The organism is Streptomyces sp. BL1 (genome assembly GCF_057628045.1).
The window spans coordinates 3218372-3273649 of record NZ_JBXYWZ010000002.1 but is presented as its reverse complement, the minus strand read 5'-3'; the positions used below and the strand labels follow the sequence as shown (position 1 = coordinate 3273649).

The 55278-nt window shown below is 71.1% G+C and carries 54 protein-coding genes (2 of these 54 only partly in view); 27 read left to right on the top strand and 27 right to left on the bottom strand.

The genetic code is table 11. From position 1 onward, the window contains the following. The 4 genes from AC3AGO_RS14380 to AC3AGO_RS14365 all read left to right on the top strand — a co-directional run. On the top strand, window positions 1-687 hold the 3' portion of the coding sequence (locus AC3AGO_RS14380) for an ABC transporter permease (protein WP_487820590.1). 441 nt of this gene lie to the left of the window's left edge; 687 of the gene's 1128 nt are visible here — the last part of the coding sequence; its start codon lies off the left edge, out of view; it ends in the stop codon at window positions 685-687. Further along, window positions 684-1961, top strand: a complete 1278-nt coding sequence (locus tag AC3AGO_RS14375; protein ID WP_487820589.1) for an ABC transporter permease — start codon at window positions 684-686, stop codon at window positions 1959-1961. The genes AC3AGO_RS14380 and AC3AGO_RS14375 overlap by 4 nt, the downstream gene beginning before the upstream one ends. Then, window positions 1958-2362 (top strand): cytidine deaminase, encoded by a 405-nt coding sequence (locus AC3AGO_RS14370; RefSeq protein WP_487820588.1) that lies wholly within the window; start codon window positions 1958-1960, stop codon window positions 2360-2362. Before AC3AGO_RS14375 ends, AC3AGO_RS14370 begins: the two co-directional genes overlap by 4 nt. 82 nt (window positions 2363-2444) lie before the next feature. Further along, complete coding sequence (locus AC3AGO_RS14365; protein ID WP_487824657.1) at window positions 2445-3722, top strand: thymidine phosphorylase; 1278 nt, start codon at window positions 2445-2447, stop codon at window positions 3720-3722. 121 nt (window positions 3723-3843) lie between these two features. On the opposite strand, the gene AC3AGO_RS14360 is transcribed toward AC3AGO_RS14365, so the two are convergent. From AC3AGO_RS14360 to AC3AGO_RS14350, 3 genes are all read right to left on the bottom strand, one after another. Then, complete coding sequence (locus tag AC3AGO_RS14360) at window positions 3844-4083, bottom strand: non-oxidative hydroxyarylic acid decarboxylases subunit D (protein ID WP_487820587.1); 240 nt, start codon at window positions 4081-4083, stop codon at window positions 3844-3846. 75 nt (window positions 4084-4158) lie between these two features. Next, a complete protein-coding gene (locus AC3AGO_RS14355) occupies window positions 4159-5583 on the bottom strand; it encodes a non-oxidative hydroxyarylic acid decarboxylases subunit C (protein ID WP_487820586.1) in 1425 nt (474 codons plus the stop codon). A 61-nt stretch (window positions 5584-5644) separates the two neighbouring features. Further along, window positions 5645-6271 carry a non-oxidative hydroxyarylic acid decarboxylases subunit B gene (locus AC3AGO_RS14350; protein ID WP_487820585.1) on the bottom strand — a complete coding sequence of 209 codons (627 nt, stop codon included), beginning with the start codon at window positions 6269-6271 and terminating at the stop codon, window positions 5645-5647. 53 nt (window positions 6272-6324) lie between these two features. Between AC3AGO_RS14350 and AC3AGO_RS14345 the strand changes: the two genes are divergently transcribed. Next, window positions 6325-6804, top strand: coding sequence for a MarR family winged helix-turn-helix transcriptional regulator (locus AC3AGO_RS14345; protein WP_487820584.1), 480 nt, complete (start codon window positions 6325-6327; stop codon window positions 6802-6804). 145 nt (window positions 6805-6949) lie between these two features. Further along, window positions 6950-7543 (top strand): Uma2 family endonuclease, encoded by a 594-nt coding sequence (locus tag AC3AGO_RS14340; RefSeq protein WP_487820583.1) that lies wholly within the window; start codon window positions 6950-6952, stop codon window positions 7541-7543. Window positions 7544-8017: 474 nt separating this feature from the next. Here the strand turns inward: AC3AGO_RS14340 and AC3AGO_RS14335 are convergent, their stop codons facing one another. Continuing rightward, window positions 8018-9313, bottom strand: a complete 1296-nt coding sequence (locus tag AC3AGO_RS14335; protein WP_487820582.1) for an MFS transporter — start codon at window positions 9311-9313, stop codon at window positions 8018-8020. 93 nt (window positions 9314-9406) lie between these two features. Here AC3AGO_RS14335 and AC3AGO_RS14330 point away from each other — a divergent pair, with 93 nt between their 5' ends. Beyond that, on the top strand, window positions 9407-10492 hold the full coding sequence (locus AC3AGO_RS14330) for a LysR family transcriptional regulator (RefSeq protein ID WP_487820581.1): 1086 nt from the start codon (window positions 9407-9409) through the stop codon (window positions 10490-10492). Between the two features lie 124 nt (window positions 10493-10616). On the opposite strand, the gene AC3AGO_RS14325 is transcribed toward AC3AGO_RS14330, so the two are convergent. Next, entirely contained in the window at window positions 10617-11402 is a 786-nt protein-coding gene (locus AC3AGO_RS14325; RefSeq protein WP_487820580.1) for an alpha/beta hydrolase, read from the bottom strand. A gap of 284 nt (window positions 11403-11686) precedes the next feature. Here AC3AGO_RS14325 and AC3AGO_RS14320 point away from each other — a divergent pair, with 284 nt between their 5' ends. Further along, the gene (locus AC3AGO_RS14320; RefSeq protein WP_487820579.1) at window positions 11687-12823 is read left to right on the top strand and encodes an adenosine deaminase; all 1137 of its coding nucleotides are present in this window, start codon (window positions 11687-11689) and stop codon (window positions 12821-12823) included. A gap of 183 nt (window positions 12824-13006) precedes the next feature. Next, a complete protein-coding gene (locus tag AC3AGO_RS14315) occupies window positions 13007-13432 on the top strand; it encodes an ATP-binding protein (protein ID WP_487820578.1) in 426 nt (141 codons plus the stop codon). Between the two features lie 84 nt (window positions 13433-13516). Here the strand turns inward: AC3AGO_RS14315 and AC3AGO_RS14310 are convergent, their stop codons facing one another. The 5 genes from AC3AGO_RS14310 to AC3AGO_RS14290 form a co-directional block, all read right to left on the bottom strand. Then, window positions 13517-13714, bottom strand: coding sequence for a PspC domain-containing protein (locus AC3AGO_RS14310; RefSeq protein WP_487820577.1), 198 nt, complete (start codon window positions 13712-13714; stop codon window positions 13517-13519). A gap of 90 nt (window positions 13715-13804) precedes the next feature. Continuing rightward, the gene (locus tag AC3AGO_RS14305) at window positions 13805-14398 is read right to left on the bottom strand and encodes a VanZ family protein (RefSeq protein WP_487820576.1); all 594 of its coding nucleotides are present in this window, start codon (window positions 14396-14398) and stop codon (window positions 13805-13807) included. A gap of 106 nt (window positions 14399-14504) precedes the next feature. Next, window positions 14505-15137, bottom strand: a complete 633-nt coding sequence (locus AC3AGO_RS14300; RefSeq protein ID WP_487820575.1) for a hypothetical protein — start codon at window positions 15135-15137, stop codon at window positions 14505-14507. Beyond that, the gene (locus AC3AGO_RS14295) at window positions 15134-16795 is read right to left on the bottom strand and encodes an ATP-binding protein (protein WP_487820574.1); all 1662 of its coding nucleotides are present in this window, start codon (window positions 16793-16795) and stop codon (window positions 15134-15136) included. Before AC3AGO_RS14295 ends, AC3AGO_RS14300 begins: the two co-directional genes overlap by 4 nt. Continuing rightward, entirely contained in the window at window positions 16792-17469 is a 678-nt protein-coding gene (locus AC3AGO_RS14290; RefSeq protein WP_487820573.1) for a response regulator, read from the bottom strand. Before AC3AGO_RS14290 ends, AC3AGO_RS14295 begins: the two co-directional genes overlap by 4 nt. A 151-nt stretch (window positions 17470-17620) precedes the next feature. On the opposite strand from AC3AGO_RS14290, the gene AC3AGO_RS14285 reads away from it, so the two are divergent. After that, window positions 17621-18424, top strand: a complete 804-nt coding sequence (locus AC3AGO_RS14285) for a SigE family RNA polymerase sigma factor (RefSeq protein ID WP_487820572.1) — start codon at window positions 17621-17623, stop codon at window positions 18422-18424. A gap of 338 nt (window positions 18425-18762) precedes the next feature. Here AC3AGO_RS14285 and AC3AGO_RS14280 read toward each other — a convergent pair whose 3' ends face one another. From AC3AGO_RS14280 to deoC, 3 genes are read right to left on the bottom strand one after another with little or no spacing between them, the layout of a single operon-like run. Further along, window positions 18763-19629: an aldehyde dehydrogenase family protein gene (locus tag AC3AGO_RS14280; protein WP_487820571.1), complete on the bottom strand. Its 867-nt coding sequence runs from the start codon at window positions 19627-19629 to the stop codon at window positions 18763-18765. Further along, window positions 19626-21086 (bottom strand): aldehyde dehydrogenase family protein, encoded by a 1461-nt coding sequence (locus AC3AGO_RS14275; protein WP_487820570.1) that lies wholly within the window; start codon window positions 21084-21086, stop codon window positions 19626-19628. Before AC3AGO_RS14275 ends, AC3AGO_RS14280 begins: the two co-directional genes overlap by 4 nt. Window position 21087: 1 nt before the next feature. After that, complete coding sequence (deoC, locus tag AC3AGO_RS14270) at window positions 21088-22044, bottom strand: deoxyribose-phosphate aldolase (RefSeq protein ID WP_487824656.1); 957 nt, start codon at window positions 22042-22044, stop codon at window positions 21088-21090. 114 nt (window positions 22045-22158) lie between these two features. On the opposite strand from deoC, the gene AC3AGO_RS14265 reads away from it, so the two are divergent. The 3 genes from AC3AGO_RS14265 to AC3AGO_RS14255 all read left to right on the top strand — a co-directional run bounded on the left by AC3AGO_RS14265 (window position 22159) and on the right by AC3AGO_RS14255 (window position 23727). Continuing rightward, window positions 22159-22923: a PH domain-containing protein gene (locus tag AC3AGO_RS14265; RefSeq protein ID WP_487820569.1), complete on the top strand. Its 765-nt coding sequence runs from the start codon at window positions 22159-22161 to the stop codon at window positions 22921-22923. Between the two features lie 103 nt (window positions 22924-23026). Next, a complete protein-coding gene (locus tag AC3AGO_RS14260) occupies window positions 23027-23398 on the top strand; it encodes a type II toxin-antitoxin system RelE/ParE family toxin (protein WP_487820568.1) in 372 nt (123 codons plus the stop codon). After that, a complete protein-coding gene (locus tag AC3AGO_RS14255) occupies window positions 23395-23727 on the top strand; it encodes a helix-turn-helix domain-containing protein (protein WP_487820567.1) in 333 nt (110 codons plus the stop codon). Before AC3AGO_RS14260 ends, AC3AGO_RS14255 begins: the two co-directional genes overlap by 4 nt. A 355-nt stretch (window positions 23728-24082) precedes the next feature. Here AC3AGO_RS14255 and AC3AGO_RS14250 read toward each other — a convergent pair whose 3' ends face one another. From AC3AGO_RS14250 to AC3AGO_RS14235, 4 genes are all read right to left on the bottom strand, one after another. Then, entirely contained in the window at window positions 24083-25771 is a 1689-nt protein-coding gene (locus AC3AGO_RS14250; protein ID WP_487820566.1) for a phospho-sugar mutase, read from the bottom strand. Between the two features lie 91 nt (window positions 25772-25862). Next, on the bottom strand, window positions 25863-26684 hold the full coding sequence (locus AC3AGO_RS14245) for a purine-nucleoside phosphorylase (protein WP_487820565.1): 822 nt from the start codon (window positions 26682-26684) through the stop codon (window positions 25863-25865). Window positions 26685-26837: 153 nt separating this feature from the next. Beyond that, window positions 26838-27116: a hypothetical protein gene (locus AC3AGO_RS14240; protein WP_487820564.1), complete on the bottom strand. Its 279-nt coding sequence runs from the start codon at window positions 27114-27116 to the stop codon at window positions 26838-26840. Window positions 27117-27388: 272 nt separating this feature from the next. Continuing rightward, entirely contained in the window at window positions 27389-27835 is a 447-nt protein-coding gene (locus AC3AGO_RS14235) for a gamma-glutamylcyclotransferase family protein (protein ID WP_487820563.1), read from the bottom strand. Between the two features lie 95 nt (window positions 27836-27930). On the opposite strand from AC3AGO_RS14235, the gene AC3AGO_RS14230 reads away from it, so the two are divergent. The 3 genes from AC3AGO_RS14230 (at window position 27931) to AC3AGO_RS14220 (ending at window position 31292) form a co-directional block, all read left to right on the top strand. Further along, window positions 27931-29379 (top strand): NAD(P)H-quinone dehydrogenase, encoded by a 1449-nt coding sequence (locus AC3AGO_RS14230; protein ID WP_487820562.1) that lies wholly within the window; start codon window positions 27931-27933, stop codon window positions 29377-29379. Window positions 29380-29548: 169 nt separating this feature from the next. After that, window positions 29549-30472: a DeoR/GlpR family DNA-binding transcription regulator gene (locus AC3AGO_RS14225; protein WP_487820561.1), complete on the top strand. Its 924-nt coding sequence runs from the start codon at window positions 29549-29551 to the stop codon at window positions 30470-30472. A 178-nt stretch (window positions 30473-30650) separates the two neighbouring features. After that, the gene (locus AC3AGO_RS14220; RefSeq protein WP_487820560.1) at window positions 30651-31292 is read left to right on the top strand and encodes a MerR family transcriptional regulator; all 642 of its coding nucleotides are present in this window, start codon (window positions 30651-30653) and stop codon (window positions 31290-31292) included. Between the two features lie 46 nt (window positions 31293-31338). Here AC3AGO_RS14220 and AC3AGO_RS14215 read toward each other — a convergent pair whose 3' ends face one another. Continuing rightward, window positions 31339-31974, bottom strand: a complete 636-nt coding sequence (locus tag AC3AGO_RS14215; protein WP_487820559.1) for a class I SAM-dependent methyltransferase — start codon at window positions 31972-31974, stop codon at window positions 31339-31341. A gap of 345 nt (window positions 31975-32319) precedes the next feature. Continuing rightward, on the bottom strand, window positions 32320-34098 hold the full coding sequence (locus tag AC3AGO_RS14210; protein ID WP_487820558.1) for an acetyl/propionyl/methylcrotonyl-CoA carboxylase subunit alpha: 1779 nt from the start codon (window positions 34096-34098) through the stop codon (window positions 32320-32322). Between the two features lie 360 nt (window positions 34099-34458). On the opposite strand from AC3AGO_RS14210, the gene AC3AGO_RS14205 reads away from it, so the two are divergent. Next, window positions 34459-34914 (top strand): hypothetical protein, encoded by a 456-nt coding sequence (locus AC3AGO_RS14205; protein ID WP_487820557.1) that lies wholly within the window; start codon window positions 34459-34461, stop codon window positions 34912-34914. Window positions 34915-35605: 691 nt separating this feature from the next. Here AC3AGO_RS14205 and AC3AGO_RS14200 read toward each other — a convergent pair. The 4 genes from AC3AGO_RS14200 to mmpB all read right to left on the bottom strand — a co-directional run bounded on the left by AC3AGO_RS14200 (window position 35606) and on the right by mmpB (window position 39369). Further along, window positions 35606-35818 carry a YbdD/YjiX family protein gene (locus tag AC3AGO_RS14200; protein ID WP_487820556.1) on the bottom strand — a complete coding sequence of 71 codons (213 nt, stop codon included), beginning with the start codon at window positions 35816-35818 and terminating at the stop codon, window positions 35606-35608. Then, on the bottom strand, window positions 35815-38055 hold the full coding sequence (locus tag AC3AGO_RS14195) for a carbon starvation CstA family protein (RefSeq protein WP_487820555.1): 2241 nt from the start codon (window positions 38053-38055) through the stop codon (window positions 35815-35817). The genes AC3AGO_RS14200 and AC3AGO_RS14195 overlap by 4 nt, the downstream gene beginning before the upstream one ends. A gap of 229 nt (window positions 38056-38284) precedes the next feature. Further along, on the bottom strand, window positions 38285-38917 hold the full coding sequence (locus AC3AGO_RS14190) for a Maf family protein (protein WP_487820554.1): 633 nt from the start codon (window positions 38915-38917) through the stop codon (window positions 38285-38287). Between the two features lie 320 nt (window positions 38918-39237). Continuing rightward, window positions 39238-39369: a morphogenic membrane protein MmpB gene (mmpB, locus tag AC3AGO_RS14185; RefSeq protein WP_487820553.1), complete on the bottom strand. Its 132-nt coding sequence runs from the start codon at window positions 39367-39369 to the stop codon at window positions 39238-39240. A gap of 204 nt (window positions 39370-39573) precedes the next feature. On the opposite strand from mmpB, the gene AC3AGO_RS14180 reads away from it, so the two are divergent. The 4 genes from AC3AGO_RS14180 (at window position 39574) to AC3AGO_RS14165 (ending at window position 45844) form a co-directional block, all read left to right on the top strand. Beyond that, on the top strand, window positions 39574-40251 hold the full coding sequence (locus tag AC3AGO_RS14180) for a hypothetical protein (protein ID WP_487820552.1): 678 nt from the start codon (window positions 39574-39576) through the stop codon (window positions 40249-40251). Then, window positions 40251-44921, top strand: a complete 4671-nt coding sequence (locus AC3AGO_RS14175) for a putative T7SS-secreted protein (protein WP_487820551.1) — start codon at window positions 40251-40253, stop codon at window positions 44919-44921. Before AC3AGO_RS14180 ends, AC3AGO_RS14175 begins: the two co-directional genes overlap by 1 nt. A gap of 1 nt (window position 44922) precedes the next feature. Further along, the gene (locus AC3AGO_RS14170) at window positions 44923-45267 is read left to right on the top strand and encodes a hypothetical protein (RefSeq protein WP_487820550.1); all 345 of its coding nucleotides are present in this window, start codon (window positions 44923-44925) and stop codon (window positions 45265-45267) included. A gap of 226 nt (window positions 45268-45493) precedes the next feature. Further along, a complete protein-coding gene (locus tag AC3AGO_RS14165; RefSeq protein ID WP_487820549.1) occupies window positions 45494-45844 on the top strand; it encodes a hypothetical protein in 351 nt (116 codons plus the stop codon). Between the two features lie 29 nt (window positions 45845-45873). On the opposite strand, the gene AC3AGO_RS14160 is transcribed toward AC3AGO_RS14165, so the two are convergent. Next, window positions 45874-46284: an ATP-binding protein gene (locus tag AC3AGO_RS14160; protein WP_487820548.1), complete on the bottom strand. Its 411-nt coding sequence runs from the start codon at window positions 46282-46284 to the stop codon at window positions 45874-45876. An 81-nt stretch (window positions 46285-46365) separates the two neighbouring features. On the opposite strand from AC3AGO_RS14160, the gene AC3AGO_RS14155 reads away from it, so the two are divergent. From AC3AGO_RS14155 to AC3AGO_RS14145, 3 genes are read left to right on the top strand one after another with little or no spacing between them, the layout of a single operon-like run. After that, window positions 46366-47190, top strand: a complete 825-nt coding sequence (locus tag AC3AGO_RS14155; RefSeq protein ID WP_487820547.1) for a helix-turn-helix domain-containing protein — start codon at window positions 46366-46368, stop codon at window positions 47188-47190. Continuing rightward, on the top strand, window positions 47174-47386 hold the full coding sequence (locus AC3AGO_RS14150; protein ID WP_487820546.1) for a DUF397 domain-containing protein: 213 nt from the start codon (window positions 47174-47176) through the stop codon (window positions 47384-47386). The genes AC3AGO_RS14155 and AC3AGO_RS14150 overlap by 17 nt, the downstream gene beginning before the upstream one ends. A 26-nt stretch (window positions 47387-47412) precedes the next feature. Beyond that, a complete protein-coding gene (locus tag AC3AGO_RS14145; protein WP_487820545.1) occupies window positions 47413-47718 on the top strand; it encodes a hypothetical protein in 306 nt (101 codons plus the stop codon). A 326-nt stretch (window positions 47719-48044) separates the two neighbouring features. On the opposite strand, the gene AC3AGO_RS14140 is transcribed toward AC3AGO_RS14145, so the two are convergent. Continuing rightward, on the bottom strand, window positions 48045-48293 hold the full coding sequence (locus AC3AGO_RS14140) for an acyl-CoA carboxylase epsilon subunit (RefSeq protein ID WP_487820544.1): 249 nt from the start codon (window positions 48291-48293) through the stop codon (window positions 48045-48047). A 296-nt stretch (window positions 48294-48589) separates the two neighbouring features. Then, complete coding sequence (locus AC3AGO_RS14135) at window positions 48590-50185, bottom strand: acyl-CoA carboxylase subunit beta (RefSeq protein ID WP_487820543.1); 1596 nt, start codon at window positions 50183-50185, stop codon at window positions 48590-48592. 187 nt (window positions 50186-50372) lie between these two features. On the opposite strand from AC3AGO_RS14135, the gene AC3AGO_RS14130 reads away from it, so the two are divergent. The 3 genes from AC3AGO_RS14130 (at window position 50373) to AC3AGO_RS14120 (ending at window position 53732) form a co-directional block, all read left to right on the top strand. After that, the gene (locus tag AC3AGO_RS14130; protein ID WP_487820542.1) at window positions 50373-51257 is read left to right on the top strand and encodes a biotin--[acetyl-CoA-carboxylase] ligase; all 885 of its coding nucleotides are present in this window, start codon (window positions 50373-50375) and stop codon (window positions 51255-51257) included. 470 nt (window positions 51258-51727) lie between these two features. Beyond that, window positions 51728-52786 carry an adenylate/guanylate cyclase domain-containing protein gene (locus AC3AGO_RS14125; protein WP_487824655.1) on the top strand — a complete coding sequence of 353 codons (1059 nt, stop codon included), beginning with the start codon at window positions 51728-51730 and terminating at the stop codon, window positions 52784-52786. Window positions 52787-52880: 94 nt separating this feature from the next. Continuing rightward, complete coding sequence (locus AC3AGO_RS14120) at window positions 52881-53732, top strand: enoyl-CoA hydratase/isomerase family protein (RefSeq protein ID WP_487820541.1); 852 nt, start codon at window positions 52881-52883, stop codon at window positions 53730-53732. Window positions 53733-53803: 71 nt separating this feature from the next. On the opposite strand, the gene hutH is transcribed toward AC3AGO_RS14120, so the two are convergent. Beyond that, window positions 53804-55278: the 3' portion of a histidine ammonia-lyase gene (hutH, locus tag AC3AGO_RS14115; RefSeq protein ID WP_487820540.1), read on the bottom strand. Its footprint extends 76 nt past the window's final position; only the last 1475 of its 1551 coding nucleotides appear in the window; the start codon falls outside the window, past its right edge; its stop codon occupies window positions 53804-53806.

The following is a 55278-nucleotide window of genomic DNA, read 5'->3' as shown; positions in this document are numbered from 1 at the left end:
AACGCCATCGCCACGAGCGTGGTGGCGTATCTGATCCTGCCGGCCCAGTTCGGCGAGCAGCACGGCAACAACCTGACGACCGGTCAGATTCCGTCCTCCGGCTGGTTCCCCGGCTTCGACACAGGGCCGGGCGGGACCGTGCACGGCTTCCTCGTGGTGGCCGTGGCGTGCGGGGTCCTCTACTGGCTGGTGCTCAGCCGCACCCGGTTCGGCTTCGATCTGCGCGCCACGGGCGCCAGCCAGAGCGCCGCCTCGGCGAGCGGCGTCGACGCCAAGCGGATGGTCTTCGGCAGCATGCTGATCTCCGGCGCGGTCGCCGGACTCGCGGGCATGCCGGTGCTGCTCGGCGACTCGCACACCTTCAGCCTCGACTTCCCGGCCGGTATCGGCTTCACGGGCATCACCATCGCGCTGCTCGGCCGGAACCACCCGGTCGGCATCGCGCTGGGCGCCCTGCTGATCGCCTTCCTCGACAAGGCCTCCTCCACGCTCGACTTCAACGGCTACGAGAAGGAGATCGCCACGATCATGCAGGGCCTGATCGTGATCGCGGTGGTCGTCAGCTACGAGTCCGTACGCCGGTACGGGCTGCGCCGTCAGCAGCAGCGGGTCGGTGAGGAACTGGCCGCCGCGGAGGGCGACATGGGAACGCAGAGCGGTACGGGAGCCAAGGGGGCTTCGGCATGAGCGCCGTCACCGACAAGCCGGCCCCCGCACAGGGCCCGGCGCCGAAGCCGGCCCGGGGCGGCCGGCGCAGGCTGACCCTCGCCGAGTGGATGCTGGTGATCGCCGCCGTACTGGCGCTGTTCTCCGCCGTCCGCCTGATCACCGGCGCGGACGGCATCACCACCGTCGGACAGGTCTCCACAGCCCTCCAACTCGCCGTCCCCATCGGCCTCGCGGGCCTCGGCGGCGTCTGGGCCGAGCGGGCCGGCGTCATCAACATCGGCCTCGAGGGCATGATGATCCTCGGCAGCTGGTTCGGCGCCTGGGCGGGCGTGCAGTGGGGCCCGTGGACGGGTGTCGTGGTGGGCATCGTGGGCGGCGCGCTCGGCGGGCTGATCCACGCCGTCGCCACCGTCACGTTCGGCGTGAACCACATCGTGTCCGGCGTCGCCGTCAACGTCCTCGCCGTGGGCGCGACCCGCTATCTGTCCAGCTTCACCTTCGCCGACATGACGGGCGGCACGGTCAAACAGTCCCCGACGATCGACCCGATCACGTCGATCACCGTGCCGGGACTGTCCGACTGGTTCGAGGAACTCAACGGAAAACACTGGTTCTTCGTCTCCGACCTGGCCGGCTTCCTCGGCGGCCTGATCACCAACCTGTCGCTGCTCACCCTGCTGGCGCTGGCGCTGATCCCGCTCAGCTGGTGGGTGCTGCGCCGTACGGCGTTCGGGCTGCGGCTGCGTTCCTGCGGCGAGAACCCGCAGGCCGCGGAGACGCTGGGGGTCAACGTGTACCGCTACAAGTACCTCGCGGTGCTGATCTCCGGCGGCTGCGCGGGACTCGGCGGCGTCTTCCTCGCCGAGGTGGCCTCCAACATCTACCAGGAGGGCCAGACGGGGAACCGCGGCTACATCGGCCTCGCCGCGATGATCTTCGGTAACTGGACACCCGGCGGCATGGCCATGGGCGCCGGCCTGTTCGGCTACACCGACAGCCTCAACCTGCGCGGCGGCGGCCAGAACGTGCACGCCCTGCTGCTTCTGCTCGCCATCCTGCTGGCCCTCGCGGTCGGCTGGGAGCTGTACCGGAAGAAGTACCTCACCGCGCTCGTGGCCGGGATCGCGGGTATCGGGCTGCTGGTGTGGTACCTCTCCGTCGACGAGGTGCCCAGCCAGTTCGTGACGGCAGCGCCGTACGTGGCGACACTGCTGGTACTGGCACTCTCGGCGCAGCGTCTTCGGATGCCGAAGGCGAACGGACAGCAGTACCGGAAGGGTGAGGGCGTATGACGCGGGAGGAAGCCGTTCCCGACTGGCCGGCGCTGCGGGCCGCGGCGCGGGACGCCGTGTCCCGCGCGTACGCCCCGTACTCGAAGTTCCCGGTGGGCGCCGCCGCGCTGGCCGACGACGGGCGCACGGTGACGGGCTGCAACGTGGAGAACGCCTCGTACGGCGTCTCGCTGTGCGCCGAGTGCGGCCTCGTCTCCGCGCTCGTCGCCTCGGGCGGCGGCCGCCTCACCCACTTCACCTGCGCCGACCTGAACGGCGATGTGCTGATGCCGTGCGGCCGCTGCCGCCAGCTGCTGTGGGAACACGGCGGCCCGCGGCTGCTGGTGGACACCGCGCACGGCATCCGTACCCTCGCCGATCTGCTGCCCGACGCCTTCGGCCCCGCCGACCTCGACCGCTGAGCCGGCCGGGCCCGCAGAGCCGCCGGGACCGCCGACCCGACCGGGACCCCACCCACACCGAGGAGTTGTCCGCCCCATGGCCTTGGACGCCATCTCCGTCATCCGGACGAAGCGCGACGGCGAGCCGCTGTCCGGCGCCCAGATCGACTGGATCATCGACGCCTACACCCGGGGCGAGGTCGCCGACGAGCAGATGTCGGCGCTCGCCATGGCGATCCTGCTCCGGGGGATGACGCGGACCGAAATCGACCGTTGGACCGGGGCGATGATCGCGTCCGGGGAGCGGATGGACTTCTCCGCGCTGTCCCGCCCCACCGCCGACAAGCACTCCACGGGCGGCGTCGGCGACAAGATCACGCTGCCGCTGGCGCCGCTCGTCGCGGCCTGCGGCGCCGCCGTACCGCAGCTGTCGGGCCGCGGCCTCGGACACACCGGCGGCACCCTCGACAAGCTGGAGGCGATCCCCGGCTGGCGGGCCTCCCTGCCCACCCGAGAGATGCTCGGCATCCTCGACACGGTCGGCTCCGTCATCTGCGCGGCGGGCGACGATCTCGCCCCGGCGGACAAGAAGCTGTACGCGCTGCGCGATGTCACCGGCACCGTCGAGTCGATCCCGCTGATCGCCAGTTCCATCATGAGCAAGAAGATCGCCGAGGGTACGGACTCCCTCGTGCTCGACGTGAAGACCGGCTCCGGCGCGTTCATGAAGAACCTGGACGACGCGCGGGAACTGGCCGCCACGATGGTGGAGCTGGGCAACGACCACGGCGTACGGACGGCCGCGCTGCTCACCGACATGTCCGCACCGCTGGGCCGTACGGCGGGCAACGCGCTCGAAGTGCGGGAGTCCGTCGAGGTGCTGGCCGGCGGCGGCCCCTCGGACGTCATCGAACTCACCCTGGCACTGGCCCGCGAGATGCTGTCGGCCGCCGGCCTCTCCGACGCCGACCCGGCGAAGGCGCTGGCCGACGGCTCCGCCATGGACGTCTGGCGCCGCATGATCGCCGCGCAGGGCGGCAAGCCCGACGCGGAGTTGCCGGTCGCCCGCGAACGGCACGACGTACCGGCGCCCTCCTCCGGCACGCTCACGCGTCTCGACGCCTACGCGGTGGGCCTCGCCGCATGGCGCCTCGGAGCGGGCCGGGCCCGCAAGGAGGACCCCGTACAGGCGGGCGCCGGCGTGGAGTTGCACGCCAAGCCGGGGGAGTGGGTCAAGGAGGGCGAACCGCTGCTCACCCTGCACACCGACACCCCCGAGGCCTTCGCCGACGCGGAGGAGGCACTGCGCGACGCGTTCGCCATCGCCTCAGGAGCAGTCGACTTCACCCCACCCCCCATCGTCCTGGACCGAATCGACTAACCATCAGGGTGTGGGCAGCTGGTCCGCCCGGGGGGGCGGAACGGGTGGGCACACCGGACCGCCAGCCGCGAGGCCAAGTCCCCCACGCACCCAACGCAGGCGGCCCGCGCCCCCGTACAACTCAGTGGCCGGCCCGCAGCGCCGGCACGGCAGGCACCTCGATCGCGGAAGCAATATCCGCAGCCGTCATCTTGAACTCCTCCGGATAGCACTCGCGTTGCGTACGTCGCGCAGGCTCAGTGGAGCGCCACGTGTACAGGCACTGCCGGCACTGGTACACCTCCCACACGCCCGGCACGGGCGAGTCGGCGAGCTTGTCGAGGGTCTCGTGCCCACAGCGGGCACAGCACGTAAAGGTCATGGTGGATTCCTTGTCGTGAGGAGTCATGAGGAGTCAGAGGACTCAGGGGGTAGGGACGCGGCGGCGGCCGGCGCCTCACCGCGCGGCAAGCATCGCCCGCAGCTTCGCCGCCCACTCCTCCGTCTCGGGGAGGTCCTTCGCCGGGGTCGAGAAGTTGCCCCGGTTGTCGGGGTCGACGGGCGTCGTCGCGTCGATGATCAGCTTGTTGGTGATGCCCGCCGGCTCGGAGCCGGGGTCCAGCTCCAGTACGGACAGGTTGGGGATGTTGACCAGGTCGCCCGCCGGGTTGACCTTCGCCGACACCGCCCACATCACCTGCGGCAGGTTGAACGGGTCCACATCCTCGTCGACCATGATCACGGTCTTGACGTAACCCAGCCCGTGCGGCGTCGTCATGGCCCGCATGCCCACCGCCTTCGCGAAGCCGCCGTACCGCTTCTTGGTGGAGATGACGACAAGCAGCCCGTGCGTGTACATCGCGTTGACGGCCTGCACCTCGGGGTACTCCGCGCGCAGCTGCTTCAGCAGCGGCACACAGGTGTTGGGGCCGATGAGGTAGTCGACCTCGGTCCAGGGCATGCCGATGTAGAGCGACTCGAAGACCGGGTCCGTACGGTACGAGACCTTGTCGATGCGGACGACGGTCATGTTCCGGCCGCCCGAGTAGTGCCCGGTGAACTCCCCGAAGGGGCCCTCGATTTCGCGCTTGCGGCCCTCGATGACGCCCTCCAGCACGACCTCCGAGCCCCACGGCACGTCGAAGCCGGTGAGCGGGGCGGTCGCGATCGGGGCCGGCTCGCCGCGTATCGCGCCGGCCATCTCGTACTCGCTCTGGTTGTACGCCATCGGCATCCCCGCGACGACGGAGATCACCGGGTCGTTGCCGAGGGTGATGGCGATGGGCAGGTCCTCGCCCTTCTCCTCGGCCTTGCGCAGGTGCAGCGCGACATCGTGCATCGGAACGGGCTGCATGCCCAGCTTGTTGGGGCCCTTGACCTCCAGCCGGTACGTGCCGACGTTCTGCTTCCCGAAGTCGTCCGGGTCCTCCGGGTCGCGCGAGACGACGGCCGCCTTGTCGAGGTAGAAGCCGCCGTCGCCGTCGTTCAGCCGGAACAGCGGCAGCACCTTGAACAGGTCGACGTCGTCGCCCTCCAGGGTGTTCTCCTGCCACGGCGCGTCCGCGCGGCGCTCGGGCGCGACGGGGAAGTCGTCCCAGCGCCTGGCGAACTCCTCCACCTGGTCCTTGACGGGGGTGCCGGCCGGCAGTCCGAGGGCGAGGGCGTGGTTGCGCCAGGAGCCGTGCACGTTCATGGCGATGCGCGCGTCGGTGAAGCCGGTGACGTTGTCGAACCAGAGCGCGGGCGCGCCCTCGCCGATCCGTCCGGTGGCGTTCGCGGCGGCGGCGATGTCCGGTTCGGGCGCCACCTCCTCGGTGATGCGCAGCAGTTGGCCTTCCTTCTCCAGAGTGTCGAGGAAGGACCGCAGGTCGTCATAGGCCATGAGTGGGCCGCCTTTCTGTGAAGTTCTCCGTGCGGCGCACGGGGCGGGGGTGGTGGGTGGATCAGCTCCCGAGCGGGGCAGCCGCGCCGGCGTCCGTCGCGTCCTCCACGCCCGCCGCGCGGGCGTCCCGCATGCCGCCCCAGCGGCGCGCCGCGGGCGCCGGCAGGCCGAACTGGTCGAGGACCCGGGAGGTGACGTGGTCGACGATGTCGTCGACGGACCGCGGGTGGTTGTAGAAGGCGGGCATCGGCGGCACGATGCGGACGCCCATCCGGGAGAGCGCGAGCATGTTCTCCAGATGGATCTCGCTCAGCGGCGTCTCCCGCGGTACGAGCACGAGCGGGCGGCGTTCCTTGAGCACCACGTCGGCGGCGCGCCCGACGAGCCCGTCGGCGTACCCGGCGCGGATCCCGGCGAGGGTCTTCATGCTGCACGGCGTGATCACCATGCCGTCGGTGCGGAAGGAGCCCGAGGAGATCGTGGCGCCCTGGTCCTCGGGGGAGTGCACGGCGTCGGCGAGCGCCGACACCTCGCGCACGGAACGGCCGGTCTCCAGCTCGATCGTGGTGCGGGCCCAGCGGCTCAGCACGAGGTGCGTCTCCACCTCCGGGTTCTCGGCCAGGCACTCCAGGAGTCGTACGCCGAGTACGGCTCCGGTCGCGCCCGTGACACCCACGATCAGTCGCATACCGGCTCCTTAGTTCGTACACAAACCATTAGTTTGTACACTAACATTTGCGCATGCCGAACGCAGAACACGACCCCGGCGACAGTGCTGTCCCCGCAGGTGACGGCGGTGTCCCCGCGGGCGACAGCGGCCTCAACCGCGACGTACTGGCGCGCATGCGCAGGATCACGCAGCTGCACACCGCGCTCTGGCAGGAACGGATCCCCGAGCTGACGAAGCCTCAGTTCGGGGTGGCGCGCGTCCTCTTCGAGGCGCCCGGCGGGCTGTCCCAGGCGGAGGTGGGCGAGCGCGTCGGCATGGACAAGGCCACGCTCGCCCAGCTCGTCCCGCGCCTGGAGGCCCGCGGCCTGGTCGTACGTGCCGTCGCCCCGGAGGACCGCAGGCGCCGCGTCCTCCAGCTCACGGAGGACGGCACGAAAACGGTCCGCCGCCTCGCCCCCCTGGTAGAAGCCCTGGACGAGGAAACCCTAGCCGCGCTCACCCCCGAGGCCCGCCACTCCCTGGCCGCCCTGCTCACCCCCCTCACGGACTGACCTCGCGCGGCGCGGGGCCCACGTTCCGCTGCGCCGCGTCAACACTCGACAGAGGAACTAACTTTCGGGTGAACGGGACGGATAGCTGTCCGGCGCCGCGATCCGGCATGCTGGACTCGGTGACGTTCTGACGAAGGAGACCGCCATGAGCGCACTCAGCGTCGACCACATGCCGAACCACGGCAGCGAGTGGGACGACCTCGTCCGTCTCTGGGAGGAGACGGACGCCCCCGAGGGCAGCAAGGTGGAGATCATCGAGGGGATCGTCACCGTGTCACCACCTCCTGCCAACAAGCACAACTTCATCGCCGTCAAGATCCAGCGGCAGCTGTATTCGGTGATCCCCGACGACTGGGACATCTACCAGACGCTCGGCACCGCGATTCCGTCCCGTACCAGCCTCTACATTCCCGATCTTGCCGTGGTGGCGGACGAGATCGTGCGCGGCGAGAGCGGGCACTACGTCCCCGCGGCGGCAGCCGAGTTGGTCGTCGAGGTGACGTCGCCGTCCAACGCCCGCCACGACCGGGCCGACAAGATCTCGGGGTACGCCCGGGCCGCCGTCCCGCTCTTCCTGCTGGTCGACCCGCACGCGCCCGGCGGCCCGACCATCACGCTGTACGGCGAACCGAAGGGCGACGTCTACCGAGTGCTGCGTGCGGTGAAATTCGGCGAGGAGATGCACCTCCCCGACCCCTTCGACCTCACCCTCGACACAGAGGACTGGCCCACCGACTGACCCCGCTGTGGGCCCGCACACGCCGAGGTGTGGGCAGCTGGTCCGCCCAAGGGGCGGCTGTGTTGGATGTGCGGCTCCGCCGCGCGGGGCGGGCACACCTCGGTGTGGGCACGCGGTCCGCCAAGGGGCGGCTGTGTTGGATGTGCGGCTCCGCCGCGCGGGGCGGGCACACCTGCCCGGTGTGGGCAGCTGGTCCGCCCAAGGGGCGGCTGTGTTGGATGTGCGGCTCCGCCGCGCAGGGCGGGCACACCACCAAGGTGTGGGCAGCTGGTCCGCCCAAGGGGCGGAACGGGTGGGCACACCGGACCGCAAGCCGCGAGGCCACGTCCCCCACGCACCCAACGCACGCGCCCCCGCGCCCCGTTCACCCGGCCCGAGGGGTTCACGGGGGTGCCCCGTACAAAGGCGCCCACGCGAAAGGGCCGCCCCGCTCCAGAGGAGCGAAACGGCCCTTCGCGCGTTCAACGCGCCGCGTCAGCCGCGACCCGCCGCCAACTCCCGCCGCTGAACGGCCGCCTGCCGCGTGGCGTACAGCGTCACACCCGCCGCGAGGATCATCGACAGCAGCGTCAGGGCGACCGTCGCCGCCCAGCCGCCGCCCGCGAAGGCCACCGCACCGAGCGCGCCGCCGACCGAACTGCCCACGTAGTACGCCATCTGGTAGAGCGCCTGCGCCTGGGCGCGGCCCTCCTGGGCCGTGCTGCTCACCGAGCCGGAGGCCACCGAGTGCCCCGCGAAGAAGCCCGCGGTGATCAGCACCAGGCCGAGCGCCACCGCGACCAGCGAGTCGGAGAGGCTCAGCAGCAGTCCGGCGACCACCGTGCCGATGCCGAGGTACAGCGTGCCGCGACGCCCCAGCCGGGCGTTGAGCTTGCCCGCCGTGGCCGAGGAGACCGTCCCCACCAGATAGATGATGAAGATCGAACCGACCAGCCCCTGCGAGAGGTTGAAGGGTTCGTCGACCAGCCGGTAGCCGATCACCGTGTAGACCGCGCCGAAGACGCTCATGAAGAGCAGCCCGATCGCGTACAGCCGCAGCAGCAGCGGATTGCGCAGATGCGTTCCCGCCGTACGGAGCAGACCGCGCGCCGAGACCGCCGACGGCTGGAAGTTGCGCGCCTTCGGCACCAGCAGCAGGAAGGCGATCATGCACAGCAGCGAGGTCAGCGCCACCATGCCGAGCCCGGCGCGCCAGCCCCACGCCTCCGTCACCCAGCCGGTGAGGATCCGGCCGCTCATCCCGCCGACACTGTTGCCCGCGACGAACAGGCCCGTGGCGCCCACCAGATAGCGCGACCGCACCTCGTCGGCGAGGAACGCCATCGCGGACGCCGGCACACCGGCGATCGCCGCGCCCTGCAACGTACGCAGCGCGATCAGCGAACCGAGGTTCGGCGCGAACGGGACGATCAGTGCCAGCAGTACGGCGACCGCCATCGAGATGCTGAGCATGCGGCGGCGGCCGAAGCGCTCGGACAGCCCGCTCAGCGGGAGGACGGCGACAGCCAGACCGATGGTCGCGCCGGACACCGTCCAGCTCGCCTGGTCCGGAGTGGCCCCCAGATCCCGGGAGATGTCGGGGAGGAGCGCCTGCGTGGAGTAGAGCAGTGCGAAGGTCGCCAGTCCTGCCGCGAACAGGGCGAGTCGCATCCGCCCGTGCCCGGGGTCGCCGGGGCTGAGTTTGTGCTCGTCGGTGGCGGCGGGGGCGGACACATTCTGAACAGAGGCGGCGTCCACGGTGGTGGACGCCTTGGTATCAGCAGCAGGCATGTCATTGAACCTATGAATCCCGGGTTCATGCGTCCAATGCACAGAGCTGCGATAATCGTTCCACTCGTGCATCACCGCAGTTGAGGGCAGGGCATGTCACCGTCACGCAACGAAAAAGACACTTCCGTCACACCGCGCCGCGCGGGCTCCGCGGGTGCGGGTGCGGGGGCGGGTGCGAGCTCGGGCACGCGGGCCGGGGGAGCGGCGCGGCAGGCTTCCGGGCGGACCGCCGCCCAGACCACCGGCGCCCAGGCCACCGCCGCCCGGACCACCGGCGCGGACTGGGCGGCGCAGCTCACCCCGCGTCTCGCCCAGTTCGTCGCCGTGGCCCGGCACGAGCACGTCACGCGCGCCGCGCACGAACTCGGCGTCCCCCAGTCGACGTTGAGCCGCGGCCTCACCCGCCTCGAAGCCGACCTCGGCGTGTCCCTCTTCGCCCGGCACGGCCGTACGGTCTCCCTCACTCCGGCCGGGCGTACGTTCCTCGTCTCGGCGGAACGCGCCCTCGCCGCCGTCGAGCAGGCCGCCGAATCCGTACGCTCCGACGCCGATCCCGCCACCGGCAAGGTCGCCTTCGGCTTTCTGCACACGCTCGGCTGGGAGACGGTGCCGAGCCTGCTGCGGGCCTTCCGCGCCGACCATCCGCGGGTCCGCTTCTCCCTCGTGCAGAACTACGGGGAGGCCATGCTGGACCGGCTGCGCGCCGGAGAGCTCGACCTCTGCCTCACCTCGCCGATCCCGGACGCGCCGGACCTGGTGGCGCGGCGCCTGGACGAACAGCGGCTGCGGCTCGTCGTACCCGACGACCATCCGCTCGCCGCCCGCAAACGGATCCGGCTCGCGGAGGCCGCGGACGAGTCCTTCGTGACGCTGGAGCGGGGCTACGGGATGCGGCGCATCCTCGACGACCTGTGCGCGCGGGCCGGGTTCACCCCGCGGATCGCCTTCGAGGGCGAGGAGGCGGAGACGATCCGCGGGCTCGTCGCGGCGGGGCTGGGTGTCGCGCTGCTGCCGCCGCCGGTCATCGAGCGGCCCGGCGTACGGGAGTTGACGGTCACCGCGCCGCGCGCGGTCCGCGAGATCGGCCTCGCGTGGCGCGCGGGCCACGCGGACACGCCCCCGGTCGCAGCCTTCAAACACTTCCTCCTAACCCGCCGAGGCCAACTCCTCTCGGCCTAGCCCCCCGGGGGGAGGTGTGGGCGGGCGGTCCGCCCACAGGGCGGAACGGGCGGGCACACCGGACCGCACCCGCGCAGGGCACGCACCGCGCACCCAACGCCCGCGCGGCCCCGCGCAGCGAACGTCAAGGCCGCAAGGAGCGCCCGAAGCCCGCGGCGAGCGGCATCCGCAACCCCAGCGGCGGCGGAGCCGCCATCGCGTCGGCCAGTGGCCGCGCGAAGTCGCGGCCGCACAGGACGCCGCCCACGAAGTCCCGCCCCAGCGCCACCACTTCCGCGTGCCGGTGCCGCAGCCCGTGCCCGTCCGTGTGCACCTCGAACCGGCACACGTCCGCGTTCGCCTTCTTCGCCCGCTCCGCGAGCCGGTACGACAGTTCGGGGTCGGTCCGTACGTCGTCCGTGCCGTGCACGAGCAGCACCTGCCGCCCCGCCAGCTGCCGTACGGGCTCGTCCTCCCCGCCCGTGGTGGGGAGTTGCGGCCCCAGGGCCAGGACCCCGGACACCGCGGCGTGCCCCGCGGCACGCAGCGCCGCGCGCGCCCCCACGTCGACGCCGGCGAGGCAGACGGGCACGTCCCCGTACCGCCGGACGACTTCCTCGACCGCCCACTGGGCGTCCTGTACGGGGTCGGCGGCCTCGTCGTTCCACCCGCGGTAGCGGTACCGCACGACGTGCGCGACGAGCACCTCGTCCTCCGCGCCGGCGACGAGCTGCCGCGCCATCTGCAGTGCCCGCGCCGCGGCTACCGGCGAGGGCCGCCGTCCGCTGCGCGGCACGCCGCCGCCGGGCAGCAGCAACACCACGGCGCTGGGCGCCCCCCGGTCCGTGGCGGCACCCGTACGCCGTCCCAGTCTCGCCACCCGGTCTCGGTCTCGGTCACGGCCGGGTTCCGGCAACGCTTGCTGAGCCATGACCAGAACCATGGCAGAAGCGGAGGTGTACGGATCGTTCAGGGGGATCACCATTGGATATCGAAGCACGCGAAGAGCGCCCTCGACGGCGAACAACCCCCGTACGGAGTACGGAAGTTGACGCCCGCCCCGCGCCAACGCCCCGCCACCGCCCCGACACCGCACCGCCGCCGCACACGCCCCGCCCCGCGTCACCACACCGCACCCGTGCCACCCGTCCCCGCACCCGCGCCAACCCACGCAAACCACATGCCGTCTACGCGCGTAGGCGCTACACTCCGAAAATGACGAGCGAGACCATCACCACAGTCCCCACGCCGGAGCACATCCGGCGGGCGCCCAAGGTCCTCCTCCACGATCACCTCGACGGAGGACTCCGCCCCGGCACCGTCGTCGACCTGGCCCGCGAGACCGGCTACGACGCCCTCCCGGAGCCGGATGACGCCGACCGTCTCGGCACCTGGTTCCGGGCGGCCGCGGACTCCGGTTCGCTGGAGCGGTATCTCGAGACGTTCACGCACACCGTCGGTGTGATGCAGACCCGCGACGCGCTGTTCCGCGTGGCCGCCGAGTGCGCCGAGGATCTGGCCGCGGACGGCGTCGTCTACGCCGAGGTGCGGTACGCGCCGGAGCAGCACCTGGAGGGCGGGCTCACGCTGGAGGAGGTCGTGGAGGCCGTCAGCGAGGGCTTCCGCGAGGGCGAGCGCCGCGCCCGGGAGGACGGCAACCGCATCCGGGTCGGTTCGCTGCTCACCGCGATGCGGCACGCGGCCCGCGCGCTGGAGATCGCCGAACTGGCCAACAGGTACCGCGATGTCGGCGTCGTCGGCTTCGACATCGCCGGCGCCGAGGCGGGCTACCCGCCCACCCGGCACCTGGACGCGTTCGAGTATCTGAAGCGGGAGAACAACCACTTCACGATCCACGCGGGCGAGGCCTTCGGGCTGCCGTCGATCTGGCAGGCGCTGCAGTGGTGCGGCGCGGACCGCCTCGGGCACGGCGTCCGCATCATCGACGACATCCAGGTCGGCGAGGACGGCGGCGTGAAGCTGGGCCGCCTCGCCTCGTACGTACGGGACAAGCGGATTCCGCTGGAGCTGTGCCCGAGCTCCAACCTCCAGACGGGCGCGGCCGCTTCGTACGCGGAACACCCCATCGGACTGCTGCGCAGGCTCCACTTCCGGGCGACGGTGAATACCGACAACCGGCTCATGAGCGGTACGACGATGAGTTATGAATTCGAGCGGCTGGTGGAAACATTCCGCTACACGCTGGACGACATGCAGTGGTTCACCGTCAATGCGATGAAGTCTGCGTTCATTCCTTTTGATGAACGTCTCGCCATGATCAATGAGGTCATCAAGCCGGGATACGCGGCGCTGAAGTCCGAGTGGCTGTTTGGTGAAGCGCGCCAACAGTAGGGCTTGACCAGCGGATTCCCGGCCGGAATGGAATGCGGGAGGGCGGTGGGGAAGGGCCGGAAAAGGCCCTTTCCCCTTCGTCCGGAGCGACTCTCGCGGGCCGCACGGTGTTTGCCGGTGATCCAAATACGTGGCTACGTTCGCGGAGCTGCTCAACCCACATCCACGAGGACGTAGTTACTGATGAAGCAGGGAACCAAGAAGAGTCTCGGTGTCGCCGCTCTCGGCGCCGCCTTCGTCGCCGCCGGAGCGGGTGTCGCCTCGGCCGACACCCAGGACGCGATCGGTCCGGTCGCCGACACGGCGTCCGACGCAGTGCAGGACGCGCCCGTCGAGGACCTCGCCCAGAACCTCCCCGCAGGCTCCCCCGAGCTGGCCGGTGAGGCGCAGGACCTGACCGCCGGTGTGGCCGGTGAGCTTCCGGAGACCACCGAAAAGGTCCTCCCGAAGGAGAAGGACAGCAACGCCGCGTCCGAGCAGCTGGCCGGCCAGGGGAAGCAGCTGCTCGGCGGGCTGCCCGTGGCCGGCGACGTGGCGAAGAACCTCCCGGCCAACGAGCTGGGCACCGTCGCGGGCAGCCTTCCGGGGCTGCCGGTCAGCGGCGCCTGAGGACGGCCCCTGCGGGATCCGTACGGCGGCGGTCCGCACCCATGCACGGCGGGTGCGCGGCCGCCGCTTCCGCATGACGCGGCGTCACCAGGCGGTGCGCTTGTCCTCGTTGGGCAGCAGCACCCACAGGGCGATGTAGAGCAGGAACTGCGGCCCGGGCAGCAGGCACGAGAGCACGAACAGCACCCGCACCACATTCGGCGTGGTGCCGAAGCGGCGGGCCAGCCCCGCGCACACGCCGCCGATCATTCGCTGGTCACGCGGACGGACGAGAGCGGACATGAGGGCGTCTCCTTCGGGTCGTGGAACGGCGCCCCGGTGCGGGCCCCTGTGTGTTCCACGGTAGGCAGCACGGCCCGTACGGGCATCGGACTACGGTGCGATCCCGACCCTGGGCGCTCTGCGGGTCGGCCCCGCCGCGGCGTCATCCCTGCGGCCTACCGGCGTCCGCCCGCGGGGGGAGCCGGGGCCGCCGCTGCCGTGCGGGTCCGCGCGCAGCACGCGCCGCCGCAGCAGGCGCCGCAGCGGCGGGTAGAAGAGCAGGCAGGACAGGGCGACTCCGAGGGTGTTGAGCAGCACGGCGTCGATGTTCGCGACCCGTCCCGGCACCCCGGACTGGAGCAGCGAGATCAGCAGCGACACCATCGCGCCCGCGCCGACCGTACGTGCCCAGGTGGCCGGCACCGGCCGGTGCAGCCGTCCCGTCGCCAGCGGCAGCAGCACCCCCAGCGGGGCCAGCAGCGCCAGCCCGCCGCCGATGCCGGCCAGCGCGCCGTACGCGTCGCCCGCCAGGTCGGAGCGGATGGTGGCGAGAGGGCGCAGATTCGCCGGGGCCACCCACGGCACCGACAGCGGTCGCAGCGTCAGCCAGCAGACGAACAGCAGATGCGCGCTCAGCAGGGCGAGACCTGCGGCGCGGATTCGGGGGGCGGTGGCCGGTGTGCCACCGCGGACAAGGCGCTGCACGCGGGGGAGGACGTCACGATCCGCCGCCGCGGTTCCGGCCCTTTCGTCACGTCTGTACGAACCGTGTCCGTACGTGCGCCCGTGCGTCATGCCGCGCCCCGGCCTCTCAGACCCGGGTCCCCGCCGTGGCGGCCGCCTCCGGGCTGTTCCGCAGCGCCGTGCCGCACTCGAAACGCTGCGGCGGATCGTCGGCCGAGGCCGGACCGCCCAGCGTCACCGCGTCGTTGGCGTCGGCCGCCGCCGTGTCCGCGTACGTGCACACGAGCTGGGCGAGCGCGAACGACGGCAGCCGGTCGAGGGGTTCGCTGAGCCGGATCGTCTCCTCGGGGTCGCCGGAGGCGGCTCCGGACACCGTCAGATCGCGGGGCATGTCCGTCTCGAAACCGGCGGACCGTTCGTCGGCCGACGGCTCGTCCTGCAGCTCGTCCAGCAGCGCGCGGGCCACCGCCAGCCGCTCCTCCTCCGAGGAGTCGCCGGGGATGTCCACACGGCGCTGTACGGGGGACACCCGCGAACCGCACACGAGGAACACCCGCATCTCGGGGCGGGCCTGCGCCTCGTCCGCGCCGTCCTCGCTGTTGCCCGGCAGCACACAGCCCACCCGGGACGGCGCGGCGCCCGCATCCACGGGGACGGAGGTGGCGCGGATGCCGCAGCCGGAGAGCAGGGCGCCGAGCGTGGCGGCTGCCGCGATGATCCGTACGGACCGCCAACGGCGCCCCGCCAACCGGCCGTTCATCGGCCGCCCTCCTCGTCCTGGTCCGCGCCGCCGCGGTCGTCGCGGGTGGCGCCCCCTCCGGCCGTGTCCCCGCCCGCGGCGGACGGGTCGCTGCGGTCCTCCTCCTCGTACTCCTCGGGCGACATCCCGCTGGCGTCCCGCGGCAGCCGCAGCGTGAACACCGCGCCCGCCTCGTCGCCGGGGGCGTTCCGCGCGGTGATCAGGCCGCCGTGGATGCGCGCGTTCTCCTGCGCGATGGACAGTCCGAGCCCGCTGCCGTCCGACCGCGGCCGGGACGCGCTGGCCTTGTAGAAGCGGTCGAAGACGTGCGGCAGCACCTGTTCGGGGACGCCGGGGCCGCGGTCCGCGACCTCGATCAGCAGGGTGTCCCCGCCGCCGTTCGAAGAGGGCTCCGTCCGTACGGAGACCCGTACGGGAGAGCCGCCGTGCTTGAGCGCGTTGCCGATCAGGTTGGCCAGGATGACGTCGAGCCGGCGCGGGTCGAGGCGGGCCATGATGCCGCGGTCCGCGTCGAGTTCGACCGCGTCGAGCCAGGCCCGCGCGTCGATGCAGGCCGTCACGTTGTCCGCGACGTCGACGTTGTCGAGGACGAGCTTCGCGGTGCCCGCGTCGAAGCGGGTGACCTCCATCAGGTTCTCCACCAGGTCGTTGAGCCGGCGGGTCTCGCTGACCACCAGCTGAACGGCGGGAGCGATCATCGGATCGAGGTTCTCCTGCTCCTCCTCCAGCACCTCGGTCACCGCCGAGATCGCCGTCATCGGGGTGCGCAGCTCGTGCGACATGTCGGCGACGAAGCGGCGGCTGGACTCCTCGCGGGCGCTGAGCTCCTCGACCCGCCCCTCCAGCCGGGCCGCGGTCTCGTTGAACGTCCGGGACAGCTCGGCCAGTTCGTCCGACCCGGACACCTCCAGGCGGGTGTCCAGCTTCCCCTCGCCGAGCTGCCGTGCCGCGTCGCCCAGCCGCCGTACGGGCCGCAGCACGGTGGAGGCGGCGGCCTGCGCCAGCAGCATCGCGCCGATCAGCGCGAGCCCGGTGGCGATCCCCAGCGACCAGGCCAGCGAGTTGAGGTCGTCCCGTTCGGGGGCGAGGGACTTGAGCATGTAGCCGGAGGGCGTCGACCCCTCGCCGATCAGCTTGGCCCCGCCGACCAGGTACGGGTTGTCGCCGCGCTTCGTGATCCGCTGCCAGTACAGGTGGTACGGGTAGGCGTTGCCGTCGTCCACCGTGCGCTTCCTGCCGACCGCGTCGCGCAGCGTGTCCGGCACGTCCCGGGTCGTGAACAGGTCCGGGTCGGAGCCCGCGGTGCACGGGTCGCCGTCGCTGTCCTTGCCGATCAGCACGACCTGGTAGTTCTGCGTCGTGTTCGCCATCTTCCCGGCGGTCTCGCGCAGTTGCTCGCAGTCGTAACTGCGCGGCAGGCTCCCGACGTTGTCCTCCATGGACTTGCGGAAGTCGTTCAGCGCCGCGTTCTGCGCCCGCGTGAGGACCGCGTCCCGGTTCAGCCAGTACGCGATGCCGGAGGCCGACACCGCGGCCGTCAGCGCCACCAGCGCGAACACCACCACGAGCCGCAGCCGCAGCGAGGGCAGTACCCCGGCGAGCCAGCCGTGCAGGCGCCCGCGCCGGGGCGCGGGGGAGTCCGGGGTCTGCCGCGTCACTGCGGGCTGTCCAGCCGGTACCCGACTCCGCGCACCGTACGGATCAGCGTCGGCGACGACGGCACGTCCTCGACCTTCGCGCGCAGCCGCTGCACACAGGCGTCGACGAGCCGCGAGTCGCCCAGGTAGTCGTGCTCCCACACCAGCCGCAGCAGCTGCTGCCGTGACAGCGCCTGCCCGGGACGTCTGCTCAGCTCCAGCAGCAACCGCAGCTCGGTCGGCGTGAGTTGGAGATCCTCGCCGTCCTTCGTCACGGTCATCGCCGAACGGTCGATGGTGACGCTGCCGAACACCGCGGCATCGTTGGACTCCCGCTCGCCGCGCCGCATCACCGCGCGGATCCGCGCGTCCAGCACACGGCCCTGCACGGGCTTGACGACATAGTCGTCGGCGCCGGACTCCAGGCCCACCACCACGTCGATGTCGTCGCTGCGCGCGGTCAGCAGGATGATCGGCAGCTGATCGGTGCGGCGGATGCGGCGGCACACCTCGAAGCCGTCGATGCCGGGCAGCATCACGTCCAGCACAATCAGGTCGGGGCGCTGTTCGCGCAGCAGTTTCAACCCGTCCTCGCCGGTGGCGGCGGTCACCACGCGGTGGCCCTGACGGGTCAGACCCATCTCCAGGGCCGTACGGACAGCGTCGTCGTCCTCGATCAGCAACAGGAAAGGCACGCGCGCCATTCTGGCCCATGCCGGCAGTGGAGTTCGACGCGGACGGCTGTGACACCCCTGTGACAGTCGGGGGACCTCGTCATGAAACTGGCCCGGCAGTGTGTAGGACATCAAGCAAGCGACCGGGTTGGCTCCAGAAGGGGGCGCGAGAATGAACACGCTGCTCAGCACCAAGACGAACGCAGTCATTCACACGCGTCTGCACGCCCCTTCGGTTCCCGCCACGTCAGGAACGACCACGGGAAGTTCCGTGTCGGTTCCGGCGGCCCGGGTCGCGGAGAAGTCCGGTGCGACGGGCGCGCGGGGTTATGCGCGCAGCGCAGGGCGCCGGCGACCGCAGCATCTCGGTGCTGTGGAGGGCCTTCGGGGGGAGGCCCGGGGGGACGCACCGGCGTATGGGGAGGACACGGGGGAACGGCGCAAGGAGAGCGTGTCGGAGGCCGAGTTCACGGCCTACGTACGCGAGCGCCGCGCCTCCCTGTACGCCACCGCGTACCACCTGACCGGAGACCGGTACGAGGCGGAGGACCTGCTGCAGAGCGCGCTGTTCTCCACCTACCGCGCCTGGGACCGGATCAGTGACAAGGCGGCCGTGGGCGGCTACCTGCGCCGCACCATGACGAACCTGCACATCAGCGCCTGGCGCCGGCGGAAGCTCAACGAGTACCCGACGGAGGAGCTGCCGGAGACGGCACACGACCAGGACGCGATGCGCGGCACCGAACTGCGCGCCGTGCTCTGGCAGGCGCTGTCGGGGCTGCCCGAACTGCAGCGCACCATGCTGGTGCTGCGCTACTACGAGGGCCGTACCGACCCGGAGATCGCCGACATCCTGAACATCAGCGTCGGCACGGTGAAGAGCAGCATCTGGCGGTCGCTGCGGCGGCTGCGCGAGGACGAGGTGCTCAGCTTCGGCAAGGACGTGGAGGAGTCCTTCGGCGAGCTGGTCGCCTGAGCGACCCACGGGGGGTCACGGGCCGGGGGAGCCCAGGGGGGGACACGGGGGAAACCAGGAGGGGGACACGGGGGAACAAAGCGAGTCCGGCCGGCCGGGGGGTCTGGCCGGATTCGCTGTGCGCGGGGGGAGCCCCGACAGGGGAGCAGATCAGGGGCGCGGGGAACTGCGCGAAAAAGCCGACCCCGCACGGGGCCGCAGCCGCCAGACTTCCGTACGGGGGAGGCGGATAAGGGGCGCGGGGAACTGCGCAGAACCGGCACGAAGCGGGACCGCACCCGCCCATCTCCCGCACGAGGTACGCGAAGCAGGCGAATGCGGCCCCTCACGCGAAGCGCTTACGCTCCGATGGGGTGCCAAACCGTCTTCGTCTCAAGGAAAGCCAGCAGCCGCCCCGTACCGGGCTCGGCAGCGAAGTCCTCCGCACGCGGCCGACGGACCCGCTTGAGGTTGTCCGCCGCCGCGACCTCCAGCTCGCGCGCCAACTCCGCGTCCGCCCCCGCGAGATCGATCGCGTTCACGTCCTGGTGCGCGGCCAGGGGCGCCGCGATCTCCTTCGTGCCGCCGGTCAGGATGTTGACGACGCCGCCCGGCAGGTCGGAGGTGGCCAGCACCTCGGCGAGGGACAGCGCAGGCAGCGGCCGGTCCTCCGAGGCGACGAGCACCGCGGTGTTCCCCGTGACGATCACCGGGGCGAGGACGGACACCAGGCCGAGCAGCGAGGACTCCTGCGGGGCGAGAACGGCGACCACGCCGGTCGGCTCCGGCGTCGAGAGGTTGAAGTACGGCCCGGCCACCGGATTCGCGGAACCGGCGATCTGCGCGACCTTGTCGGCCCAGCCCGCGTACCAGACCCAGCGGTCGATCGCCGCGTCCACCTGGGCGGCCGCCTTCGGCTTCGACAGGCCCTCCGCCGCGGCCACTTCGGCGGTGAACTGCTCGCGCCGCCCCTCCAGCATCTCCGCGACCCGGTACAGGATCTGGCCGCGGTTGTACGCCGTGGCGCCGGACCAGCCGGTGACCGCCTTGCGGGCCGCGGACACCGCGTCCCGCGCGTCCTTGCGGGACGAACGCGGCGCGTTGGCCAGCCAGTTGCCCTTCGAGTCGGTCACCTCGTACACCCGCCCGCTCTCGCTGCGCGGGAACTTCCCGCCGACGTACAGCTTGTAGGTCTTCAGAACGCTGAGCCGCTCAACTGTGCTCATTTCACACTCGCTTCGCTCGACGGGGTGAGGTACCCCTCCAGACCGTGCCGGCCGCCCTCGCGGCCGAAGCCCGACTCCTTGTAGCCGCCGAACGGCGAGGACGGGTCGAACTTGTTGAACGTGTTGGACCAGACGACGCCCGCGCGCAGTTCGCTCGCCATCTTCAGCATCCGCGAGGACTTCTCCGTCCAGACGCCCGCCGACAGCCCGTACGGGGTGTTGTTGGCCTTCGCGACCGCCTCGTCCGGCGTGCGGAACGTCAGCACCGACAGCACCGGGCCGAAGATCTCCTCGCGGGCGATCCGGTGCGCCTGGGTGACGCCGGTGAAGACGGTGGGCGCGAACCAGTAGCCCTGGGAGGGCAGTTCGCACGGTGCCGACCAGCGCTCGGCGCCCTCCGCCTCGCCCGCGTCGGCGAGCTCGGTGATCCGGGCCAGCTGCTCGGCGGAGTTGATCGCGCCGACGTCGGTGTTCTTGTCCATCGGGTCGCCGACCCGCAGCGTGCCCAGCCGCCGCTTCAGCGCGTCCAGCACCTCGCCCTCGACGGACTCCTGGACGAGCAGGCGCGAGCCCGCGCAGCAGACCTGGCCCTGGTTGAAGTAGATGCCGTTGACGATGCCCTCGACGGCCTGGTCGAGCGGGGCGTCGTCGAAGACGATGTTCGCGCCCTTGCCGCCCAGTTCGAGGGTGAGCTTCTTCCGCGTACCGGCGACCGTACGGGCGATCTCCTTGCCCACCGCCGTCGAACCGGTGAAGGCCACCTTGTCGACGCCCGGGTGCCCGGCCAGCGCGGCGCCCGTCGAGCCGTCGCCCGTCACGATGTTGACGACGCCGCGCGGCAGTCCGGCCTGCCGGCAGATGTCCGCGAAGAACAGCGCGGAGAGCGGGGTCGTCTCGGCGGGCTTGAGGACCACGGTGTTGCCGCAGGCCAGCGCCGGGGCGATCTTCCAGGCGAGCATCAGCAGCGGGAAGTTCCACGGAATGATCTGCCCGGCGACGCCGACCGGCTTCGGGTCGGCCCCGTAGCCCGCGTACGACAGCTTGTCGGCCCAGCCCGCGAAGTAGAAGAAGTTCGCGGCGACCTGGGGCAGGTCCGCGTCCCGGGTCTCCTTGATCGGCTTGCCGTTGTCCAGCGTCTCCAGCACGGCCAGTTCACGGGACCGCTCCTGGATGATCCGGGCGATCCGGAACAGGTACTTGGCGCGCTCCGCACCCGGCAGCGCCGACCACGACGCGAACGCCGTACGGGCCGCGCGGACGGCCGCGTCCACGTCCTCGGCCTCGCCCTGCGCGACCTCGGAGAGCACCTCCTCGGTCGCGGGCGACACGGTCTTGAAGACCTGGCCGCCCGCCGCCTCGCGGAACTCGCCGTCGATGAACAGCCCGTACGCGGGCGCGATGTCCACGACCGCGCGCGACTCCGGCGCGGGCGCGTACTCGAAGGGGGAAGGAGACATGTCAGTCCACCGTCACATAGTCGGGACCGGAGTAGCGGCCTGTACGCAGCTTCTGACGCTGCATCAGCAGATCGTTGAGCAGGCTGGACGCGCCGAAGCGGAACCACTCCGGGCTCAGCCAGTCCTGGCCCGCCGTCTCGTTCACCATCACCAGATACTTCAGCGCGTCCTTGGACGTACGGATGCCGCCCGCCGGCTTCACGCCCACCTGCGTACCCGTCGCGGCGCGGAAGTCCCGCACCGCCTCCAGCATCAGCAGCGTGTTCGGCGGCGTCGCGTTGACCGCGACCTTGCCCGTCGAGGTCTTGATGAAGTCCGCGCCGGCGAGCATCGCCAGCCAGGACACCCGGCGGATGTTGTCGTACGTGGACAGCTCGCCGTTCTCGAAGATGACCTTCAAGTGGGCGTCCCCGCAGGCCTCCTTGACCGTCCGGATCTCCTCGAAGACCTGGAGGTAGCGGCCGGAGAGGAAGGCGCCGCGGTCGATCACCATGTCGATCTCGTCGGCGCCCGCGTCCACGGCCTGCTTCGTGTCGGCCAGCTTCACCGGCAGCGCGGCGCGCCCCGCGGGGAAGGCGGTGGCGACGGACGCGACATGGACGTCCGTACCGGCGAGCGCCTCCTTGGCGATGGCCGCCATGTCCGGGTAGACGCAGATCGCGGCGACCCGCGGGGTGCCGCGGTCCGTCGGGTCGGGGTTGATCCCCTTGCCGCACAGCGCCCGCACCTTGCCGGGGGTGTCGGACCCTTCGAGGGTGGTCAGGTCGATCATCGAGATGGCCAGGTCGATCGCGTACGCCTTGGCCGTCGTCTTGATCGAACGGGTACCGAGCGCGGCGGCACGGGCTTCGAGGCCGACCGCGTCGACCCCGGGCAGGCCGTGCAGATAACGGCGCAGCGCGGCGTCGGACGCGGTCACGTCCGCCAGTGCGGGCTGGTCTGTGGGCGTGGGTGGCATGGTCACAAGGCGAGCATATCTACACGCGTAGCATCGCGAACAGTCCATGGCCCGTCCGTATTCGATGCGGGAACGCAATGTCCGCTGTCGGACCCTTCCGGCACAATCGGCTCCATGACGAGCGAGTCCCAGCCCGAATCCGCGTCCGGCCCGGTGCCCGGCCCCGAGCCCGCGACGACGTCCGGGCCGTCCGGACCCGCGAAGACGTCCGGTTCCGGGAAGGCGGCGGGCTCCGCGGGCGGGGCCAACGCGCCCGCGTATGCCGACCGTTGCTACCGTTCGCCGGCCGGCATGGCCGGCGGCATCGTGCTGCTCGCCCTCGGCGCCTGGCTCGGCGCGGACGCCGTGCTGCGCGGCTCGGGGCGCACCCCGTGGGTGGCCCTCGCCGGGCTGGTGCTGATGTTCCCGCTGGTGATCGCCTTCACGCTGCGCCCCGCGGTGTATGCGGGGGAGACCAGGATGCGCGTCCGGAATCCCTTCCGGACCGTCACCGTCCCCTGGGGCGAGGTCGAGTCGCTGCAGGCGGGATACTCCAGCGAGCTCGTCGCCGCCGGCTCCAAGTATCAGCTCTGGGCCGTGCCGGTGTCCCTGCGCGCGCGGAACAGGGCGACGCGGCACAACGACCGCGTGGCGTCGGGCCGTCCGCCCGCCGGCGGCGGCTTCCTGGGCTTCGGCGGCGCCCCGGCGGTCGGCGAGCCGGACATGTCCGAACGGCGCGCGCACGCCGACGTGGTGATGGCCGAGCTCCGCGAACTGCACGCTCGGCACGGCGAGTCGGCACCGGCCTCCGGCCCCGTCCGGGTCCGCTGGGCCTGGGAGATCCTCGTCCCCCTGGCGGCCGGCGTCCTCGCTCTGGCAGCCCTCTGGGCGACTGGGTGAGACGAGCGCGTCACGTCAACTTTCTGCGTCGCCGACACCTCGTTGCAGTGAATCAATAAGGATTCCCTTTTGGGTGGGGCGGCTCTAGGCTGTGCTACAGGGCATGGCATGGGAGATCCACCTCCATTCCGAGGTGCAGAAGTGGTTGCTCCAGCTGGTTCAGGAGGACCTGAGAAGTGCGGCACAGGTGAAGGATGCGGTGAGCTTGCTCGCTGAACGTGGACCGGTGCTCGGCCGCCCGTTCGTCGACCGGATCCAGGGGAGCCGGATCCACAACCTGAAAGAGCTCCGGCCTGGGAGCAGCGCTGGCACGGAGCTTCGGATCCTCTTCGTCTTCGATGCGGAGCGCCGGGCGGTCCTCTTGGTGGCCGGGGACAAGTGCGGGCGCTGGCACCGGTGGTACGCAGAGGCGGTTCCGCTCGCCGAAGAGCGCTACGAGGCATATCGCGCCCAGAAGTGCGAGGAGGAGAAATGACCGAGTGGGCCGGTTGGGAAGAGGTCAAGCGGAAGATGCGGGAGGCCCGGCAGGACGTCTCCGACAGCGAATGGGCGGAGCACGAACGCGAAGCGCGTGTCGCCAGTGAAGCCTTCGCGCTCGGGCACCACCTGCGCGAGTTGAGGGAGAGGCTGGAGCTCTCGCAGACGCAGGTGGCGGCCTCGCTGGGCATCTCCCAGGCCAGGGTTTCGCAGATCGAGCGGGGCGAGGTGCACAACTTGGAGACGATGCAGACCTATGCCACCGGGCTCGGTGCCAAGCTCACCCTCACCCTCGAATACGAAGGACGGGTGATCGGGGCGGCCTGAGGCGGCGGTCGTCCGGGACCGCCGTCGTCCAGGCGGTCCTCGTCCCGGAAGAACGCCTCGGCCTCCGCGCGCATCCGGGCGGAGTCGGGCCCTGGCGCGTTGAGCCACTTCCGCCGCAGTTCATCGACCGGGGCGAAGCGTCGCCGCGGATCCACGGGTCGCACCTCGGCGATCGCCCTGCCGCTCCGGGTGACTTGGTAGGAGGCGCCGGCCGCGACGTCGTCCAGCACGGCCTCGGGACGGGCGGCGAACTCGTGTGCCGTGATGGTCTTCACGCGCTGAGCGTACGGGGCAACGGCGCGGGCATGCACCGCGTGCGCCGGGACCGGTGGTCGTGCGGTCCCGGCGCATCGGGTCAGACCCCCGCCGCCGTGGCGAGGTCGCGCTTGAGGGCGTCGAGGACCGTGGCCGCCGCAGAGCGCGCGGCCGGAAGCGAGTCCGGTCCGGAGACCGGGGCGACGACCTCCAGGTAGCACTTGAGCTTCGGCTCCGTGCCGCTCGGCCGGGCGACGATCCGGGCCGAGGCGACTCCGGCGTCCGTGCCCGAGCCGTCCAGGTGGTACCGGAGCCCGTCCGTCGGCGGCAGCCCCGAGGCCCCGTCGGCGAGGTCCTCCACGGACGTCACGGTGAGCCCCGCCAGCTCCTTCGGCGCCTTCGCCCGCAGCCGCTCCATGGCGGCGCCGATCAGCGACAGGTCCTCGACGCGTACGGACAGCTGGTCCGTGGCGTGCAGCCCGTACTCGACGGCGAGATCGTCGAGCATCTCCGGCAGCGTACGGTCGGCGGCCTTGAGTTCCGCCGCCAGTTCTGCGACGAGCAGCGCCGCCGTGACGCCGTCCTTGTCGAGCACCCCGCCGGGGTCGACGCAGTAGCCCAGCGCCTCCTCGTACGCGTAGGCCAGACCGTCCACCCTGGCCAGCCACTTGAAGCCGGTCAGGGTCTCCTCGTGGGCGAGGCCCGCGGCCCGCGCGATCCGGCCCAGCAGCGACGACGAGACGATCGTCGTCGCGAACGTGCCGCGCGCCCGCTTGTGCACCAGGTGCGTCGCGAGCAGCGCGCCGACCTCGTCGCCGCGCAGCATCCGCCAGCCGTCCTCGGCGCCCTCGTCGGGCACGGCGACCGCGCACCGGTCCGCGTCCGGGTCGTTCGCGATGACCAGGTCGGGGTGGACCTCCCGGGCCTTCGCGAAGGCGAGGTCCATCGCCCCCGGCTCCTCCGGGTTGGGGAAGGCGACGGTGGGGAAGTCCGGGTCGGGCTCGGCCTGTTCGGGCACCGCGACGGGGGCGGGGAAGCCGGCCCGTACGAACGCGTCGTGCACCGTCCGCGCACCGACGCCGTGCAGCGCCGTGTGCACCACGCGCAGGTCGCGCGGCGCGCCCTCGGTCAACACCGCGGCGCTGCGGGCGAGATACGCGTCGACGATGTCCTCGCCGAGCACGTCCCAGCCGGACTCCGGCCGCGGCACCCCGTCCAGCGGGCCGACCGCGTCGATCTGCGCGGCGATGTCGGCGTCGGCGGGCGGCACGATCTGGGTGCCGTCGCCGAGGTAGACCTTGTAGCCGTTGTCCCGCGGCGGGTTGTGGCTCGCGGTCACCATGACGCCGGCCACGGCGCCCAAGTGCCGGATGGCGAAGGCCAGTACGGGAGTGGGCAGCGGCCGCGGCAGCAGCGCGGCCCGGAAGCCGGCACCCACCATCACCGCGGCGGTGTCCCGGGCGAACTCGGCGCTCTTGTACCGGCCGTCGTAGCCGATCACGACGAGCCCGCCGCCCTGCGCCTGGCCGCGCAGATACGCGGCGAGGCCGGCGGCGGCGCGGATCACCACGGCGCGGTTCATCCGCATCGGTCCCGCGCCCAGTTCACCGCGGAGCCCGGCCGTGCCGAACTGGAGCATCCCGGCGAACCGGGCCCGCAGTTCGGCGTCGTCCCCCGCGGACCCGGCCTCGACGAGCTTGGCCAGCTCCTCGCGGGTGTCCGGGTCGGGGTCCTCGGCCAGCCAGGCCCGCGCCCGGGCGGTCACCGGTTCGTCAGCGTGCTCGTGCACGGTTCGTCCTGCCTCTCTGCCGCGGCCACGTACGGTCCTGCGGCCCGTACGGTTCTCGTACAGCCTCGTCCGGCGGGTGCCGGGGCGCCCGTCAGATCCGGCCGAGTACCTGCGCGAGCAGGGAGCCCATCCGGGTCGCGGAGTCCTTGCCCGCCTGGAGGACCTCCTCGTGGTTGAGGGGCTCGCCGGTCATGCCCGCCGCCAGGTTGGTGACGAGGGACAGGCCGAGCACCTCGGCGCCCGCCTCGCGGGCTGCGATGGCCTCCAGCGTGGTGGACATGCCCACCAGGTCCCCGCCGATGGCGCGGACCATGCCGATCTCGGCCGGGGTCTCGTAGTGCGGGCCGGGCAGCTGCACGTAGACGCCCTCCTCCAGGGAGGGGTCGACCTCCTGGCAGAGCGTGCGCAGCCGCGGCGAGTAGAGGTCGGTCAGGTCGACGAAGTTGGCGCCGACGATGGGCGAGGTGGCGGTCAGATTGATGTGGTCGCTGATCAGCACGGGCTGGCCGGGGTGCATGCCCTCGCGGAGCCCGCCGCAGCCGTTGGTGAGGACCACGGTCTTGCAGCCGGCGGCGACGGCCGTCCGCACGCCGTGCGCGACGGAGGCGACGCCGCGGCCCTCGTAGTAGTGGGTGCGGCCGAGGAAGACGAGGGCGTGCTTGTCGCCGACCTTGTACGAGCGGATGCGGCCCGCGTGGCCCGCGACGGCGGGCGGCGGGAAGCCGGGCAGTTCGGTGACCGGGAAGTCGTGTTCGGGGGTGCCCAGCGCGTCGGCTGCGGGCACCCAGCCGGAGCCCATGACCAGGGCGACGTCGTGGCTGTCCGTACCGGTCAGCTCGCGCAGTCGCGCTGCGGCGGCATCGGCGGAACGGTGCGGGTCTTCGGCGGTATGCGCAGTGGCGGAAGCGTTCACGGGTCGAGGGTAGCCGCTGAGTGCCTACGCGCGTAGAAGGGGAGCGGGGTCAGTTGCCGCAACGGCCGGAGTCCGGTGGAACGTACGAGCGGGTGCCGGAGTTGTCCGGCACCCGCTCGTACGTTCTGCTCGCCGCGACGGCATCGCCGCCTGTCAGACGGCCTCTTCGGTGATGAAGACGTCCTTGTCGTTGAAGACCTCGACGATGAAGATCAGCAGCCGGCCCATGGTCACGGTGTATTCGACGAGGATGCTCTGGGTGAGCCGGATCGTCCGGTCGTCCCCGGTCGCGCTTATCGGGCGGGACAGCTTCGGGAACGGATCACGGGCGAGCAGGGAGACGCCCTTGTCGAAGGAGGCGCGCTGCTGGTCGTCCAGCCGGTCGCGGGCGAACGCGGCCTGCTCGGTGAAGTAGACCTGGTACGTGGGCATCGTGCTCTCCCCTCAGGGCCTCGCGGCCCCGTCGCGCCGCCCCAGTCTAGGGCGGACGCAGCGTATGCGGGCACCCGCGGGCAAGGTCCCTCCTGACGTGCGACGGCGCACGCACAGGGGCGCTCGCGCGGGCGCCCCGGGCGCCCCGGAAGGGGCGCGGGGAACTGCGCCGGAAGGGGCGCGGGGAACTGCGCGAACCCCAGCGCGAACCGCAGCCGTCCCACTTCCCGCACGGGCACACGAAGCGGCGCACCCGCACGCCACGGCGCGCCCTAACACGGGCGCTTTCGCAGCTCCATGACGTAGTCGTGCGGGGCGCCCGCGGACTCCGCCGCGTCCGCGATGTCGCCGAGGTAGCGGGCCGAGGGGAGGCCGCCCTCCCAGCCGTTGAGGACGTAGGCCCAGGCGGCCTCGTCGCCGTCGAGGGTGTGCACGCGGATCCGGGTGCGGCGGTAGATGCTCATGCCCACGCCCTCCCAGCGGTCCATGGACTCCTCGTCCAGCGTCGCGATGTCGTACAGCGCCACGAAGATCTCCGACGACTCGGCGCCGGGGTCCTCGACGATGGTGGCCAGCGCCCCTTCCCAGCCGAGCTGTTCACCGCCGAAGGTGAGCCGCCAGCCGGTGATCCAGCCCGTGCCGCGGAGCGGCGAGTGGGGGGCCCGGCGCGACATGAGGCGGGGATCGAGGTTGGCCGCGTAGGCGGCGTAGAGGGACATGGGTCCGAGCGTACGGGAGGGACGATGCGGTCTCAGGCGGGCAGATGGCCCAACCGGAGGGGGCGGGCGTTCCCCGGCTGGTCGCGTACGGGACAATGGCACTTGTGACTCGGATCGTGATCATCGGTGGCGGACCCGGCGGATACGAGGCGGCGTTGGTGGCCGCCCAGCTCGGAGCGGAGGTGACCGTCGTCGACTGCGACGGTCTCGGCGGCGCTTCGGTGCTCACCGACTGCGTGCCGTCGAAGACCCTCATCGCCACAGCCGAGGTGATGACGAACTTCGACTCCTCCTACGAGGAGCTCGGCATCCGCGTGGAGGACAGCACGCACGACCCGGACGACCCGGCGCGCGTCGTCGGCGTCGACCTGGGCAAGGTCAACCGGCGTGTGAAGCGGCTCGCCCTCGCGCAGTCCCACGACATCACCGCCTCCGTCACCCGCGCGGGCGGCCGCGTGCTCCGCGGCCGCGGGCGGCTGGAGCCCACGCAGGGCCCGGACGGTTCGCGCGAGGTCGTCGTCACCGCCGCGGACGGCAGCGAGGAGCGGCTGACCGCGGACGCGGTGCTGGTCGCGACCGGCGGGCACCCGCGGGAGATCCCGGACGCGCAGCCGGACGGCGAGCGGATCCTCAACTGGACGCAGCTGTACGACCTGGACGAGCTCCCCGAGGAGCTGATCGTGGTCGGTTCCGGTGTCACGGGCGCCGAGTTCGCCGGCGCGTACCAGGCGCTGGGCTCGCAGGTGACGCTGGTGTCCTCGCGGGACCGGGTGCTGCCGGGCGAGGACGCGGACGCCGCCGCCGTGCTGGAGGACGTGTTCCGGCGGCGCGGCATGAACGTGATGGCCCGCTCCCGTGCCTCCTCGGCGAAGCGCGTCGGCGACCGCGTCGAGGTCACGCTGCAGGACGGCCGTACGATCACGGGCTCGCACTGTCTGGTCGCGGTCGGCGCCGTGCCGAACACCAGCGGCATCGGCCTGGAGGAGGCCGGGGTGCAGCTGAAGGACTCCGGGCACATCCGTACGGACCGCGTCTCGCGTACGTCGGCGCCCGCCGTGTACGCGGCCGGCGACTGCACGGGCGTCTTCGCGCTCGCCTCGGTCGCGGCCATGCAGGGCCGCATCGCGATGTACCACTTCCTGGGCGACGCGGTGGCCCCGCTGGACCTCAAGTCGGTCTCCGCGAACGTGTTCACGGACCCGGAGATCGCCACGATCGGCTACAGCCAGGCGGACGTGGAGAGCGGCAAGATCGACGCGCGCGTCGTGAAGCTGCCGCTCCTGCGGAACCCGCGGGCGAAGATGCAGGGCATCCGGGACGGCTTCGTGAAGCTGTTCTGCCGGCCGGGTACGGGCATCGTCGTGGGCGGTGTCGTGGTGGCCCCTCGTGCGAGTGAACTGATCCATCCGATCTCGATCGCGGTGGACAACAATCTGACCGTCGAGCAGATCGCCAAGGCGTTCACTGTGTATCCGTCATTGACCGGATCGATTGCCGAAGTGGCTCGTCAGCTGCACACCAGGCAGTCGGGCGAGGTCGCCTGAGGCGCGTGGTGCGTCTGAGGTGCCGTCAACTGGGGCGGGCCCTATACCACGTTGAGCATGAGCGTACGAACAACTTCTGTTAATCGGCGCAAACTGCTGAAACAAGACGGTCGTTGGCGTTACTGTCAGTTTCGTGTTCGCTGCGGAACGTCGTCAACTGATCCTTGAAATGGTGCGAGCCAACGGAGCGGTTTCGCTCCGTGAGCTCGCCCGCGTCGTCCAGACCTCTGAAGTGACCGTCCGTCGTGACGTGCGGGCGCTGGAGGCAGAAGGACTCCTCGACCGCCGGCACGGCGGTGCCGTACTCCCGGGCGGTTTCAGCCGGGAGTCGGGCTTCCCCCAGAAATCCCATCTATCCACCGCTGAGAAGACGGCCATCGCCGATCTGGCCGCCGGGCTCGTCGAAGAGGGCGAGGCCGTCGTCGTCGGTGCGGGCACCACCACGCAGGAGCTGGCCCGCCGGCTCGCGCGGGTGCCAGGGCTGACGGTCGTCACCAACTCCCTGCTGGTCGCACAGGCGTTGGCGCATGCCAACCGCGTCGAGGTCGTGATGACCGGCGGCACCCTGCGCGGCTCCAACTACGCCCTGGTCGGCAGCGGGGCCGAGCAGTCCCTCCAGGGGCTGCGGGTCTCCCGTGCCTTCCTCTCGGGCAGCGGGCTGACCGCGGAGCGCGGTCTGTCCACGTCCAACATGCTCTCCGCCAGCGTCGACCGGGCGCTGGTGCAGGCCGCCGCCGAGGTCGTGGTGCTCGCCGACCACACCAAGCTGGGCACGGACACCATGTTCCAGACGGTGCCGACGGACGTCATCACCCGGCTCGTCACCGACGAGCCGCCGGGTCACGACGACCGTGCCGCCACGGAGCTGCAGGCCCTTGCCGATCAGGGGGTGCAGATCGCCGTCGCGGGACCCGCGGCGGGCAGTCCGGACGGGACGGGGCCACCGGGCCCCGTGCCGGGCGTCGCCGGGCCGGAGCCCGCCGCACGCCGGGACATGCAGCTTCCGGGCCCCCGGCGGAACGCACCGCCCGGCACGGCGGGTTCGCCCCCGCCCACGGGCCTGCGCAGCGCCTCGGCACTGCGGCGGGCGTAAGGGCAGCACCGGAAGACCCCGGCCGGAATCGCGGACGGCAGGGGAGCAGTACCGCAAGGCTTGTGCTCCATTGCCCGGGGGCAACCCCCGGACCCCCGGCCGGAATCACGGACCGGCAGGGGGAGCATTACCGCAAGGCTTGTAAAGATGGTGTCAACTCCCCCGATATGCTCGGCAGATGCGGATCGGGGAGCTGGCGCGGCGTACGGGGGTTCCGGCGCCGACCATCAAGTTCTACACGCGGGAAGGCCTGTTGCCCCCGGGTGAGCGCACCAATCCGAACCAGGTGCGGTACGGCGAGCCGCACGTCAGGCGGCTGGGTCTGATCCGCGCCCTGCTCGACGTCGGTGGTCTCTCCGTCGCCGCGGCCCGCGAGGTGCTGCGTGAGGTCGACACCCCGGGGCGCACGGTGCACGGCATGCTCGGCGCGGCCCAGTCGGCGCTCGGCCCGGTCCCGGGCAGGGCGGCGGGGGAGCCCGTGGAGGAGGGCGGTGCGCCGGCCGGCGACACGGAGCGCGCCGAGCGCGAGGTCGACGGGCTCGTCCGGCGGCACGGCTGGACGGTGAAGCCGGAGAACCCGGGGCGGCGTGCGCTGGTGCGCATCGTGGCCGCCTACCGCGACCTGGACCAGCACGAACTCCTCGGCCTGCTCGACCGGTACGCGGAGGCGGCCGGTGAACTCGCCGCCGCGGAGCTGGAGATGATCTCCCGGGCGCCCGATGCCGACGCCAAGGTGGAGAGCGCGGTGCTGGGCACCGTCCTGGGCGACGCGGCGCTCGCGGCGCTGCGCCGGATCGCCCAGGAGGACGCGTCGGGCTGACGGGGAGGGCGAAGCCGAACCCTGTCAGGCCGTGGAGCCGCGGCTGTCAGGCCGCTGCCGCGGCGGCGGGCTCCACGACCGGCGCCAGGTGGTGCACCCTGGCCGGTGGCAGATTGCCGAGCACCGTCTCGGAGCGGAACGCGTGCCGCTCCAGCGTGCGCCCGAGCACTTCCTGCGTGGCGAGCGTGCGGGAGCGGGCGTCGCCGTACGTGAAGGCGCGGCGCAGCGGCGGTACGCCGGCGTACGCGAAGAACGACAGGGTTCCGCCGGGCCGCAGCGTGCTCAGCAGCTGGAAGAGGATCTCCTCGGTCGTCGCCGGATCGAAATTGGCGAACGGCAGACCGCAGACGATCGTGTCGTAACTGCCGAGGGGATGGTCCTGCACGAGTCCGGTCAGCAGCCGCAGCCGCTGATCGTGGCCGTACGTGTCGTGCAGCAGCTCGGTGAAGCGTGGGTTGGACTCGACGAGGTCGAGGGTGTCGTGCGCGCCGAGCGAGGCGGTGATGTGCCGTGTGACGGAACCTGTGCCGGGTCCCACTTCGAGTACGGCGTGCCCGCGGCCGGGGCTCGGGATGACATAACGGGTGAGGGCTCTCGCGAGCCGGGGGCCGCTGGGGGCGATCGCTCCGGTGTCGCGGTGCGAGCGGCCGAACTCCTTGAGGAACGTCAACACTTCGGTCATGGCCCACCTGCGTCGTAGGTGATAGTGCGGCTATCGATACCGTGGGTCACGGTACACCCTGGGGGAGGTGCCGCTGGGGACCTTGCTGACCCTAAACCGTCTCTGAGCTGCTGACACAACTCACCATAGGTACCGGTCCGTGCACCCCAAGTGGCAAGAGGGAGACGGCTGTTCGAGCATCCGGTGGATGCTCGGGAAACCCGTGTAGAACGTCGCAGTACAGAGCAGCCGCCCGGCCCCCTGGGGCGGGAGCGGGCGGCTGTGACTGCAGTGCTTGGTGTGACGCGGAACTCGCTCCGCGCCTGTGCCCGGCCGCAAGGCCGGGCCTCATTTCGAGCTGGCTGGTCAGTCCTTGATCTGGCAGATCACGCTGCCGGCCGACAGCGAGCCGCCGATCTGGGCGTTGAGGTCCTTGACGGTGCCGGAGCGGTGCGCGTTCAGCGGCTGCTCCATCTTCATCGCCTCCAGGACGACGACCAGCTCGCCCTCCTCGACCTGCTGGCCCTCCTCGACGGCGACCTTCACGATCGTGCCCTGCATCGGCGAGGCCAGGTCGTCACCGGACGCGGCGGCGCCGGACTTCTTGGCGGCCTTCCGCTTCGGCTTCTTGCCGCCCCCGCCGCCGGCGGCCGGGGCCGCGGACACGCCCAGCGAGGAGGGCAGTGAGACCTCCAGCCGCTTGCCGCCGACCTCGACGACGACGGTCTCGCGGTTGCCGTCGTCCTCCTCGGCGTCCGCGGGGGCGCCGGCGAAGGGCTTGATCTCGTTGACGAACTCCGTCTCGATCCACCGGGTGTGGACGTCGAACGGCTGCCCCGCCCGCCCGTTGACCTCCGGCGCGAACGCCGGGTCGGTCACCACCGCCAGGTGGAAGGGGATCGCCGTGGCCATGCCCTCGACGGTGAACTGGGCCAGCGCCCGCTCGGCACGCTGCAGCGCCTGCTGCCGGGTCGCGCCGGTCACGATCAGCTTGGCCAGCAGGGAGTCCCAGGCCGGGCCGATGACGGCGCCGGACTCGACGCCGGAGTCCAGCCGTACGCCGGGGCCGGACGGCGGCGCGAAGGTGGTGACGGTGCCGGGCGCGGGCAGGAAGTTGCGGCCCGGGTCCTCGCCGTTGATACGGAACTCGAAAGAGTGACCGCGCAGTTGCGGGTCGTCGTAGCCCAGCTCCTCGCCGTCGGCGATGCGGAACATCTCGCGGACCAGGTCGATGCCGGCGACCTCCTCGGTCACCGGGTGCTCGACCTGGAGGCGGGTGTTGACCTCCAGGAAGGAGATCGTGCCGTCCTGGCCGACGAGGAACTCGACGGTGCCGGCGCCGACATAGCCCGCCTCGCGCAGGATGGCCTTCGACGCGCGGTACAGCTCGGCGTTCTGCTCGTCGCTCAGGAACGGCGCGGGCGCCTCCTCGACCAGTTTCTGGTGGCGGCGCTGGAGGGAGCAGTCACGGGTGGAGACCACCACGACGTTGCCGTGCTTGTCGGCCAGGCACTGCGTCTCCACGTGCCGGGGGCGGTCCAGGTAGCGCTCGACGAAGCACTCGCCGCGGCCGAAGGCGGCGACCGCCTCGCGCACGGCGGAGTCGTACAGGTCGGCGACCTCGGCCAGTTCGCGGGCGACCTTCAGGCCGCGGCCGCCACCGCCGAAGGCGGCCTTGATGGCGATCGGCAGCCCGTGCTCCTCGGCGAAGGTCACGACCTCGTCGGAGCCGGAGACCGGGTCCTTGGTGCCGGCGACCAGCGGGGCGCCGGCCCGCTCGGCGATGTGCCGGGCCGCGACCTTGTCGCCCAGGTCGCGGATGGCCTGTGGCGGCGGGCCGATCCAGGTCAGCCCGGCGTCGCCGACGGCCTGGGCGAACTCGGCGTTCTCGGAGAGGAATCCGTAGCCGGGGTGGACGGCGTCGGCACCCGCGTCGGCGGCGGCCTTCAGGACCTTCTCCACATCGAGATAGCTGGCGGCAGGAGTGTCACCGCCCAGCGCGTATGCCTCGTCGGCGACGCGTACATGCAGCGCGTCCCGGTCCGGCTCGGCATAGACAGCGACACTCGCGATCCCTGCGTCCCGGCAGGCCCGGGCTACGCGGACCGCAATCTCGCCGCGGTTGGCGATGAGCACCTTGCGCACGATGACTCCCTCCTTGAAACAACGTGAGTTTAGGTACTGGCGACACCGCGCGCCGAGTCGCCCAGGGGGGTGAGCTTGCCCACACGCACTGTGATCCGTCGGCTCCGCACCCCTCGAAATCCCTGTCGTTCCACGGTACGCCGGGGAACCACGGCAGTTGAACACGACCCAGGTGTGGGCAAGATCTCTGTGGCCTGGGGTGCGGCAGAGGACCACTCCTTTGTGGAATCCCTACGAACGACGGGAAGAAACTTTGCCCCGTGCCAGTTCTCTTGCCGGACCCCATACCCGTCAGTAGCGTGCTTGCCGGCAGATGACGTACTCGCAGTAACGGGTCAACGGAAGCAGGTGGGCGGGGTGGTGGCGCTGAGACGGCCGGCGGCGGTGGCCGCGGCGGTGGTGCTGATCGTCGAAGCGGTCGGGGTGGTGTTCCTCAATCTGCTGCTCGGCCTCATGGTCGACAGCCAGAAGATGTCGATGGCCGGCGCGGACCCGCGCGTGATGAGCGTCGGCGCGTGGGTCGCGGGCGTGCTCTTCGGCGGCTACCTGCTGCTGTGCGCCGTGCTGGCGGTACGGATCGCCGTACGCGACACCGGCCCGCGGGGCCTCTTCCGCATCCTGCTCATCAGCTGCGCCGTGGTGCAGGGGATCCTCGCGGCGGCCTCCCTGAGCTTTTCCGGCTGGGGAGCGTTCAGCTTCATGGTCCTCGTCCTGGCCCTCGTGGTCCTCACCCTGATCGGCTACGCGGAGCCTGGGCAGGACGAGAGCCCCGCCACGAAGCCGGCCCCCAACGGTCCGGCCCCGTCCGCGACTTGAGGGCGTAGCCCCGCCCCTGTACGGGTCGCCCCTTGCGGGGCGGGGCCCGTGTGCGGGCTGCCCCTCGGCGGGGCGCGGGTCCCTGTGCGGGGCAGCCCCCTCAGCGGGGCGCGGGGCCTGTGCGGGGCGCGCCTCTCGTGGGGGCGGGGCCCGTGTGTGGTTCGCCCCTCGGCGGGGCGCGGGGCCTGTGCGGTTCAACCCCCAGGGGCGCGGGTCCCTGTGCGGGGCAGCCCCTTGGCGGGGCGCGGGTGCGCGGGCGTTGGGTGCGTGGGGGACAGACCTCGCGGGTGCGGTCCGGTGTGCCCACCCGTTCCGCCCCTTGGGCGGACCAGCTGCCCACACCGAGTGGGCGTTGGCCCGACAGTGCACAGTGGGCCGGCTGCCCACACCGGGGCGGGAGGCGGGCCCCACAGCGCAAAGCGGGCCCCAGCCCCCCCCCCTCCCACCCCCACCTTTGCGTGGTCGCGGGTGGGGGTGGGGGTGTAGGGGGCGCCCCGGGACAATAGAGCGTGATTTTCGGGCCGTGCACAGCCAATGACGGGTCGGCCCGGACGTGTCGGGGAGCGCGGCCCGTAAATCATGCGTCCCGGGGTCCCCCGGAGCCACCACCCCCACCCCCGCACACCGCAAACCGCACCCCACCCGCACCACAGCACCGCACAGCGCGAGCGTCCCCGCACAGCGCGAGCGCTCAGCAGCAGCGCCCGCCCTCCCGAGGATCCGCGTCGCGCCGGTCGACCCGCGCCCGCTCGAACTCCGCGCGGGAGACGACCGGTTCACCCGCGGCCCGGGCGCGCTCCGCGTACCGCTCGTACGCGTGCTCGCCGTTCAGCTCCTGCACGTACCACCAGGCCCGCGCACACGCCTGCCGCACCCGCCCGCCAAAAACGGCGCCGGCGCTCACCGGACGCTCCCCGAACCGCCGCTCCCCGAACGACCGCTTCCCGAGCCGCCCGACCCGGAACCCGCCCCCACCGGCTCCGGCCCGCCAGGGCCCTCCGCCTCCGGCCCGCCAGGGCCCTCCGCGTCGCCCGAACCGCTCGCGGGCAGCGGCAGGATGCGGGACTCCACGTACGCGTCCTCCTGCATGGGCAGCGACCCTCCGTTCCGCAGTGCCTTCACACAGACCACCGCACAGGCCGCCACGATCACAAGGGTCAGCGCGGCGAAGACCGCGGAAAGCGTGCCGGTCACCGTGGAGTTCTGGACGACGGTCGCCATGTCGGACGGCGTCTTGGCCGGCGGCAGCACCTTGCCGGCGGACAGCGCGTCCTGGAACTGGCTGCGCTGCGCGAAGAACCCGACCTTCGGATCGCTGGAGAAGATCTTCTGCCAGCTCGCGGTCATCGTCACTGCGAGCGCCCACGCGAGCGGAATCCCGGTGACCCAGGCCCACTTGAGCCGCCCCGACTTGATGAGCAGCGTCGTGCAGATGGTGAGCGCGATGGCGGCGAGCAGCTGGTTGGCCGTACCGAAGAGGGGGAAGAGCTGGTTGATGCCGCCGAGCGGGTCGGTGACGCCGACCCACAGGAAGTAGCCCCAGGCGAGGACGACGACGGCGGAGCAGATCCAGATGCCGGGCTTCCAGTTCTTGTCCCCGAACCGCGGGAACACGTTGCCCAGCGTGTCCTGGAGCATGAACCGGCCGACACGCGTCGCCGCGTCCACCGCGGTCAGGATGAACAGCGCCTCGAACATGATGGCGAAGTGGTACCAGAAGGACATCATGCCTTCGCTGCCGAACGCCTTCGCCAGGATCACGGCCATGCCGACGGCCAGCGTCGGCGCCCCGCCGGTACGGGCGACGAGGTTCTCCTCGCCCACCTTGTGCGCCATGTCCTGGAGTTGGCCGGGCGAGATGTGGAAGCCGAAGCCCTGCACGGCGTGCGAGGCCGACTGGAGGCTGTCGCCGAGTACGCCGGCCGGGGCGTTCATCGCGTAGTACAGGCCCGGGTCGATGACGCACGCGGCGACCAGCGCCATCACGGCGACGAAGGACTCCATCAGCATCGAGCCGTAGCCGATGAGCGGGACCTGGCTCTCCTTCTCGATCATCTTCGGGGTGGTGCCCGAGGAGATCAGCGCGTGGAAGCCGGAGAGCGCGCCGCAGGCGATGGTGATGAACGCGAACGGGAAGAGCGCGCCCGCGAACACCGGCCCGGTGCCCGTCTCGGCGAAGTGCGTGAGGGGGTCCGCTTCCAGGGCCGGGTTGGCCAGCAGCACGCCGACCGCGAGCAGCACGATTGTGCCGATCTTCATGAAGGTGGACAGGTAGTCGCGCGGCGCCAGCAGCATCCACACCGGCAGCACGGACGCGACGAAGCCGTACACCACAAGGCAGACGACGAGGGTCTTCGGCGACAGTACGAACACGTCGCCGAAGGAGGACTCGGCGACCCAGCGGCCGCCGACGATCGCGAGCAGCAGCAGCGCGACGCCCATCAGCGAGATCTCGGTGATCCGGCCGGGGCGTACCCAGCGCAGATAGGCGCCCATGAACAGCGCGATGGGGATGGTCATCGCGATGGAGAACGTGCCCCACGCGGACTCCGCGAGGGACTGCACGACGATCAGCGCCAGCACCGCGAGGATGATGATCATGATGGCGAACACCGCGATCAGCGCGGCGATTCCGCCGACCCGGCCGATCTCGTCGCGTGCCATCTGGCCGAGCGACTTGCCGTTCCGCCGCATCGAGAAGAACAGCACGACCATGTCCTGCACCGCGCCGGCGAGGATCACGCCGACGACGATCCAGATGGTGCCCGGCAAGTAGCCCATCTGCGCGGCCAGTACGGGCCCGACCAGCGGTCCCGCGCCGGCGATCGCGGCGAAATGGTGGCCGAACAGCACGCGCTTGTCGGTCGGATGGAAGTCCACGCCGTCGTTGTGCCGCTCGGCGGGAGTGGCCCGGCCGTCGTCGGTCTTCAGCACCTTGCGGGCGATGAAGCGGGCGTAGAAACGCTGGGCGATGAGGTACGAGCCGACCGCGGCGGCGACGATCCAGATCGCGGAGATCTTCTCGCCCCGCCCGAGCGCGAGGACCGCCCAGCCTGCCGCGCCGACCAGGGCGACGAGCAGCCATACGGCGATACGGACGGGGCGTGGGGCGGCGCGGCGTCCCTGGAGGTGCGTGGACACGTCGTCGTGCCTTTCAACGGGCTGTTGCGTAGGGCCCGACGATGCTAACCAGCGACGACCTTGTAGAAGATCTCGATCCGATGTCGATTGACGCGCGGGGTCTCCCGCAGGGACGCCCGGTGTGCCAACGGCCGCCGGCCGCACCGGTGCGGGGCCGGCTTATCCGGTGTGAGGCCGGCGTCTCAGCGGCGCGCTCAGCGGTGCGCCCCGCGGTGCGCGCCCGCGTGCGTCACGCCCACAGGTCGGTGATCTGCACGTTCAGCTCGCCGAAGAGGCGGCGCAGCAGCGGCATCGACAGCCCGAGGACGTTGCCGTGGTCCCCGTCGATGCCGTCCACGAACGGCGCCGACCGGCCGTCGAGCGTGAACGCGCCCGCTACGTGCAGCGGTTCGCCGGACGCCACGTACGCGGCGATCTCCGCGTCCGACGGCTCGCCGAACCGCACCGTCGTGGAGGCCGTCGCCGACGTACGCGCACCGCTCAGCGTGTCGATCACACAGTGCCCGGTCTGCAGCACGCCCTCGCGGCCGCGCATCGACTTCCAGCGCCCCGCGGCCTCCTCGGCGTCCGCGGGCTTGCCGAGCGCCTCCCCGTCGAGCTCCAGCACCGAGTCGCAGCCGACGACCAGCGCCCCCGCCGCCTCGTCCCGCGCGGCGACGGCCTGCGCCTTGGCCTCGGCGAGCACCCGCGCCAACTCGCCCGGCGAGGGCGCCGACAGCGCGTCCTCGTCCACACCGCTGACGATCACCTCGGGCGCCAGCCCCGCCTGCCGCAACAGCCCCAGCCGCGCGGGCGAGGCGGAAGCGAGAACGAGCCGTCGGGCGGGCGCGGACACGGACACATCGGGAAGCGAAGAGGTCATACGGCAATGGTAGGGAGCGTTCGGAGGGCGCGGTGCGGGGGCGCTCGCGCTGCGCGGTGAAGCGGTGGCGGCAGCCCCGCCGAGGTGTGGGCAGCTGGTCCGCCCAAGGGGCGGAACGGGTGGGCACACCGGACCGCACCCGCGCAGGGAACGCACCCCGCACCCAACACACGCGCAGCCGTGAGGCGTTACCCCGCACAGGGCCCGCCCCGCACAGGGCAACCGCAGGGGCCCCAGGCCGCGGAGGGCCCGACCCGTTGGCGCGTCGGTGCTGTCGAAAGACAAGGCAGCACAAAGCAGACGCAGCGGCGCACAGCAGGTCAGCGTGGGTCGATGAGGAGCAGCAGCACGATCACGATGGCGACGGGCAGCAGCCACGCCAGCCGCCGCAGCATCGCCTCTGCGGCCCGCAGCTCCTCCACCGGCTCATCGCGGGGGTCGGACCAGAGCATCCCTCGATCCTCCGCCCGCACGGCTACCCCGCGCCTGAGTACGAGTACTCACCTTCCGCACCCCGCGTTGCCCCCTGTGCAACCAGTGGCCACCCGTGACGCGTTGGAACCAAGAGCCCCCCAGGACGCGCCCCAATCGCTGTCGCCCCCCTTCGCTACGGTGCTGGAGGGGCGTGAGTCAGCAGTCGAGGAGGGGGACGCGCCATGGGCGGCGACGCTGATCTGAACATCAGCAAGCAGTCGGTCGACGACATCACCAAGGGCCTGAAGTCGGTGATCGGCGAGCTGAAGGAACTGGGCGGATTCGACGCGGAGTCGAGTTCCCTGCAGGGATCCGGCTTCGGCGCGATGTCGATGTCCGCGCTGGAGGCGGGCGACGGCGGGCTGGCCGGCGACTTCGAGGGCTTCTGCGAACGCTGGGAGTGGGGCGTACGAGCCCTCGTCACGGACGCGAACGCGCTGGCGGACAAGCTCGGGCTGGCCGCGGGCCGGGTGCACGCGGAGGACGAGTACTGGGGCCAGAACTTCCGCGTCGGCCTCAACTCCCTCGGCGGCAACCCGTACGCCAGTGAGGGCGAGGCCGGCAAGAAGAGCTACGGCGAGATCATCGACTCCGGCTACAGCCACGAGTCGCCAGGCGACGTCGGCAAGGCCTTCGGCGACATGGGCCAGGAGTGGAAGGACACAGGCCGCAGCCTCATGGACGAGGGCATGCTCGGGGCGCACAACCACGCCATGGCCGACGGCTTCGACGTCTCGCGGGAGCGCCAGGAGGAGAAGCTGGACGAGGTGTTCGGCCCCTCCCCGGAGGAACGCGCCGAGCAGCAGGGCGAGGGCGGCGGGCAGCAGGACCGGAACGGCAAGCAGGGGGGCAAGGACTGATGGGGCTCGGGGACTTCGTACCGGACTCGTGGGAGGACACCGCCGAGGACGTCACGCGGAACGTCGGCGAGGCCGTCGACTCGTCCACGGACTTCCTCGCGGATCGTTTCGACAAGGCCAACGCCCCCAAGGGGATGACCAGTTGGCTGCGGGACAAAGGCGACGCCGCCGCGAGTGCCATGGGCGCGAGCCCGGGCGAGTCCGAGCTGGACGAGACCGACGACCCGAAGAAGCTGATCCACGGCAGCGCCGCCACGCTGCGCGCCAACGCGAAACATCTCCAGGACTTCCAGAAGGCGTTCGAGAAGGTGGCGAGCGGGCTGAAGGGCCTGGACTCGCAGCACCTGCGGGGCAAGGCGGCCGACGCGTTCCGCGAGAAGGTCTCCGTACAGCCGGGCAAATGGCACAAGGCCGCCGACGCGTGCGAGAAGGCCGCGAAGGCGCTGGAGGACTTCGCCGACACCGTCACCTGGGCGCAGGGGCAGGCCCAGGAGGCGCTGGAGAAGTACAGGAAGGCGAAGAGCGCCTCCGACGCGCACGCCGACAAGCTGCAGCGCTACGAATGGGCCGCCGACCAGGGGCTGGACAAGAAGAACCTGGGTGACAAACCCTCGGACGCCGACCCCGGCGCGGCCGGCATGGCGGAAGCGCAGCACATCCTGAAGGAGGCGCGCCGCCAGCGGAACGAGGCGGTGAAGACCGCCCGCAGCGCGGTGTCCGCGGCCCGGGAAGCAGCCCCGGAGAAGCCCTCGTACGGCGATCAGGTCGACGCCGGCATGGACGGCCTGAAGCTCAGCGCCTCCCATCTCGGGGGCGGCGTCGTCAGGGGAACGGCGGGTCTGGTGAGCTTCGCCCGCGGCCTGTACCCCCTCGACCCGTACAACCTCACGCACCCCGGCGCGTATCTCACCAACCTCAACAGCACCGTGGCCGGGCTGGTCCGTACGGCCAACGACCCCGTCGGCACCGGCAAGCGGATGTGGGGCGAATTCAAGAAGGACCCCTGGGAGTTCGGCGGGCGGGCTGCCCCCGAGCTGCTCGGCTCCAAGGGTGCCGGTATGGCCCGCAAGGGCGCGAGCATGGCGAGGAGAATCGGGGAGAAGCTGCCGGGTCGCAAGAAGGTGCACGAGGACGGCCCGGAGAAGAGCTGCACGCCGAACCAGGGCAAGTGCTCCGGCGACACCGACCCGGTCGACCTGGCCACCGGCAGGATGTATCTGCCGCAGACGGATGTGGCGCTGCCGGGCGCGTTGCCGCTGGTGTTCCGGCGGCAGGTGGAGTCGGGTTACGAGGCGGGCCGCTGGTTCGGCCCGTCCTGGGCGAGCACCGTCGACCAGCGGCTCGAAATCGACGCGGAGGGCGTCGTGTTCGTCTCGGAGGACGGCCTGATGCTGTCCTTCCCGCACCCCGCGGCCGGAGCGCCCACACTGCCCTCGCACGGCCCGCGCCGCTGGCAGCTGGACCGTACCTCCGAGGGCGACTACGTCCTCACCGACCCGGACAACGGCCACGTCCGGCACTTCACCGCACCCGTCGGCGACATCGACGGAGTAGCGCTGCTCGATGAGATATCCGACCGCAACGGCAACAGGATCACCTTCGAGTACGCGCCGGACGGCACCCCACTGAGCCTCGTGCACTCCGCCGGCTACCACCTGAAAATCACCACCCAGGCGGGCCGTATCGCGTCCCTCGCCCTGGCGGGTGCGGCGCCGGACGGCGGCGACCAGGTGCTGTACCGGTACGGCTACGACGCGTCCGGGAATCTGACGGGAGTGCTCAACTCCTCAGGCGGTGTCCTGGAGTTCGAGTACGACGAGGAGCGCCAGGTCACGGCCTGGACGGACTCCAACGCGCGCCGCTACGAGTACGCGTACGACGACCAGCACCGCTGCATCTCCGAGGGCAGCCCCGAGGGCTACGTCGCCTTCCGCATCGACTACGACGGCTTCGACGAGACCACCGGCCACCGCGTCACCACCCTCACCCGCCCCGGCGGCGAAGTGACCCGCTTCCTCGTCAACGACCAGTGCAAGGTGGTGGCCCAGACCGACCCACTGGGTCACACCGTACGCACGGACTACGACCGCCACGGCCAACAGGTCGCACAGACCGACGCGTTGGGCCGTACGGTGCGCTTCGGCCGCGACGACGCGGGCCGTCTCACGTCCCTCACCCGTGCTGACGGCAGTCAAGTAGCCCTCACCTTGGACGAGTTGGGGCTTCCGGTCGAGGTCGTCGAGGCGGACGGGGCGCGCTGGCGCTCCGAGTACGACGCGCGGGGTAACCGTGTGGCGGTCACGGATCCTGCGGGGCAGACGACGTCGTACGGGTATGACGCTTCTGGTCGACTCGTTTCCGTCGTCGATCCGTTGGGGTCTGTAACGCGGGTGCGGTGTGACGGGGCCGGGTTGCCGGTGGAGATCATCGATCCGGGCGGGGGTGTCACGTCGTATGCGCGGGATGCGTTCGGGCGTCCGACGGCGGTGGTCGATCCGGCGGGTGCGGTGACGCGGCTTGCGTGGACGGTGGATGGGCGGCTCTCGCGTCGTACGGCTCCGGATGGCGGGGAGGAGTCGTGGGAGTACGACGGCGAGGGCAACTGCGTTGCGCATGTGGACGCTTGTGGCGGGGTGACGCGGTACGAGTACGGTCACTTCGACCTGCTGATCGCCCAGACGGGTCCGGACGGGGTGCGCTATGAGTTCGCCCATGACGCGGAGCTGCGGCTCTCGCAGGTGACCAATCCGCAGGGGCTGACGTGGGAGTACACGTATGACCCGGCGGGCCGGCTGGTAGCCGAGACGGACTTCGACGACCGCACCGTGGCCTATGAGCTGGATGCGGCAGACCAGTTGGTCGCGCGGACGACGGCGCTGGGTGAGACGGTCCGCTTCGAACGGGACCTGCTGGGCCGCATCGTGCGCAAGGACGCGGCGGGGGCATCGACGTCGTTCGCCTACGACGCGGCGGGCCGGCTCTCGTCCGCTCAGGGCCCGGACGTAGAGCTGGTCTATCAGCGGGACAAGCTGGGCCGCATCAAGACGGAACTGGTCAACGGCCGGGCGCTCTCGCACACTTACGACGCGCTGGGGCGTTCGGTGCGCCGGGTCACCCCGTCCGGGGCGGTCTCCACGTTCGCCTATGACGCGGCGGGCAACCGTACGGCGGTGACGGCCTCGGGGCGTACGTTCGCCTTCAGCCATGATGCGGCGGGCCGGGAGACGGAGCGCCGGGTGGGCGACTCGGGCCTGGAGCTTTCGCATCTGTGGGACCCGGCGGGGCGGTTGAGCGCCCAGACAGTCACCGGTCCGCACGCGGGGACGGTCCAGCACCGTTCGTACCACTACCGCCCGGACGGCAACCTGGTCGGTATCGACGACCAGTTGAACGGCGAGCGCCGCTTCGATGTGGATGCGGCGGGCCGGGTCACCGCGGTCCACGCCCACAACTGGACGGAAACGTACGCCTACGACGCGGCCGGCAACCAGACCCAGGCGGCCTGGCCGGACCGCCACGCGTCACCGGAGGCGCGCGGTGAGCGTACGTACTCCGGCACGCGCATCAAGTCGGCAGGCGCGGTCCGCTACGAACACGACACCGCCGGCCGCATGGTCCTGCGCCAAAAGTCCCGCCTGTCGAAAAAACCGGACACCTGGCGCTACACCTGGGACGCCGAAGACCGCCTGATTGCCTGCACCACTCCGGACGGCACGGTCTGGCGCTACCGCTACGACCCCTTCGGCCGCCGCCTATCCAAACAACGCCTCGCCGCCGACGGCGAAACGGTCGCGGAACAGGTGGACTTCACCTGGGACGGCCCCACCCTCATCGAACAGACCACGACCGGGCCGGGATTGCCGGACCCTGTGGTCCTCACCTGGGACCACAACGGCCTGCAGCCGATCGCCCAGACGGAACGCCGAGTGGAGGAGTCGACCCAGCGAGAGATCGACTCCCGATTCTTCGCCATCATCACCGACCTCATCGGCACCCCCACCGAACTCCTCGACGAACAAGGCGACATCGCCTGGCGCACCCGCACCACCCTCTGGGGCACGACAACGTGGTCCGCGGACGCCACGGCCTACACCCCCCTCCGCTTCCCCGGCCAATACCACGACCCCGAAACAGCCCTCCACTACAACCACCACCGCCACTACGACCCCGAAACAGCCCGCTACACCACCCCCGACCCCCTCGGCCTCGCCCCCGCGCCGAACCCGATGGCGTACGTCGACAACCCCCACACATGGGCGGACCCCCTGGGGTTGGCGCCTGATGGGTGCCCGGAACACCTTGCCCCCGGGTCTGTTCGTTTCAGCCAGTCGTCGGTGACGGAAGCGCAGGAGATCATTGACAGCATGAGGATGCACGGCTGGAAGGGTGACCCTGTCGATGTTGTGCGTATGCCCGATGGAGGAATCACATCTATCGACAACACGCGTGTTTTGGCAGCCAAGTACACAAATACGCCAATTCAGGCAAATGTGCATGAATACACAGAAGTGCTTCCACGGGAGATAATGGAAAGCGAGCGATTCGTCACGAGGAAGGCGACGCCAGAGACTTGGGGAGAGGTGGTGGAGGCGCGAGTGGGAAAGCAAAACTCAGGATACAGGACTGCGCACCCAGGGGGGTCTGATATTACTGGCTGGAAGGGAGATTAGAGTGGACCTGCTGGCGAAAGAGGAACTTCCCGAGGGGTTCGCCTACCCGGGGCTCTTTGTTAGGGCTGTCGAGTCTGGGTTGGTAAGCCTTGAGCCGTGGTGGCTTCTGGAAGGGCGGCATCTAAGGGTCAGGGCATCGGGATTGAGTGAAAGATTCCCCGATCGGCGAATCGTTCCGTTCGCTCGTCGCGAAGATTGCGATGATGTGGCGTGCTGGGATTTGGACGCAGGGAACATCTGTGTCATTCATGACTTTGCCCCACCGGGGCGAGAGCAGAGGGGTGAGTACCAAGATTTCGCCGATTGGCTGCGTGCGGCGGTTGAGGATTTTATCGAGTTTGAGTAGTGGATTCTTTCCCACTCCCATGTGAACACGGTCATGGTTGCTGGAGTGGATGGGAGCGCGAGGGGCAGCCGACTGAACGCGGGGGCTCTGTCATGGTTTGGGTGCTGGGGCTGCGTAGGAGCGATGCATTGTTCTCGATCGGGGTCGTGGAGGAGGGGACTGCTCGGACGGGGCAGAGGGAGGCAGACGGGCGGATTATCGTGGGGAGTTCTCGGAGAGTTTCCGGGTGCCGGTCGGGTATTGGGCCGTGGGGGATTACCGCCGGAGTTGGTGCGACGCGTTCCGGCAACTGGAGCGTGCCGAGGACTCGTTGGCGTGTCTGATGACGGGGATGACGGATCCACAGCACAGCAACTTCCTCACGTGCTGGCCGCTGTACCGGACCGGCGATGTGGTCCGTGTACAGCACCACATCGTTTTCCTGGACGAGCTCGACGCGCCTTTCGACTCCGAGCAGCCCTGGCTTTCCGTGCTCCCTCGGGCCTCCGTCGACGAGGACGGGAACAGGATCTCTGAGTGGGAGGTCCCTTTCGGGGTCGTGAAGGACTTCTTCGACGGAGCGTGCGCGAGAGCTTGACGTCACGCGCACCGCGCAGCGCCCCCGCTTCACGGCTTGAGCTCGAACCAGACGACCTTCGTACGGGGCCCCGTACGTTCCGCGTCCCACATGGCGGTGAGGGCGGACAGGAGGGCCAGGCCGCGACCCGACTCGTCGAGATCGCCCGCACAGCGTGTACGCGGCAACTCCGGGTTGCTGTCATGCACTTCGAGCCGCACGCCCGGCGCGGTGCGGCGCAGCACGACCGTACAGAGGGACCCCGGCGCGTGCTTGACGACGTTCGAGAGGAGCTCGGTCGCTCCCAGTTCGGCCGTGTCGATGAGGGAGTGCAGGTCCCAGGCGTGCAGGTACGCGCGGATGATGCGGCGCACGTGGCGCGCGCTGTGCGGGCCCGGCGTCAGGTGCAGGCGGTAGTAGTGCGAGGGCTCGTCTTCGAGTACGTGGATTTCCGCGTCCATGGTGTCAGCGTGACCAGCACCGAATACGCTCGGCTATGGATGATGACCCAACGTCGCCGCTGTTGAAAGAGAGGCCGCCCCATGGTCGCTCCCCGTGAACTCGACCCCTCCGCATCGGTGTTGGCCTTCTTCGGCTGCGAGCTCCGCCGCTTCCGTACGCGCTCCGGCCTCAGCCAGGAACGGCTCGGCGAGGTCGTCAATTACACCGGCGCGCTCGTCGGCCTCGTCGAAACCGCCCAGCGCACCCCCAGCCGCGACTTCACCGAACGCTGCGATGGCGCTCTCGGCGCGGATGGTGCGCTGATCCGTCTTTGGCCCTTGGTGAGTCGTAGGGGATTGCCGCGCTGGTTTCAGGGTTACGCCGATCTGGAGGCGAGCGCGAGCGCGATCCGTACGTACCAATCTCAGGTGGTGCACGGCCTGTTGCAGACCGAGGACTACGCGCGGGCCGTACTCCGGACCGCGAGGCCGACCGACCTGGACGGGCTGGCCCGAGCCCGCATGGAAAGGCAGGAAGTCCTCACGCGGGACGAGCCGGTGCGGCTCTGGATGGTGCTCGACGAGGCGGTGCTGCGACGCCCGGTGGGCGGCCCGGGCACGATGCGGATCCAACTCCGGCGTCTGTTGGACCATCGGGATTCGCCCCACGTCGTGATCCAGATCCTCCCGTACAGCGCGGGCGCCCACGCGGGACTCAACGGCTCCCTCACCCTGATGTCGTTCGGGGATTCCCCCGAGATCGCCTATTCGGAGGGGTACGTGGGCGGCCAGCCCGTGACCGAAACGTCCGGGGTGCAGGCGTGTTCGGTGCAATACGATTTGGTGCGAGCCGCCGCGTTGTCCCCGGACGACTCGGTGGAGTTGATCGGCCGAGTCCTGGAGGAGCTTGATGAGCAACGAGGCTGACCTGTCGCAGGTCTGCTGGCGCAAGTCGAGCTACAGCGGCAGCCAAGGGGGCGAATGCGTCGAGGTCGCTGAGCTGCCCTCGGCCGGCGTCGCCGTGCGGGATTCGAAGGTGGCCGGCGGGCCCGTACTGGCTGTCTCCGCTGCCTCGTTCGCGGCGTTCGTGCGGGCCGCCGCCGGGGACGCCTTCGCAGGCTGACGCGAGTAGGTGTGGGAGCGGAGTTCTTGGAGGCGCTGCGGCTTGGGCTCGCCTCTGGTGATGCGAGTGTGCGGCAGCGCACGTCGGACGAGGTGACAGACCTGCCCACGTCGTACTCGGAGGACGAGGTCGCCGTGATCGCCCGCGCGGTCTGCGCCGCGGCGCTCGTCGAGAACGACCACGCTGCGCTGGAGGCTGAGCTGCACGCTTTGTTGGAGCTCGGGAGTACGGGTCATCTCCCCGACGAATTGCTTTCTCCGCTGCGGGAATTGGACCGATCACGCATGGCGTCGGACCTGGGCGCATACGTACAGGATCTGCTCGAGGAGTGAGCGGCACGCTCGACAGCGAGGCGTGAGCCCACAGCGCAGAGCGGCCCCACCCCCTCCCACCCTCACCGTTTGCGTGACCGCGGGTGGGGGTGGGGGCGCAGGGGGCGCCCCGGGACACTACAGCGTGATTTTCGGGCCGTGCACAGCCAATGTGGGCCCGGCCCGGACGTGTCGGGGGGCGCGGCCCGTAAATCATGCGTCCCGGGGTCCCCCGGAGCCACCACCCCCACCCCCGCACACCGCAAACCCGACCCGCACCGCCCAGCGCAAAGCGTCACCCCACACGCGGGCTCGGCCCCATCAAGGCGCCGAGCCCAACGCGTCGCTCACACCGGCCAGTACGCCGTCCGCCATGCCCGCGGCCCCGGCTCGGGGACTCGGCGGGGGACCGTGCGGGCCGGGTCGGACCACTCCGTGCGGGGTGTCTCCGCGGGCCCCGCGGACATCGCCGCGGCGGCCCGCGCGCGGACCACCGCCAGGGCGGCGGCGAGCTCCTCCGGGGTCGGATTGCCCCGTACGACCTTCACCGGCGGGAACGGGGGAGGGTTCTCCCCCACAGGGTCGAGCATCGACATCGCGAACGCCCTCCTTACAGCGGCCCGAAACCTCGGTGGTCTCGCGCCTCACAGCGGCCAACGGCGGAAGTCGCCGAGTACAGCGGGTAGTTGTCGGCTGTGGCGGGATGGTGCCCGCCGCAGCGGTGTGTAACCGGCCGGAGCCGGCCGGTCCATCGGGGTCGTGCGTCGTACCGTTCGTTGAACGAGCGTTACGACGCACGACCCGGCTGGAAGCCGACCCCACGCGACGGACCGGAACGGACCACAGCGGGACGTAGCCGACCACAGCGGACCACGGCCGGCTACGCCGCCGGCTACAGCGGGATGTTGCCGTGCTTGCGCGGCGGCAGCTGCTCGCGCTTGGAGCGCAGCGTGCGCAGGCCCCGCGTGATGTGCCGGCGGGTCTCGGACGGCATGATCACGGCGTCCACGTACCCCCGCTCGGCCGCCGCGTACGGATTCAGCAGCGTGTCCTCGTACTCCTGCGTCAACTCGGCCCGCAGCTCCTCGCGCTTGCCCTCGTCCTCCTCCGCGGTCAGGGTGCGGCGGTGCAGGATATTGACCGCGCCCTGCGCGCCCATGACGGCGATCTGGGCGGTGGGCCAGGCGAAGTTGAGGTCGGCGCCGAGGTGCTTGGAGCCCATGACGTCGTACGCGCCGCCGAAGGCCTTCCGCGTGATGACGGTGATGAGCGGGACCGTCGCCTCCGCGTAGGCGTAGATCAGCTTGGCGCCGCGCCGGATGATGCCCTCGTACTCCTGGTCGGTGCCGGGCAGGAAGCCGGGCACGTCGACGAAGGTGAGGACGGGGATGTTGTACGCGTCGCAGGTGCGCACGAAGCGCGCGGCCTTCTCGCTCGCGTCGATGTTGAGGCAGCCGGCGAACTGCATCGGCTGGTTGGCGACGACGCCGACCGAGTGGCCCTCGACCCGGCCGAAGCCGGTGATGATGTTGGGCGCGAACAGCGGCTGGGTCTCCAGGAATTCGCCGTCGTCGAGCACGCCCTCGATGGCGGAGTGCATGTCGTACGGCTGGTTCGCGGAGTCCGGGATGAGGACGTCCAGTTCGCGGTCCTCGTCCGAGGTCTCCAGGTCCGCGTCCTCGGGGAAGACGGGCGGGTCGGAGAGGTTGTTGGACGGCAGGTAGGACAGCAGGGCCTTCACGTACTCGACGGCGTCCTTCTCGTCGCCCGCCATCTGGTGCGCGACGCCGGAGGTCGTGTTGTGCGTACGCGCGCCGCCGAGCTCCTCGAAGCCGACGTCCTCACCGGTGACCGTCTTGATGACGTCGGGCCCGGTGATGAACATGTGCGAGGTCTTGTCGACCATCACGGTGAAGTCGGTGATCGCGGGGGAGTAGACCGCGCCGCCCGCGCACGGGCCCATGATCAGCGAGATCTGCGGGACGACACCCGACGCGTGCACGTTGCGGCGGAAGATCTCCGCGAACAGGCCGAGCGCGACCACACCCTCCTGGATGCGGGCGCCGCCGCCGTCGTTGATGCCGATGACCGGACAGCCGGTCTTCAGCGCGAAGTCCATGACCTTGACGATCTTCTCGCCGTACACTTCGCCGAGGGATCCGCCGAAGATCGTGAAGTCCTGCGAATAGACGCAGACGGGGCGGCCGTCGACGGTGCCGTAGCCCGTGACCACCCCGTCCCCGTACGGACGGTTCTTCTCCAGCCCGAAGTTCACCGAACGGTGCCGGGCGAACTCGTCCAGCTCGGTGAACGAGCCCTCGTCGAGGAGCATTTCCACCCGCTCGCGGGCGGTGAGCTTGCCCTTGGCGTGCTGCTTCTCGACGGCACGTTCCGAGCCCGCATGTGTCGCCTCCGCGGCCCGGTGCTCGAAGTCCGCGATCTTGCCGGCGGTCGTGTGGATGTCTGGGCGGCGCTGCTCGTCGGACATCGGCGTGCGGCTCCTACTCGTCAGCGGGTGGCTGGTCGGCGGTGGCTTGGGGGCTACCGGTTCGTAGGTTATCGGCGTCATCCCCGATGAGGGGAGGCCAAGGTGACCAACGCCGCATGATGAATCCGTGCGTAACCCCGTAAGGGGAGACAGCGAAGAGGGCCGCCACCTCCGTAGGGTTGGGCGCATGACGTCGAATCGCTGGTCCGACCTGGAGCGGCCGCCGCTGAACGCCGCCGCGCTGCGCCGCGCTCTCGTCCGTACGGACGGCGACGGGCTGTGGACCTCGCTGGAGGTCACGGAGCGCACCGGCTCCACCAACACCGACCTGGCCGAGCGCGCCCGTTCGGGCGACGCGGACACGGTCCCGGAGGGCGCCGTCCTCGTCGCGGAGGAGCAGACCGCGGCGCGCGGCCGGCTCGACCGCAGCTGGTCGGCGCCGCCCCGCTCCGGCCTCTTCGTCTCGATGCTGCTGCGGCCCGCCGTGCCGCAGGACCGCTGGGGGTGGCTGCCGCTGCTCACCGGCGTCGCCACCGCCACCGCGCTGGCCCGCGCGGCCGGCGTCGACATGAGGCTGAAGTGGCCGAACGACCTCCTCGTCGACGTCAAGGGGGAGGAGCGGAAGGCCGGCGGCATCCTCGCGGAACGCGTCGGCAAGGACGGCATCGTCATCGGCATGGGCCTCAACGTGTCGCTGCGCGAGGACGAACTGCCCGTCCCCACGGCCGGTTCACTGCTGCTCGCCGGGGCGCAGGGCGTCGACCGCGACCCGCTGCTGCGCGCCGTGCTGCGTTCCTTCGAGGACTGGTACGGCCGCTGGACGGCGCACGACGGCGATCCCGGCGAGAGCCGGCTGCTGGAGGCGTACGCGGCGGGCTGCTCCACGCTCGGCCGCAGCGTACGGGCCGAACTGCCGGGCGGCGGCGAGCTCGTCGGCGAGGCCGTGGCCGTCGACAGCGACGGGCGGCTGGTCCTCGCGACTGGACAGGGCGTACAGCAGCCCATCGCGGCGGGGGACATCGTGCACCTGCGTCCGGCCGGTACGGGCACCACGGGCGCGGGGGAAGAGTGAGCTAGCGCACAGCTGCCGTATTGTGGCTCCCGGCGAGCGCGCCGCGCGGTAAGCGGTGGGCTCGCGGGACGGCTCGCAAGAGAACGGAAGGGCAGTGCGCAGGGGACGACCGGACCTGGCGAGGGGCGGCAGTGACCGTGGATGAATCGGGCACTTCCGCACGTACGACAGAGTCTGACGCCGCATCGGAGCCCGCCTCGCACGACAGTGAACGGGGCGAGGACGGGGCCGGCAGCGGCCAGGACGGACAGCAGGGTGGACACGTCGCACACGGCGAGCACGACGGCTACGAAGAGCACGACGGCTTCGACGCACACGACGCACACGACGAACGTGACGACGACGGCGAGGACGGCACGCACGACGACGCCCCGTACGGCGACAACAGCGCGCACGAGGACGCCCCGTACGACAGCGACGGCGGTCACGAGGCGGCCGTCGAGCACGGTCCGTACGCGTCGCACGGCGAGCTGAACGGACAGCAGCCCGAGCAGCATCCCGTCCGGCGGGGCAACGACGACGAGGACCCCAGCGCGCTGCACATCGAGGAGCTGATCCTCGGTTCGGAGCGGCAGTACACCCCGTTCCAGGCGGCACGTGCCGCAGGTGTCTCCATGGAGCTGGCGTCCCGCTTCTGGCGGGCGATGGGCTTCGCGGACGTCGGGCAGGCGCGGGCGCTGACCGAGGCGGACGTGCTCGCGCTGCGCCGGCTGTCCGGTCTGGTGGAGGCCGGTCTGCTGAGCGAGTCGATGGCCGTGCAGGTCGCGCGGTCGACGGGGCAGACCACGGCGCGGCTGGCCGACTGGCAGATCGACTCCTTCCTGATGGGGCTCACCGAGCCGCCCGAGCCCGGGATGACCCGCAACGAAGTCACGTACCCGCTGGTGCAGCTGCTGCTGCCGGAACTCGAGGAGTTCCTGGTGTACGTGTGGCGCAGACAGCTCGCCGCCGCGACCGGACGCGTCGTCCAGACCGCGGACGACGAGGACACCGCGGACCGGCGGCAGGCCATCGGCTTCGCCGACCTCGTCGGCTTCACGCGGCTGACCCGGCGGCTGGAGGACGAGGAACTCGGCGAACTGGTCGAGGCGTTCGAGACCACGGCGGCCGACCTGGTCGCCGCGAACGGCGGCAGGCTGATCAAGGCGCTGGGCGACGAGGTGCTGTACGTCGCCGACGACGCGGGCACCGCCGGCGAGATCGGGCTGCGCCTCATCGAGACGATGGCGCACGACGAGACCATGCCCGAACTGCGCGTCGGCATCGCCTTCGGCACGATGACGACCCGCATGGGCGACGTCTTCGGCAACACCGTGAATCTGGCCAGCCGGCTCACGTCGATAGCGCCCAAGGACACGGTGCTCGTGGACGGCGCCTGCCGCGCCGAGCTCGTCTCGGCGGGCGACTCGCCGGAGTCGGAGAAGGAGACCGAGGACCTCTCCGGCTTCCGTTTCGCGCTGCAGCCGCTGTACCAGCGTCCGGTGCGGGGCCTGGGCGTCGTGGAGCCGTGGATGTTGAATCGTCGCTGACGCGTCGCGCCCGGCGGTACGAAGATGCCTTCCAGTACGGCGATGCCTGCCGGTGCGGCGACGCGTCCACCGGTTCGGCGACGAGGAGGTCCGCATGACAGAGGGCACGCAGAGCGAGCAGGGCGCGCGGGGCGCGGCGCCCGTGAAGGCCGAGGGTACGTACGGGAGTTGGGTCCGTGTCGCGTACGACCCGGACACCCACGTCGCCGAACTGGTCCTGGACCGGCCGGAGGCGATGAACGCCGTCTCCACGGAGCTCGCCTACTGCATCGGCGAGGCGTGTGCCGCGCTCTCCGCCGACCGGCAGGTACGGGCCGTCGTGCTCACCTCCACCCACCCGCGCGCGTTCTGCGTCGGCGCTGACCTGAAGGAACGCAATTCCCTGAGCGACCAGGAGCTGAGCCGGCAGCGGCCGTACAGCCGCGCCGCGTACACCGGTGTGCTCGATCTGCCGGTGCCGGCCGTCGCGGCTGTGCACGGCTACGCGCTCGGCGGCGGCTTCGAACTCGCCCTGTCCTGCGACCTGATCGTCGCCGATCCGACGGCTGTCGTCGGGCTGCCCGAGGTGTCGGTCGGCGTCATCCCGGGCGGCGGCGGTACGCAGCTGCTGCCGCGCAGGGTGGGCGCCGCGCGGGCCGCGGAACTCGTGTTCACGGCCCGCCGCGTGGAGGCCGCCGAGGCACGCGAGCTGGGTCTCGTCGACCAGCTCGCCGCGGAGGGCGCGGCCCGTGACGACGCGCTGGCCCTCGCGGCCCGCATCGCCGCGAACTCCCCCGTGGGGCTGCGCGCGGCGAAGCGGGCACTGCGGACGGGCTGGGGCATGGACCTGCACGCCGGCCTCGACATAGAGGACGCGGCCTGGCGTACGGTCGCGTTCTCCGCGGACCGTGCGGAGGGCGTCGCGGCCTTCAACGAGAAGCGCAAGCCCTCCTGGCCCGCCGAGTGACTCCGCGGCTCTGCTTCTGAAACGGACGGGCCGGCGCCTCTCCTGGCGCCGGCCCGTCCGTCAGCGCGGGGTCAGGCCAGCGGCCCGGTGACCGACTCCGTCGCGCGGACCAGGGCGCCCGTGCGGACGAAGGTGTCCGCGGCGGCCAGGTCCGGGGCGAGGAAGCGGTCGCCGCCGGGGCCCTCCGCACCGGCCTCCCGCAGCGCCGAGATGACCGCGCGCGCCGCGTCGCCCGCCCGGAGGCCGGAGTGCTCGCGCAGCTCCACCGCCCGCGTCGCCGCGTACAGTTCGACCGCCACGACCCGCGTCAGGTTGTCGACCGCGGTGCGCAGCTTCCGCGCAGCGGACCAGCCCATGGACACGTGGTCCTCCTGCATCGCGGAGGACGGGATGGAGTCCGCTGAGGACGGCACGGCGAGCCGCTTGAGCTCGCTGACCAGCGCCGCCTGCGTGTACTGGGCGATCATCAGCCCCGAGTCGACTCCCGCGTCCTGGGCGAGGAACGGCGGCAGCCCGTGCGAACGGTTCTTGTCCAGCAGCCGGTCCGTGCGCCGCTCGGCGATCGACGCGAGGTCGGCGGTGGCGATGGCGAGGAAGTCCAGCACGTATCCGACGGGCGCCCCGTGGAAGTTGCCGTTGGACTCCACGCGGCCGTCGCCGAGGACGACGGGATTGTCGACGGAGGCCGCCAGTTCCCGGCCCGCGACCGTGAGGGCGTGCGCGAGGGTGTCCCGCCCCGCGCCCGCGACCTGCGGCGCGCACCGTACGGAGTAGGCGTCCTGCACGCGGGGCGCGTCGTCCTGGTGGTGCCCCGTCAGGCCCGAACCGGCCAGCACGGCGCGCATGTTGGCGGCCGAGTCGGCCTGCCCCGGGTGCGGCCGGACGGCCTGCAGCTCGGGTGCCAGGACCCTGTCCGTGCCGAGCAGCCCCTCCAGCGACAGGGCCGCGGTGATGTCGGCGGAGGTGAAGAGCCGGCCGAGGTCGGCGCAGGCCATCAGCAGCATGCCGAGCATGCCGTCGGTGCCGTTGAGGAGGGCCAGCCCCTCCTTCTCGCGGAGCTCGACGGGCGTCAGCCCGTGCGCGGCCAGCAGCTCGCCGGCGGGCCGGAGTTCGCCGTCCGGCCCCTCCGCCTCGCCCTCGCCCATGAGCGCCAGCGCGCAGTGCGAGAGCGGCGCGAGGTCGCCGGAGCAGCCGAGCGAGCCGTACTCGTGCACGACGGGGGTGATGCCCGCGTTGAGCATGTCCGCCATGGCCTGCGCGACTTCCGGGCGTACGCCGGTGTGGCCGGAGGCGACGGTCTTCAGCCGCAGGAACATCAGCGCCCGCACCACCTCGCGCTCCACGCGCGGCCCCATGCCGGCGGCGTGCGAGCGCACGATGTTGCGCTGCAGCTGGGCACGCAGGTCGGGGGAGATGTGCCGGACGGCGAGCGCGCCGAATCCGGTGGAGACCCCGTAGACGGGGTCCGGCTTGGCGGCGAGGTCGTCGATCACGCCGCGGGCCGTACGCAGCGCGTCGACGGCCGCGCCGGTCAGCTCGACACGGG

Excerpts from the sequence above, each read along its gene's own strand:
- AC3AGO_RS14375 (WP_487820589.1), top strand. The coding sequence starts at position 684 with ATGAGCGCCGTCACCGACAAGCCGGCCCCCGCACAGGGCCCGGCGCCG.
- AC3AGO_RS14370 (WP_487820588.1), top strand. The coding sequence starts at position 1,958 with ATGACGCGGGAGGAAGCCGTTCCCGACTGGCCGGCGCTGCGGGCCGCG.
- AC3AGO_RS14360 (WP_487820587.1), bottom strand. The coding sequence starts at position 4,083 with ATGACCTTTACGTGCTGTGCCCGCTGTGGGCACGAGACCCTCGACAAG.
- AC3AGO_RS14355 (WP_487820586.1), bottom strand. The coding sequence starts at position 5,583 with ATGGCCTATGACGACCTGCGGTCCTTCCTCGACACTCTGGAGAAGGAA.
- AC3AGO_RS14350 (WP_487820585.1), bottom strand. The coding sequence starts at position 6,271 with ATGCGACTGATCGTGGGTGTCACGGGCGCGACCGGAGCCGTACTCGGC.
- AC3AGO_RS14345 (WP_487820584.1), top strand. The coding sequence starts at position 6,325 with ATGCCGAACGCAGAACACGACCCCGGCGACAGTGCTGTCCCCGCAGGT.
- AC3AGO_RS14340 (WP_487820583.1), top strand. The coding sequence starts at position 6,950 with ATGAGCGCACTCAGCGTCGACCACATGCCGAACCACGGCAGCGAGTGG.
- AC3AGO_RS14335 (WP_487820582.1), bottom strand. The coding sequence starts at position 9,313 with ATGCCTGCTGCTGATACCAAGGCGTCCACCACCGTGGACGCCGCCTCT.
- AC3AGO_RS14330 (WP_487820581.1), top strand. The coding sequence starts at position 9,407 with ATGTCACCGTCACGCAACGAAAAAGACACTTCCGTCACACCGCGCCGC.
- AC3AGO_RS14325 (WP_487820580.1), bottom strand. The coding sequence starts at position 11,402 with ATGGCTCAGCAAGCGTTGCCGGAACCCGGCCGTGACCGAGACCGAGAC.
- AC3AGO_RS14320 (WP_487820579.1), top strand. The coding sequence starts at position 11,687 with ATGACGAGCGAGACCATCACCACAGTCCCCACGCCGGAGCACATCCGG.
- AC3AGO_RS14315 (WP_487820578.1), top strand. The coding sequence starts at position 13,007 with ATGAAGCAGGGAACCAAGAAGAGTCTCGGTGTCGCCGCTCTCGGCGCC.
- AC3AGO_RS14310 (WP_487820577.1), bottom strand. The coding sequence starts at position 13,714 with ATGTCCGCTCTCGTCCGTCCGCGTGACCAGCGAATGATCGGCGGCGTG.
- AC3AGO_RS14300 (WP_487820575.1), bottom strand. The coding sequence starts at position 15,137 with ATGAACGGCCGGTTGGCGGGGCGCCGTTGGCGGTCCGTACGGATCATC.
- AC3AGO_RS14285 (WP_487820572.1), top strand. The coding sequence starts at position 17,621 with ATGAACACGCTGCTCAGCACCAAGACGAACGCAGTCATTCACACGCGT.
- AC3AGO_RS14280 (WP_487820571.1), bottom strand. The coding sequence starts at position 19,629 with ATGAGCACAGTTGAGCGGCTCAGCGTTCTGAAGACCTACAAGCTGTAC.
- AC3AGO_RS14275 (WP_487820570.1), bottom strand. The coding sequence starts at position 21,086 with ATGTCTCCTTCCCCCTTCGAGTACGCGCCCGCGCCGGAGTCGCGCGCG.
- deoC (WP_487824656.1), bottom strand. The coding sequence starts at position 22,044 with ATGCCACCCACGCCCACAGACCAGCCCGCACTGGCGGACGTGACCGCG.
- AC3AGO_RS14265 (WP_487820569.1), top strand. The coding sequence starts at position 22,159 with ATGACGAGCGAGTCCCAGCCCGAATCCGCGTCCGGCCCGGTGCCCGGC.
- AC3AGO_RS14260 (WP_487820568.1), top strand. The coding sequence starts at position 23,027 with ATGGCATGGGAGATCCACCTCCATTCCGAGGTGCAGAAGTGGTTGCTC.
- AC3AGO_RS14255 (WP_487820567.1), top strand. The coding sequence starts at position 23,395 with ATGACCGAGTGGGCCGGTTGGGAAGAGGTCAAGCGGAAGATGCGGGAG.
- AC3AGO_RS14240 (WP_487820564.1), bottom strand. The coding sequence starts at position 27,116 with ATGCCCACGTACCAGGTCTACTTCACCGAGCAGGCCGCGTTCGCCCGC.
- AC3AGO_RS14235 (WP_487820563.1), bottom strand. The coding sequence starts at position 27,835 with ATGTCCCTCTACGCCGCCTACGCGGCCAACCTCGATCCCCGCCTCATG.
- AC3AGO_RS14230 (WP_487820562.1), top strand. The coding sequence starts at position 27,931 with ATGGCACTTGTGACTCGGATCGTGATCATCGGTGGCGGACCCGGCGGA.
- AC3AGO_RS14225 (WP_487820561.1), top strand. The coding sequence starts at position 29,549 with ATGGTGCGAGCCAACGGAGCGGTTTCGCTCCGTGAGCTCGCCCGCGTC.
- AC3AGO_RS14220 (WP_487820560.1), top strand. The coding sequence starts at position 30,651 with ATGCGGATCGGGGAGCTGGCGCGGCGTACGGGGGTTCCGGCGCCGACC.
- AC3AGO_RS14215 (WP_487820559.1), bottom strand. The coding sequence starts at position 31,974 with ATGACCGAAGTGTTGACGTTCCTCAAGGAGTTCGGCCGCTCGCACCGC.
- AC3AGO_RS14190 (WP_487820554.1), bottom strand. The coding sequence starts at position 38,917 with ATGACCTCTTCGCTTCCCGATGTGTCCGTGTCCGCGCCCGCCCGACGG.
- mmpB (WP_487820553.1), bottom strand. The coding sequence starts at position 39,369 with ATGCTCTGGTCCGACCCCCGCGATGAGCCGGTGGAGGAGCTGCGGGCC.
- AC3AGO_RS14180 (WP_487820552.1), top strand. The coding sequence starts at position 39,574 with ATGGGCGGCGACGCTGATCTGAACATCAGCAAGCAGTCGGTCGACGAC.
- AC3AGO_RS14175 (WP_487820551.1), top strand. The coding sequence starts at position 40,251 with ATGGGGCTCGGGGACTTCGTACCGGACTCGTGGGAGGACACCGCCGAG.
- AC3AGO_RS14160 (WP_487820548.1), bottom strand. The coding sequence starts at position 46,284 with ATGGACGCGGAAATCCACGTACTCGAAGACGAGCCCTCGCACTACTAC.
- AC3AGO_RS14155 (WP_487820547.1), top strand. The coding sequence starts at position 46,366 with ATGGTCGCTCCCCGTGAACTCGACCCCTCCGCATCGGTGTTGGCCTTC.
- AC3AGO_RS14150 (WP_487820546.1), top strand. The coding sequence starts at position 47,174 with ATGAGCAACGAGGCTGACCTGTCGCAGGTCTGCTGGCGCAAGTCGAGC.
- AC3AGO_RS14140 (WP_487820544.1), bottom strand. The coding sequence starts at position 48,293 with ATGTCGATGCTCGACCCTGTGGGGGAGAACCCTCCCCCGTTCCCGCCG.
- AC3AGO_RS14135 (WP_487820543.1), bottom strand. The coding sequence starts at position 50,185 with ATGTCCGACGAGCAGCGCCGCCCAGACATCCACACGACCGCCGGCAAG.
- AC3AGO_RS14130 (WP_487820542.1), top strand. The coding sequence starts at position 50,373 with ATGACGTCGAATCGCTGGTCCGACCTGGAGCGGCCGCCGCTGAACGCC.
- AC3AGO_RS14120 (WP_487820541.1), top strand. The coding sequence starts at position 52,881 with ATGACAGAGGGCACGCAGAGCGAGCAGGGCGCGCGGGGCGCGGCGCCC.